The following is a 54,878-nucleotide window of genomic DNA, read 5'->3' as shown; positions in this document are numbered from 1 at the left end:
GCAAGAGCTGGTTCATCCTGGCCGCCGACTATGCTTTCGGCAAGCAGATGGCCGCCGACCTGACCCGCACCGTACAGGAAAACGGCGGCAAGGTGCTGGGCGAGGTGCGCCACCCCGTCGAATCGTCCGACTTCGCCTCGTTCCTGTTGCAGGCACAGTCCTCCGGCGCCCAGATCGTGGCACTGGCCAACGGCGGCCTGGATACGACCAACAGCATCAAGCAGGCCTCGGAGTTCGGCATTACGTCGGCGGGGCAGCGCATGGTTGCCCTGGCCATGGTCATCAGCGACGTGCATGCCCTGGGCCTGGACAAGGCCCACGGCCTGGTGGCCACCACCGCGTACTACTGGGATCGGGATGACGCAAGCCGCGAATTCGCCCAGCGCTTCGAGGCGAAGACCAAGCGCAAGCCCGGCATGGTGCAGGCAGGCACGTACTCCGCCGTGATGCACTACCTGAAGGCGGTGAAGGCCGCTGGCACCGTCGAGGGCAAGGCCGTGGCCGCGCAGATGCGCGCCTTGCCGGTCAATGACTTCTTCGCGCACAACGGCGTTGTCCGCGCGGACGGCCGCATGGCGCACGACATGTACCTGGTACAGGTGAAGACGCCCGCCGAGTCGCACGCCCCCTGGGATTACTACACCGTGCTGCGCACCCTGCCGGCCGACCTGGTCACGCGGCCCTTGTCCGAGTCGCAATGCCCGCTGGTCAAACAGTCCTGAACCTGAACACACAATCAAAAGGAACACACGCATGACGACGATCGCCTTCATCGGCCTGGGCCACATGGGCACCCCCATGAGTCGCAACCTGCTGCGCGGCGGGCACCGGGTGCTGGGCTTCGACCTTTCCGCTGACGCGCTGCAGGCCCTGAGCCAAGCAGGGGGGCAGGCAGCGACATCCATCGCGCACGCCGTGGGACAGGCCGATGTCGTCATCACGATGGTGCCCACGGGAACCCACGTGCGCCAGGTCTACGAGGGAGAAGCCGGCATCCTGGCTCACGCGCGGCCAGGGGCGCTGCTCATCGACAGTTCCACGATCGACGTCGAGAGTTCGCGGCTGGTGCACGACCTGGCGGCCCAGCAAGGCTTTGACATGGTCGATGCGCCGGTTTCCGGGGCGGTGCCCGCCGCCGAGGCGGCCCGGCTGGTGTTCATGGTGGGTGGGACGGCGGCCGCCTTCGAGCGGGCCGAGCCCATTTTGCAGCACATGGGCAGCTCGGTGGTGCACGTGGGGGCCGCCGGCTCGGGGCAGTCGATGAAGGCCTGCAACAACATGATGGCCGGCATGAGCGCCATCACCTTGAGCGAAACATTGGCGCTGGCCCGACGCCTGGGCCTCGACGAGCAAAAGGTCTATGACGTGATGACGCACGCCTCGGGCAACTGCTGGATGCTGCAGTCGTACTGCCCCGTGCCGGGGCCCGTGCCCGGCGCCCCCTCGAACCGGGACTACGCGCCGGGTTTCGCCATGTCCCTGATGTTGAAGGACATGCGCCTGGCGCAGGCTGCGGCCCGCACCGTGGGCTACGAAACCCCGTTTGCCGCCCGGGCGACGCAGATGTACGAAGCCGCCGTGGCCGAAGGGCACGGTGGGCGCGACTTCAGCTACATGTACAAGATCGTTTCCGGTGAATAGGGCGCCGCGATAGGGCGCAGGGCGGGGTATGTGACCGCCCTGCGTCTGTGACCGCCCGCTCGCGGGTGCCGAAACGGCGCGCGACAACAGCCGTGGATCATCCTCGCTCACGGTCAACGCCCCCTGTCGTGGGCGGCAATGCGATAATAGGAGTCCGCTCAAGAACGAACCCTTGCGTCCCATGAACCTGCCACGATTGCTTGCCGCCTCGCTTCTGTCCACCGCCGTGACGCTGGGGACGGCCCTGCTGCCCGGTGCGGCCAGCGCCGCGCCCCTGAAGCCGCTCACCGTGCTCACCAATCACACTTTCATCGGCAAGTACGCGCCGTTGTTCGTCGGCGTGGCGCAGGGCTACTACAAAGCCGCCGGCTTCGACGTCAAGATTCTGCCCACTGCGGGCAGCGGCGTGGTGATTTCCACCGTGGGCAGCGGCCAGGCCGATTATGGCGTGGCCGACGTCAGCCCGGTCGTCCAGGCCATCGCCAAGGGCGCGCGCGTGAAGGGCGCCTTCGTCTACATGAACAAGTCGGCGGTGGCGCTGGCCTCGCTGCAGCCTTTCCCGACATTGGAATCCATGCGCGGCAAGAAAATCGCCGCCGCGCAGGCGGACAGCGCACGGGTGGCTTTCCCCGTGGTGCTCGGGCGCAACCACTTGGCCCAGCTGCCCTTCAAATGGGTGGCCGCCGACCCCAACGTCTATTTTTCCTTGCTGCTCAGCGGTCAGGTCGATCTCATCAGCTCGTCGCTCGACGGCGACGTGCCCGCGCTTGAAAAAATCGCCAGCGCCCGTGGCAAGAAGGTTTACGCCTTCTCGTTCTACGACTGGGGCTACGACATCTATGGCCTCTGGCTGATCGGCAACGACCAGAAACTGCAGGCCGACCCCCAGGCCGCGGCGCGTTTTGCCCAGGCCACGCGCCAGGCCATGGAATACGCCATCGAGCACCCGGATGACGCCGCCCGGATCATGGTACAGGCCAATCCCATCCTCAATCTGGACACCATTGAAACCCAGTGGCGCGCCACCGTGGCCGCCATGGGTGCCAACCCGACGCAAGGCGGCCATTACGGCCTGGCAAGCAAGCCGCGCCTGCAAAGCACCATCGACATCGTCGGGACGGCATTGTCGCTCGATACCAACCGACTCAAGCCCGCCGACGTCTTCGACGCGGCCATGATCGAGCCCTGAGCGGGGCGGAAACCCACGGATGTCCGTCGCTCTCAGCGTGTCCCACCTGGGCAAATGGTTCGACTCGGCTACCCAGGCTCTGGATGACGTGTCCTTCGAGATCGGCTCGCAGTCTTTCGTGTCCATCGTGGGCCCCAGCGGCTGCGGCAAATCCACCCTGCTGCGCCTGGTCGCCGGGCTTGCGCCCGCCACCACGGGCAGCATCCGCGCCAATGGTCGGCTCGTCGATGGCCCTGTCGCGGGCGCCGGCATGGTCTTCCAGCGGCCCGTGCTGCTGCCCTGGCGCACGGTGCTGGAAAACGTCCTGTTCGTGGCCGAGATGGGTGGCCAACCCGCGCGCCGCTACGAGGCACAGGCGCGCCAGCTGCTGACGTTGGCCGGCCTGCAGGGCTTCGAGCACCATTATCCGCACGCGCTGTCGGGCGGTATGCAGCAGCGTGCCGCCATCTGCCGCGCCTTGCTGCTGCAGCCCTCGCTGCTGCTCATGGACGAGCCCTTCGCCGCGCTTGACGTCATGACGCGCGAGCAGCTGGGCTTCGAGCTGCAACGCATCTGGGGCGCGCGCAAGAGCACGGTGCTGTTCGTGACGCACAGCATCACTGAAGCGGCCTTGCTGTCCGACCAGGTGCTCGTGATGAGCGCGCGGCCTGGCCGCATCGAGCGCATCGTCGATATTCCACTGCCGCGCCCGCGCACGGCTCAGACGCTGCAATCGCCCGCCTTTCTCGCCCTGAGCGCCACGATCCGCGACAGCATCGAGCGCAACATCCAGGCCGACCCGTACACGCAGGTGCCGGTCGCATGAGCGCGCGCCCGCCAGACAGCCAGCTGCCTCCAGGGGGCGGCCCCGCCGCGCCCGCGCCGCAGGGCAGGGCGCACGTCCGGGGGCCGGGTCGTCCCACGGGGGCAGGCGGCGGCGCGGCGCTCAAGGCGGTACTGGCCACCTGTGCATTGCTGGCCCTGTGGCAGTGGGGCGTGCCCTGGTCGGGCGTTCCGGCGTATGTCCTGCCGGTGCCCAGCGCCGTGGCCACCCGTTTCGCGCAGACCTTTTCCCTGCAGATGCATCACCTGGGCGTCACCAGTCTGACCACGCTGGCCGGCCTCGCGCTCAGCCTGCTGGTCGGCGTGCTGCTGGCGCTGACCGTGGTCTACGTGCGCGGCCTCAAGCTCTTCGTGCTGCCGCTGCTCTCGGCGTTCAACGGCATCCCGAAGATCGCGTTGGCGCCGCTGTTCGTGATCTGGCTGGGCCTGGGGCCGCAGTCCAAAGTGCTGCTGGCTTTTTTGCTGGCCATCTTCCCCATCTTCGTCGGTGCGCTCAGCGGCCTGAGCGAGATCGAGGCCGACGTGCTCGATCTGTCGCGCCTGGCGGGCGGCACGCTCTGGCGCATCTTCCTGAAGGTGCGCCTGATGCATGCCCTGCCTTACCTGACGGACGCCCTCAAGGTGGCGATCCCGCTTGCGCTGGCGGGCTCGATCGTGGGCGAATTCATTGGCGGCAATGCCGGTATCGGCTATCTGATCCTGACGGCGCAGTTCAACATGGATGTGCCGCTGGTCTTTGCCGCCTTGCTGTCGCTCACGCTGTTCACCACGGCGGGAATCGCCGCCGTGGCGCTGATCGAGCGCTTTTTCCTGCGCTGGATGCCGTCGCGCCGCAGTTGAACCGGCCTTTGGTCACCCGCTTTGACCTGTGGCAAGCCCGCTTCAATCGGGTATGCATGCAGAAGTAGAGGCTTTCGCCATGTTTGCGCGTGGAGGCAGTACGCCATCGGATCAAGGGCTCTAGGAAAGTAGGGCATCCTCGCCCATCAGGTCGGACGTAGACCTGCTAGTGAATAGCCCGCCAAGGTTGCGAGTGCGATAGTGCAGAAGCTGGCGCCTGCGTAGAACGTGGCGGCTGCGCCCATTTTTTCCCAGAGTAGGCCCGCAAAAACGCTGGCAAAGAGCATGGCAACGCCGCTCACAAGGTTGAAGAACCCGTAAGCAGTACCTCTCAGGTCGGGCGGTGCGGCATTCGCCACCATGGTAGCAAGCAAGCCCTGGGTCGCTCCCAGATGAACTCCCCACAGCAAAATACCGGCTGTGATGATGGTCCAGTGCTGCCCCATCGCTAGCAGTAGGTCGGCTGCGATCAGCATCACCAGGCCTAGCGCCAACAGAGCTTGGTGGCTCATATGGTCTGAAAGTTTTCCAAAAGGGTAGGCCGACACAGAGAACGCGAGATTCATGGCTACGATAGCCAGTGGCACGAGAGCGATGGCGATGCCGCTGTCCTGGGCTCGCAGGACCAGAAAGGCCTCGCTGAAGCGGGCCAGGGTGAAGACCGCTCCGATGCCCACCACCCACCAGTAGCTGGCTGGCATGCGGCGCAGGTTTTCGCGGCGGATCGGATTAATGCGTTTTATTTTTCGTGTGGAAGTAGGCTCTCGCAGGCCGAAGATTAGGAGCAGGACACAAGCTGCTCCAGGAATCACAGCCACCCAAAAGACCGTGCGGAAGTGATCCGCCCAGATTAGCATGAAACCCACGGCTAGCAGCGGCCCCAGGGTGGCGCCGACCGCATCTAGCGCCTGTCGCAGGCCGAAGGCTGCGCCACGGATCTCCGGGGGACTCAGGTCAGCGACCAGCGCGTCACGTGGTGCGCCGCGCACGCCCTTGCCGATGCGATCCAGCAGGCGTGCCGCAAACACCACGCCGATTGTGGGCGCCAGCGCAAACAACGGCTTGGTCAATGCTGCGAGCGCGTAACCAAAGACCGCCAATCCCTTGCGCTTACCCAGGTAGTCGCTGAGGGCTCCGGAGAACACCTTGATGATGAGCGCGGTAGATTCGGCGATACCTTCGATCCAGCCGACCTCCTGGGCGCTGGCGCCCAGCGTGGTCACCATAAACATGGGCAGCAGACTGTGGATGAGTTCCGACGAGACATCCATCAGCAGACTGACGAAACCCAAAACCCAGACCCCGTGTGGGATATTTTTTGAGGGCGGGTTGTAGGTCCTAGTCTCCGTCTCAACGGATTGCATGATCTCGGTTCCTTCTTTGGGCCATCGCCGTCAGCAATATGGTGAGTGTGCTCAGCGTTTGACCCAACCACACGCGATCAGCGGTGAAAATATCTTACGGTGAATCAGGGTTGCCAGGTGGAAGGCGGGCGGCAGATACCAGAAGGCAGTGCGTAGCGATAGCCAGGTGCTTGCCACCGCGACAAGGCCGGCGCCCGCCATGTCTAGCGGGAAATGCACCCCGAGGTAGATGCGCGACCACGCAAGTGGGAGCCCGAGAAGGGCCAGCCCCGTGCCCAGATTGTGCCGCCCTTGTGCAAGGAAGCTGAACGCAACGGCCCACCACAAGGTCAGATGGTCGCTTGGAAAAGATGAATCGGGTGCGTGAGCAATCAAGGTATGGCCCAGATGAACCATGAAGGGGCGTGGATGCCACCAGAATAGGCTGATCAGTTGATTGGCGAACAGCCCCAGTGTTGCGCTTGCCGTTGCGACCAATAGGAGCTGCCGTGTACGGGTTCCGCCGTAGAGCCAACCAATTCCGATCAGTGCCGGTATCGCCCAGATGAGGTCCCTAGCCAGAAAAATGGCGATGGAAAGAATGAGGTGGTCTGGGTGGTCTGGTGCGTTAAACCACAGGAAGAGTGACTGGTTGATAGCTTCCATGGAATCTACGTGCCCCTGCTTTGAAATGACCTGTTCTCACGGCCGAAGTTGTTCGCGGGAGAAAGCTTACAGGGCCGGACTTAGGACAGACTGAGGAAAAGCTGCTATCCAGGGGCGTGCCACTTCATTGCAAGCCGGTTCAATGTTCAATGAATTGTTTGGGGCCTGTCTTACTTCAGGTAAGTTCGAATGGCATCAATGAGCTCACTTGCACCCTGCTCACGATCAGCTTGGCTGGCAACCTCTGCACCTGCGACATGTCCCTTGATATGGCTTTCGATGAGTTCGGTCATCAGCCCCCGCACGGCACCTTGCACTGCGGCTACCTGATGCAGGATGTCTGCACATTCCTTTTCAGCATTCAGTCCCCTTTCGATTGCCTCTACCTGACCTCGAATGCGGCGCACACGGGCGAGCAGCCTAGTCTTCCCCTGATTGGTATGGCTCATAACGATAATAGGTAATTTATAGGGTAGTGGGGTATAGTATAACTCTCATGAAAGCTCGTGCCTTCTGGTCTTCGTCAGTCTATGCAGCGCTGGGGGCAGCCGCACTCTTTGGCGCCAGCACGCCGTTTGCCAAAGTGCTGCTAAAGGGCACCTCACCCGTTCTGCTTGCCGGGCTACTGTATCTTGGCAGTGGCATTGGGCTTGGGTTGGTCCGGCTGCTTCGCGATCGTGGCTGGCGTATACCGTCGCTGTCGCGACCCGAGTGGGGGTGGCTCGTCCTTGCTATCGGTCTTGGCGGTGTGCTTGGGCCGCTGCTCCTGATGTTCGGGCTTGCAACGACGCCGGCCTCGACGGCGTCACTGCTGCTTAACCTCGAGGCCGTGCTCACGGCCGTGATCGCCTGGGTGGTATTCCGGGAAAGCACGGACCGTAACGTTATGCTGGGCATGCTGGTGATTGTGACCGGCGCAGCGCTACTGACTTGGCCGGATATGCGGCAGAGCACGGGAGGCTGGAGTTGGGGGAGTCTCTTCATCGCCTGTGCTTGCTTGTGCTGGGCGTTAGACAATAACTTCACCCGCAAGGTATCGGCCTCAGATGCCCTGTTCCTCGCAGGCCTCAAGGGAATGGTGGCCGGGGTCGTAAACACTGGCATGGCTCTAGTTCTCGGGGCCCGGCTTCCCGGTGCCGTCGCGATGGGCGGGGCCATGATTGTAGGACTTCTAGGCTACGGAGTGAGCTTGGTCTTGTTCGTACTGGCCTTGCGGGGGCTGGGGACGGCGCGCACGGGGGCGTATTTCTCGACAGCCCCATTCATCGGGGCTGCAATTGCCATACTGATTTTTGGCGAGCAGGTCACGGGAGTCTTCTGGGTGGTGTTCGTCCTCATGGCGGTTGGCGTCTGGCTCCACCTTACGGAACGCCATGAGCACATGCACACGCACGAGGCAATCATCCATACCCATCGCCACGTGCATGACGAGCACCACCATCACAGCCATGATTTTCCGTGGGACGGGCGCGAGCCACATACGCACGAGCATACGCATGCGCCGATTACACACAACCATCCGCACTATCCGGACATTCATCATCGGCATCGGCACTCTGATCATGGTAATTGATGCCGATCATTCGAGGGACTGATATTGGTCCATTGTTTTACGCCCTTGTATCAGGTTCGCTTCTGAAGCAGCAAATCGGTCGTTGATTGTCTGCTACACAAAAGCGGCAGCCCTTGCCTTAGACGGTTCCTCAGCCTGTCCTAAGTCGCACCCCGTAGTCTCTCCACTGCGCAATTCCTGCGTTTCCTTTTGGAGAGTCCACCATGAACCGTTACATCAAACCCACCATTGCAGCTATCGTCATCGCTACAGCTGGAACAGGCGCTTATGCCGCTACCAGCCACGGACAGAATGACGCCCTGGCGATATCGGGTGCCAAGACTTCGTTGGTGCAAGCAATCGCCACGGCTGAGCAGAGCGCCAGCGGCAAGGCCGTCGAAGCCAAATTCAAAGGCGACGCCAAAGAAGGCCCGCTCTACAAAGTAGAAGTGGTAAGCGGTGACAAAGTCTTTGACGTCAAAGTCGATGCTGAAAAAGGAACCGTTATTTCGTCGAAAGTCGACACGTCTGATCACGACGAGGATGACGACTGATGATTCACTGATACGCATAAGATCCCCTGAGGTGACACTGCCCCTCAGGGGATCCTGTCGCCTGAAGCCGGTTATCGGAGATACACGATCATGAATATCTCACCTTTGAATACGATGAACTCGAACGACTGGTTCGTGAAGGTTCCCGCCATCACGCTATCCTTTTGGATTATCAAGGTCATGTCCACTACGGTGGGCGAAACCGCTGCGGATTTCCTGGCGGTGAACGCAGGACTGGGGCAGGTCGCAACCCGCACTCTCATGGCGGTACTTCTCATCGCCGCTTTGACTGTCCAGTTGCGAAGGCCGCGCTATACCCCCTGGGCGTACTGGCTCACGGTCGTACTCGTCAGCATTGTCGGAACGCAGATCACGGACCTGCTCACGGACGGTCTCGGGGTTAGTTTGTATGTCAGCACGCCAATCTTTGCTGTGCTGCTGATGGTCATTTTTGTAGCCTGGTATGCCGTGGAGCGCACCCTCTCCATCCATGACATTGTGTCGCGTCGACGTGAGCTCTTCTATTGGGCAGCGATCCTGTGCACGTTTTCCCTGGGCACTGCGGCGGGAGACCTCGCCACTGAGGCGCTGGGCATGGGCTTTACCGTGGGTGTAATGATCTTTGGCGGACTCATTGCCGCCACTTATGCGAGCTTCCGGATGGGGGGAGGCGCCGTGCTGACCTTCTGGATCGCCTATATCCTGACCCGCCCTCTGGGTGCTTCGCTGGGCGATCTGCTCACTCAGGCGAAAACCTATGGCGGATTCGGTATGGGGACAGCCTGGACAAGCGCACTCTTTCTGACAGTCATCGTGTTGTTGGTGGCCTTTGAGCAGTACGAGGTCCGGGCCGGCAGCCCGCTGCGGGCGAGCCGGTAAACCAGTCCATCAAGAGAACAGGAACATTTCATGCAAGTTACACCTCTCATGACTCGCGCGGCCCTGACCCTGGTCATTGCCTTCCCACTCTTCATGATTACGGGCTGCTCAAAGTCTGCCAATTTGTCGGCGGGTACATCAGCCGCGTTGACACCGACAGCCTCGAAGTTAGGAGATTTATCTTCGTTCCGAAAGATGACGGCTGACGTTGCTACATTTGTCGATAAAGGGGATCTTGCGCGTGCCAAGTCTCGGATCAAGGATCTGGAAGTAGCCTGGGACTCAGCCGAAGCGGGTCTGAAGCCCAGGGACGCCAGCAATTGGCACATACTGGATAAGGCAATCGACTCGGCACTTACGGCAGTACGCGCGGATCCGCCCAACCAGGTCGACTGCAAGATTGCGTTGTCCGCGCTTCTTCAAACTTTTGATAAGCTTCAGGGAAAGGCCTGAGGCGAATGAGCAGATGGATGTCACCGGGTTGATTCAGTCCTATGGCTACTGGGCCGTTGCATTTGGCACTTTTCTTGAAGGAGAAACGGTGCTCCTTGCAGCGGCCGCTGCAGCTTCCCATGACTATCTACGGCTGCCCATAGTGATCGCCATCGCCGCCACTTTCGGGTTCCTGGGAGACCAGATCTTCTTCCTCCTAGGGCATCGCTATGGTGTGCGGCTCATCGCCCGATTTCCATCGCTCGAACCACGCATCGCCCGAGTTCAGGCACTACTGAAGCGTCACGACGCACCTCTTATCCTCGCCATCCGCTTTCTCTATGGCCTGCGAGTAGCAGGTCCCATTGCAATCGGTACGAGTGGTGTTCACTGGGCACGATTTGCCGTATTCAACTTCGCGGGGGCAGCCATTTGGGCCATAGTCGTCGGGAGCATCGGCTACGGACTTGGGCAGGGGTTGAGCCACCTACTACCGCTATTGGGTGATTTTGATGTGGATGAAATTTGGACCCTAGCCGTTATCGCTGGCGTAGTCATCCTTCTGAAGATTGGCAGGCACGGGAGGCAGGCTATCCAAGCCAGGCGGGCACGGCAACAGATTCGGAGAAGCTGAATTGAGAGTTTTACTCGTTGAAGACGATTCCATGATCGGCGAGGCCGTTCAGGACGCGTTAAAGGAGGCTGCGTATGCGGTGGACTGGGTAAGCGATGGCCTCGCCGCACTCTCGGCTACCGACACCCAGCGCTACGACCTGATATTGTTGGATCTGGGTTTGCCAGGCAAGGACGGACAAGATGTGCTGAGAGCCATCCGTGCGCACGGCAACCCAGTGCCGCTAGTTATCTTGACCGCGCGCGATGCGCTAGGCGACCGATTGCGGGGGCTTGATGGCGGTGCGGATGATTATCTCGTCAAGCCTTTCGAGATGGACGAGTTGCTTGCCCGCATGCGGGCGGTACTGCGGCGTAAAGAGGGCAACGCCGCGCCAGTGCTCGGCAATGGCGTGCTAACGCTTGATCCCGAAACACGAGAGGCGGCAGTGGGGGACTGTTCCCCCGTGCGCCTGACGGGGCGCGAATTTGCCCTACTGCGGGCACTCCTTGCCAGGCCTGGCGCCATTCTGTCGCGCGCGGATCTGGAGGACCGTATCTATGGCTGGGGCGAAGAGGTGGAAAGCAATGCCATTGAATACATCATCCATGCATTACGCAAAAAACTGGGCAATGACGTCATCGAAAACGTGAGGGGGCTCGGATGGATGGTCTCAAAAAGCGGCTGAGCACCTCAGTTCAGTATCGACTGTCGTTTGCACTTACGGCCACAATCATCGCTGTGGCGGTAGTTGCGGGCGTTTTCTCGTTTCTATCGGCCTTCGATGAAGCGCATGATCTGCAAGACGACATGCTGCACCAGATTGCCTCATTGGTGGATCAGCAGCGTCTGACATGGGCTCCTGGCGCGGATGCACCCCGCACTGAAGATGCGGACGACGATACGACAATCACCATTCAGGTATTAGGAGCAAGGGGCAATTTCGCTGGCAAGATGCACGGTAGAGGTGCCTTGCCCTTGCCTGACGCGCTTGAGGATGGTCTGCATACTCTCACCATCGCGGATGAGTCATACCGTGTGCTGGTGAAAACCATAGCCACGGGGACCAGAATTGCCGTTTCGCAGGAAACCGACGCACGCGATGAAATGGCCTACAACAGCGCATGGCGCACGCTTCTGCCGTTTCTGATCCTCGTGCCGGTACTGCTTCTCATCATCTCACAGCTCGTACGCAAGATGTTCCGTCCTATTACGGACCTTTCCAGGCAAATTGATGCGCGTGCGGAAAGCAGCCTGGAACCTATCCATGATGGCCATTTACCCACAGAAGTGCGCCCCTTTGTGCTCGCCATCAATCGGCTTCTCGTTCGCGTTGCGGAATCCGTCAATGTCCAGCGACGATTTGTGGCTGACGCTGCGCACGAGCTGCGTTCCCCGCTTACGGCACTGTCATTGCAGGCGCAGCGCATGGAGCATCTGGAGATGTCCAGCGCTGCCCGCGAGCGGCTGCGTATCTTGCAAAAGGGTATTGAACGCGGGCGTAATCTGCTCAACCAGCTGCTGAGCCTTTCCAAGGTGCAGGCAGCGACAGAGATGCCTGGAGCGCCCGTCTTGGTGCGCGGCATCTACCGCGCGGTGTTGGAAGACCTGATGCCAATGGCGAAAGCCAAGCGTATAGATCTGGGCGTTGTGGAGGGGCCCGATACCACCGTCTGCGCGACGGAGCTGGATCTTTTCACACTGGTTAAAAATCTAGTGGACAACGCCATTCGCTACACGCCCGATGGTGGTCGGGTGGATCTTGCGACCCATGTTGCCGGCGCGATCGTGGTCGTGCAGGTTTCAGATACGGGGCCAGGGATTCCGCCACAGGAACGGGAGCGCGTTTTTGACCCTTTTTATCGCGTGCTTGGCAACGACGCACTTGGATCAGGCCTGGGGCTGGCTATCGTCAAGACCATCGCCCACCGGATGGGGGCGCAAGTAACGCTCGATAATACAGACCCATCCACGCAGACCGGACTGACCGTCACGGTTTGCATTCCGACGAGTCACAGTTCATGAGCCTCCAACTCGTCGGCGACTAGCGTGTCCACGCGCCTATAGACCATAACCTTTGCTGGTGGCATATTTTTCCAGACGATGCTGCTATCGCATGCTGCAAAATCATTCTGCAATTCTGCAGATTCGCCGCGTAGAGCGTAAGTGAATTGCACCAGGAGGCCACCCGGGCGTAGGACGCTTCGCCATTGATCAAGAATCGCCGAGACAAGTTGGGGAGCCAGTGAGCGTAGTGGCAGGCTGGAGACGACAGCATCTACCGTTGCGCCTTCCGGCAGCAGATTTATGAGGTCCGCAGCATCTGCTTGCCAAATGGGCAGCGCTGGGAAGCGACGACGCAGATGCTGCGCTAAGGCCGCAGAGCGCTCAACGATTCGAAGGCGCATAGGCGATACGCCTCTGTCGAGTAGGGCTTGTGTCACTGACCCTGTTCCGGCACCCAGCTCTACTACCAGGCCGTCGCTCTGTACAGGTACCGGACAGGCCATACGGCGCGCAAGCCCTGTGGAACTTGGCCACACTGCTCCGACGATAGTAGGCTTTCTAAGAAACTCATGCACAAATAGGGCTGAAGAGGATGTTTCAAAGGACTTTGCCGCCCGATACGTGCTGGTCGCACAGTCGACTCCAATGGACCTTAGGTCGCTGACGAATGACCGCCGTGTGCTGTCCGTGAACCTTGACATGGAACTCTCCGTTGATTCAATGCGTTGAGGCTAGTCGAACAGACTTAGGCTACGCTGAGGTTCTTGTCAGCACGAACGTAGCACAAGATCAAACGGTGTCGTTCGACGCGCCAGGCAGGAGTCCACGCACAGGAACAGGCCAAGCTGTTTGAAAACACACCTGGAGCGATTCAGAACAAGGTGAGGTATATGTGCACCCACCCAGCTTCTTGAGCAGCTTCGATTAGCTCGAAGACTGGGATCGCGAGGAAGTAAGGTAGGGCGTCACGAATGGTTTTCCATACCCCCTCTAAATCTACCGTTATATGCTTTGGAGATCTCCACAGATGCCATCGTGGGTAGAATCGTGGTACCTGTTGGCGGTAAACATCAAAAGCCGCGCCGAACGCTTTGTGTAGCAGAATCTCCTCTTCTTCTACGATCCAACGAAAGATCAGGTAGGCGGCGAATGCAAAAACCAAACCGACAATCAGGCTACCCGTCTGCAAGCCAATACCCAATACCGCCAAGATGGAAAAGACATATAGCGGGTTTCGGCTTATGGAGTAGGGCCCCTCGACTATTAGGTCGGTGCCCTTTCGGCCACCCACATACAGCATGCATGCCGCGCGTCCCAACACAGCCAAGATGATCAGCCCCAGGCCGATCCATTCCAGCCCTTGGTGCTGGAAACTCGATTCTGGCCACGCCGAGCCTACCCAAAGCAGCGAGCATACCGCGATGGTGGCTAGCCATCCTAGGGCATGACGGCGCCTTACCTGTGATCGGGCTAGGCGTTCCCAAGCTGAGTTGATCTCGTCGGGTGTTGCATTGGAGTCTTGGTTGAGAGGAGAGGATTTCTGCTGGCTCATCACAGCGTCCCTTACGCTTCGGAAGGGGACAAGTGTACAGCCTGAAACTTAGGATAGGCTGAGGCTCTAGGCAGCGAAAATTTCGAGGGAGAGGAGGCGCGTTATTTCAGTTTTCCCTTGGCTCGACGCTAGACAATTCTGTCGGCGGCACAATATCCAACATGTGCGCCACTCTGGACGTTAGGGCAGCGCCGGTCCTGTGATATCCCACGACGCTCGCCATGCTTGCGTGTCCAGTCATTACCATGACTTCTGCCAACGGCAGCCGCAGGCGACCCGCCTCGGTGACAAAGCCGGAGCGCAGACTATGTGCGGCAAAGTCTCCCGTTAGCCCAGCCTGCGCAGCGCGCGCCTGCACGAGACGGCGCACCGCTTCAGGCCCGAGTGCTTCACCGATGTGGCCCCCGCGGCGCACACGTCGGAAAATCGCTCCCGTGGCAATACCGGCCGCAGCAAGACATGCGAGCCACGCCTCAAGCGCTCGGGCCGCGCGTCCCACAACGGGTTTTGCCTGGTCTGCATGTTCAGTCCCCGTCGGCTTCATTTTGGAAGCGCCTAAGAGGTAGAGGAACCCGCCTTCGACACGGTGCACGTTCTCAAAGGTGGCAGCGACCACTTCGCTGCGTCTTCTGCCGCCGCTCGCCCAGGCGAAAAGAAGCAGCGCCCGATCGCGACAGCCGATGGCCGAGGCATCGCAGGTCGCGAGGAGCGCCTCAAGTGGCTCGCGGGTGAGCGCCTCTTTACGTGCGGGCCGCACGCCGCGCTTGGCATAAGCGCGGCGCGTCCGCTCCATGACGAGCCCCACCGCGCGAGTCCGGCAGGGATTGGGCACGCCTTGCGCCTCGTGCGCTTCGGAGAGCACCGCGAGGCGCTGGCGCACCGTGGCAAGCGCCAAGACCCCGGAGGCGCGTTTCGCACCGGCCGCGATGAGCGCTGCCTCGACTGCCATCGGCAAGTCGGTTGCAGGCCCCGTCGGGGTCGCGTGGCTCACGTGATCGGCGACAAACTGCAGCACCACCTTGACGGGGGTGGGGAAGGGGAGTCGTGTGTCAAAACGAGCCTTGTGCCAGGCAATCCAGTAGGGGTCGTCTCAGAAAACGGAAAATAAAGCACGCTAAGGCATAGCCGAACCTGCCAAGCTTGCTCCACCCTGTAGTGACGCGATCAGCGGGCAGGAAACGTTCCCCCTTCGCGCATGGCAGGCGCACACCAACTCAGACAGCACGGCCTCCATGCGCGCCAGGTCAGCCATTTTCTCGCGCACGTCCTTGAGCTTGTGCTCGGCCAGACTGCTGGCTTCCTCGCAATGGGTGCCATCCTCCAGCCGCAGCAGCTCGGCGATCTCATCCAGGCTGAAGCCCAGCCGCTGGGCTGATTTCACGAAGCGCACCCGCGTTACATCCGCCTCGCCATAGCGGCGGATGCTGCCATAGGGCTTGTCAGGCTCCAGCAACAAGCCCTTGCGCTGATAGAAACGGATGGTCTCCACATTGACCCCGGCCGCCTTGGCGAAAACGCCAATGGTCAGGTTCTCCAAATTGTTTTCCATATCGCTTGACTCCGTACATGAGTACGGAAGTAAGGTTACGCTATCCAATTTCAATTCGAAAGGACAAGCGCATGTCTGAACCAAAAACCGGGCGCGGCGCGCTCTTCACTGGAGGGCTTGCCGCCATCCTCGCCTCGGCTTGCTGCCTCGGGCCGTTGGTTCTGATCGCCTTGGGGTTCAGCGGCGCTTGGATCGGCAACTTGGCGGTGTTGGAACCCTATCGCCCCATCTTTATCGGCGTGGCGCTGGTGGCGTTGTTCTTCGCCTGGCGGCGCATCTACCGGCAGGCAGCGGCCTGCAAACCGGGTGAGGTCTGCGCGATTCCCCAAGTGCGAGCTACTTACAAGCTCATTTTCTGGATCGTGGCCGCGCTGGTTCTGGTCGCGCTCGGATTTCCCTACGTCATGCCATTTTTCTACTGATCGGAGTTCACCATGAAGAAACTGTTTGCCTCCCTCGCCCTCGCCGCCGTTGTTGCCCCCGTCTGGGCCGCCACCCAGACCGTCACGCTGTCCGTACCGGGCATGACCTGCTCCGCCTGCCCGATCACTGTCAAGAAGGCGATTTCCAAGGTCGAAGGCGTCAGCAAAGTTGACGTGACTTTCGAGACACGCCAAGCGGTCGTCACCTTCGACGATGCCAAGACCAGCGTGCAGAAGCTGACCAAGGCAACCGCAGACGCGGGCTATCCGTCCAGCGTCAAGCAGTGAGTCACTGAAAACGGCACCGCAGCACAACGGACGTCATTGTCTGGCGCCACAAACGATAAAGGATCTGTTGCATGACCCATCTAAAAATCACCGGCATGACTTGCGACTCGTGCGCGGCGCACGTCAAGGAAGCGCTGGAAAAAGTGCCAGGCGTGCAGTCGGCGCTGGTGTCCTATCCGAAGGGCACAGCGCAACTCGCCATCGTGCCGGGCACATCGCCGGACGCGCTGACTGCCGCCGTGGCCGGACTGGGCTACAAGGCAACGCTAGCCGATGCGCCACTGGCGGACAACCGCGTCGGACTGCTCGACAAGGTGCGGGGATGGATGGCCGCCGCCGAAAAGCACAGTGGCAACGAGCCCCCGGTGCAGGTAGCGGTCATTGGCAGCGGTGGAGCCGCGATGGCGGCGGCGCTGAAGGCCGTCGAGCAAGGCGCGCAGGTCACGCTGATCGAGCGCGGCACCATCGGCGGCACCTGCGTCAATGTCGGCTGTGTGCCGTCCAAGATCATGATCCGCGCCGCCCACATCGCCCATCTGCGCCGGGAAAGCCCGTTCGATGGCGGTATTGCGGCAACTGTGCCTACGATTGACCGCAGTAAGCTGCTGGCCCAGCAGCAGGCCCGCGTCGACGAACTGCGGCACGCCAAGTACGAAGGCATCCTGGGCGGTAATCCGGCCATCACCGTTGTGCACGGTGAGGCGCGCTTCAAGGACGACCAGAGCCTTACCGTCCGTTTGAACGAGGGTGGCGAGCGCGTCGTGATGTTCGACCGCTGCCTGGTCGCCACGGGTGCCAGCCCGGCGGTCCCGCCGATTCCGGGCTTGAAAGAGTCACCCTACTGGACTTCCACCGAGGCCCTGGCGAGCGACACCATTCCCGAACGCCTTGCCGTAATCGGCTCGTCGGTGGTGGCGCTGGAGCTGGCGCAAGCCTTTGCCCGGCTGGGCAGCAAGGTCACGGTCCTGGCGCGCAATACCTTGTTCTTCCGTGAAGACCCGGCCATCGGCGAGGCGGTGACAGCCGCTTTCCGTGCCGAGGGCATCGAGGTGCTGGAGCACACGCAAGCCAGCCAGGTCGCCCATATGGACGGTGAATTCGTGCTGACCACCACGCACGGTGAATTGCGCGCCGACAAACTGCTGGTTGCCACCGGTCGGACACCGAACACGCGCAGCCTCGCGCTGGACGCAGCGGGGGTCACTGTCAATGCGCAAGGTGCCATCGTCATCGACCAAGGCATGCGCACGAGCAACCCGAACATCTACGCGGCCGGCGACTGCACCGACCAGCCGCAGTTCGTCTATGTGGCGGCAGCGGCCGGCACCCGTGCCGCGATCAACATGACCGGCGGCGATGCGGCGCTCGACCTGACCGCAATGCCGGCCGTGGTGTTCACCGATCCGCAAGTGGCGACCGTGGGCTACAGCGAGGCGGAAGCCCACCACGACGGGATCGAGACCGACAGCCGCACCTTGACCTTGGACAACGTGCCGCGTGCGCTCGCCAACTTCGACACACGCGGCTTCATCAAGTTGGTTATCGAGGAAGGCAGCCATCGGCTGATCGGCGTACAGGCGGTCGCGCCGGAAGCGGGTGAACTGATCCAGACGGCGGCTCTGGCCATTCGCAACCGCATGACGGTGCAGGAACTGGCCGACCAGTTGTTCCCCTACCTGACGATGGTCGAGGGGTTGAAGCTCGCGGCGCAGACCTTCAACAAGGATGTGAAGCAGCTTTCCTGCTGCGCCGGGTGAGAAAAAGGAGGTGTTCAATGAACGCCTACACGGTGTCCCGGCTGGCTCTTGATGCCGGGGTGAGCGTGCATATCGTGCGCGACTACCTGCTGCGCGGATTGCTGCGCCCGGTGGCGTGCACACCAGGCGGCTACGGCTTGTTCGATGACGCCGCCTTGCAACGGCTGTGCTTCGTGCGGGCGGCCTTCGAGGCGGGCATCGGCCTCGACGCGCTGGCGCGGCTGTGCCGGGCGCTGGATGCGGCGGACGGCGACGAAGCGGCCGCGCAGCTTGCCCTGCTGCGTCAGTTCGTCGAGCGTCGGCGCGAAGCGTTGGCCGATCTGGAAGTGCAGTTGGCCACCCTGCCGACCGAGCCGGCACAGCACGCGGAGAGTCTGCCATGAACAACCCCGAGCGCTTGCCGTCCGAGACGCACAAACCGATCACCGGCTACCTGTGGGGCGGACTGGCTGTGCTGACTTGCCCCTGCCACCTGCCCATCCTCGCTGTCGTGCTGGCCGGCACAACCGCCGGTGCTTTCCTCGGCGAGCATTGGGTCATCGCGGCGCTCGGTTTGACCGGCCTGTTCCTTCTGTCCCTGTCGCGGGCGTTGCGGGCATTCAGGGAAAGAGAATGAGCGCTTTCCGGCCGGATGGATGGACGACGCCGGAACTGGCCCAAGCGGTCGAGCGCGGGCAGCTTGAACTGCACTACCAGCCCGTCGTCGATCTGCGCAGTGGTGGGATTGTCGGCGCGGAAGCCCTGTTGCGCTGGCGTCATCCGACGCTTGGACTATTGCCACCGGGCCAGTTCCTGCCCGTGGTCGAATCGTCCGGCCTGATGCCTGAAATCGGCGCTTGGGTGCTGGGCGAAGCCTGCCGCCAGATGCGTGACTGGCGAATGCTGGCATGGCGACCGTTCCGGCTGGCCGTCAATGTTTCGGCGAGCCAAGTGGGACCGGACTTCGACGGGTGGGTAAAGGGCGTGCTGGCTGATGCCGAGTTGCCCGCCGAGTATCTCGAAATCGAGCTGACCGAATCGGTCGCGTTTGGTGATCCGGCGATCTTCCCCGCCCTGGACGCCTTGCGGCAGATCGGTGTGCGCTTCGCCGCCGATGACTTCGGGACGGGGTATTCCTGTCTGCAACATCTGAAGTGCTGCCCAATCAGCACGCTCAAGATCGACCAATCGTTTGTCGCCGGGCTCGCCAACGACCGCCGCGACCAAACCATCGTGCACACCGTGATTCAGCTTGCGCACGGGCTGGGCATGGATGTGGTGGCTGAAGGCGTGGAAACATCGGCGAGTCTTGATCTATTGCGACAAGCGGACTGCGACACAGGACAAGGCTTCCTGTTCGCGAAGCCAATGCCGGCGGCGGCATTCGCCGTCTTCGTCAGTCAATGGAGGGGTGCCACCATGAATGCAAGTGACTCGACCACCACCAGTTGCTGCGTGTGCTGCAAGGAAATCCCGCTCGATGCCGCCTTCACCCCGGAAGGCGCGGAATACGTCGAGCACTTCTGCGGGTTGGAGTGTTATCAACGCTTCGAAGCGCGTGCCAAGACAGGGAACGAAACCGATGCCGATCCGAACGCCTGCGACTCGCTACCGTCAGATTGAGGCATACCCTAACTTGGCGTCAGACCATCCGGCGCTAAATCGTCAGAATAGAGTTGCCTTCCGAATTGATTGACATACGCCGTCAAGGGTCATAGATTTCTTCCTGACACATTTCCCTCAGGAGGATACCTTGCACGGTCAGCGCATCGGTTACGTCCGCGTCAGCAGCTTCGACCAGAACCCAGAACGGCAGCTCGAACAGATCCAGGTGGATAAAGTGTTCACCGACAAGGCGTCGGGCAAGGACACACGGCGGCCCGAACTGGAACGGCTGCTCGCCTTCGTGCGCGAAGGCGACACGGTCGTGGTGCACAGCATGGATCGTCTGGCGCGCAACCTCGACGACCTGCGCCGCCTGGTGCAGGGCCTCACCCAGCGCGGCGTACGCATCGAGTTCCTTAAGGAGCATTTGACCTTCACCGGCGAGGACTCGCCGATGGCGAACCTGATGCTGTCGGTAATGGGCGCGTTCGCCGAGTTCGAACGCGCCTTGATCCGCGAGCGGCAGCGCGAGGGCATCGCGCTCGCCAAGCAGCGCGGGGCCTACCGTGGCAGGAAGAAATCCCTGTCGTCTGAGCGTATTGCCGAACTGCGCCAACGTGTCGAGGCTGGCGAGCAAAAGACCAAGCTGGCTCGTGAATTCGGAATCAGTCGCGAAACCCTGTATCAATACTTGAGAACGGATCAGTAAATATGCCACGTCGTTCAATCCTGTCCGCCGCCGAGCGCGAAAGCCTGCTGGCGTTGCCGGACACCAAGGATGAGTTGATCCGTCACTACACGTTCAGCGAAACCGACCTCTCCATCATCCGGCAGCGGCGCGGCCCGGCCAACCGGCTGGGCTTCGCCGTGCAGCTCTGTTACCTGCGCTTTCCTGGTGTCATCCTGGGCGTCGATGAGCCGCCGTTTCCGCCCTTGTTGAAACTGGTCGCCGACCAGCTCAAGGTCAGCGTCGAAAGCTGGGACGAATACGGGCAGCGGGAGCAGACCCGGCGCGAGCACCTGGTCGAACTGCAAACGGTGTTCGGCTTCCAGCCCTTTACCATGGGCCACTACCGGCAGGCCGTCCAGTTGCTGACCGAGATGGCCTTGCAGACCGACAAGGGCATCGTGCTGGCCAGCACCTTGATCGAGCACCTGCGGCAGCAGTCGGTCATTCTGCCTGCCCTCAACGCCGTCGAGCGGGCGAGCGCCGAAGCAATCACCCGCGCCAACCGGCGCATCTACGATGCCTTGGCCGAACCGCTGTCGGACGCGCATCGCCACCGCCTCGACGATCTGCTCAAGCGTCGGGACAACGGCAAAACGACCTGGCTGGCCTGGCTGCGCCAATCGCCCGTCAAACCGAATTCGCGGCACATGCTGGAACACATCGAACGCCTCAAAGCGTGGCAGGCGCTCGACCTGCCTTCTGGCATCGAGCGGTCGGTGCACCAGAACCGCCTGCTCAAGATCGCCCGTGAGGGTGGCCAGATGACGCCCGCCGACCTGGCCAAGTTCGAGGCGCAGCGACGCTATGCCACCCTGGTGGCGCTTGCCATCGAGGGCATGGCCACCGTCACCGACGAAATCATCGACCTGCACGACCGCATCCTGGGCAAGCTGTTCAACGCCGCCAAGAACAAGCATCAGCAGCAATTCCAGGCGTCCGGCAAGGCGATCAACGCCAAGGTGCGGCTGTTCGGCCGCATCGGCCAGGCGCTGATCGAGGCCAAGCAGGCGGGCCGCGATCCGTTCGCCGCCATCGAGGCCGTCATGTCCTGGGATGCCTTCGCCGAGAGCGTCACCGAAGCGCAGAAGCTTGCGCAGCCCGAGGACTTCGATTTCCTGCACCGCATCGGCGAAAGCTACGCCACGCTGCGCCGCTACGCGCCGGAATTCCTTGCCGTGCTCAAGCTGCGGGCCGCTCCCGCCGCGAAGGACGTGCTCGACGCCATCGAGGTGCTGCGCGGCATGAACAGCGACAACGCCCGCAAGGTGCCCGCCGACGCGCCGACCGAGTTCATCAAGCCGCGCTGGCAGAAGCTGGTCATGACCGACACCGGCATCGACCGGCGCTACTACGAACTGTGCGCGCTGTCGGAGATGAAGAACGCGTTGCGTTCCGGCGACATCTGGGTGCAGGGGTCGCGCCAGTTCAAGGACTTCGAGGACTACCTGGTGCCGCCCGCGAAATTCGCCAGCCTCAAGCAGGCCAGCGAATTGCCGCTGGCCGTGGCCACCGACTGCAACCGGTACCTGAACGACCGGCTGACGCTGCTGGAAACACAGCTTGCCACCGTCAACCGTATGGCGACGGCCAACGAGCTGCCGGACGCCATCATCACCGAGTCAGGCTTGAAGATCACGCCGCTCGACGCGGCGGTACCCGACACCGCCCAAGCGCTGATCGACCAGACGGCAATGATCCTGCCGCACGTCAAGATCACCGAACTGCTGCTGGAGGTGGACGAATGGACGGGCTTCACTCGGCATTTCGCGCATCTGAAATCGGGCGACCCGGCCAAAGACAAGAACCTGTTGCTGACCACGATCCTCGCCGACGCGATCAACCTGGGCCTGACCAAGATGGCGGAGTCTTGCCCCGGCACGACCTACGCCAAGCTGGCTTGGCTGCAAGCCTGGCACATCCGCGACGAAACCTACGGGGCGGCGCTGGCCGATCTGGTCAACGCACAGTTCCGCCATCCCTTCGCCGAGCACTGGGGCGACGGCACCACCTCATCGTCGGACGGCCAGAACTTCCGCACCGGCAGCAAGGCCGAGAGCACCGGCCACATCAACCCGAAATACGGGAGCAGCCCAGGGCGGACGTTCTACACCCACATTTCTGACCAGTACGCGCCATTTCACACCAAGGTCGTGAACGTCGGCGTGCGCGATTCGACCTACGTGCTCGACGGCCTGCTGTACCACGAGTCCGACTTGCGGATCGAGGAGCATTACACCGACACGGCGGGCTTCACCGATCACGTCTTCGCCCTGATGCACCTCCTGGGCTTCCGCTTCGCGCCGCGCATCCGCGACCTGGGCGACACCAAGCTCTACATCCCGAAGGGCGACGCCGCCTATGACGCGCTGAAACCCATGATCGGCGGCACGCTCAACATCAAGCACGTCCGCGCCCATTGGGACGAAATCCTGCGGCTGGCCACCTCGATCAAGCAGGGCACGGTGACGGCCTCCCTGATGCTCCGAAAGCTCGGCAGCTACCCACGCCAGAACGGCCTGGCCGTGGCGCTCCGCGAGCTGGGCCGCATCGAGCGCACGCTGTTCATCCTGGACTGGCTGCAAAGCGTGGAACTGCGCCGCCGCGTGCATGCCGGCCTGAACAAGGGCGAGGCGCGCAATGCGCTGGCCAGGGCAGTGTTTTTCAACCGCCTGGGTGAAATCCGCGACCGCAGTTTCGAGCAGCAGCGCTACCGGGCTAGCGGCCTCAATCTGGTAACGGCTGCCGTCGTGTTGTGGAACACGGTCTATCTGGAACGGGCTGCGCACGCGCTGCGTGGCAACGGCCATGCCGTTGATGACGCGCTGTTGCAGTACCTGTCGCCGCTCGGTTGGGAGCACATCAACCTCACCGGCGATTACCTCTGGCGCAGCAGCGCCAAGATCGGCGCGGGCAAGTTCAGGCCGCTACGACCGCTGCAACCGGCTTAGCGTGCTTTATTTTCCGTTTTCTGAGGCGACCCCCAGTAGGCGAGGGCCGACCGATAGGTGCGGCGCGTGTTTTGCGAGGCTCCTTCGCGCAGGAGCGCCCGGATCGAGGCCTCGCTTGCCCCGAGGCTTGCGGCAAAAGCCGCGTGTTCCTCGTCGGCTGCTGCGAGGGCGGTCACGGGTTTGAAGCTCTTTTGCTTCATAAAAGCCTGCATATGACGTAGAGTAGTGTAGTAAAACACATGTATGCTGTTATTTATATAACAGGAATTAAAGATAAGCACGGATAACTTTCAATTATCCGCGCTTATTTACGGAAAAGCGATCGGGAAAACATGGCAGACAGCCAATAGGAGACGATGATGGTCAGCGGTGTGAAAGAAGCCGACGTGTGGACGGCGGCGGACGCGTTGCTGCAAGCGGGCGAGCAACCCACCATCGAGCGGGTGCGCCTGCACCTGGGGCGCGGATCGCCCAATACGGTGGGCCCGCACCTGAAGGCCTGGTTTCGGGGATTAAGCGAGCGCCTGGTGATAGGGCAGGGAGGCGACAGCGGTATTCCCAACGCTGTCACGCGCGCCATCGAGGAGGTTTGGAAGGCGGCGTTGGCGAGCGCGCGCGAGGAGCGGGAAGCCTCGTCCGCCCTGGAGCGTGCCGAAATTGCCAAACAGAAGGAAGCCCTTGAAGTCGCCCATGTTGCGTTGACCCAGGCGCAGGAACGTCTGGACATGCGCGAGATGGACCTGCAAGCCAGCGTTCAAGCCGCTCACGCCCAGGCCGCTGCGGCTGAAACCCGGCTGCTAACCGCAGAACAACATCTGACGGAGCACACCGAGGCGCTCAAAGCCCTGAGCGCCGAGTTGGCTACGGCTCGGGATCAAGAGAAGACCCTGCAGCGGGCCTCGCGGGAGGCGCAGACTGCCCACGAAGAAGCGTTGGAGGCCGCCGAAGTGCGGCATGGTGCGCATGAACGGCGATGGTTGGGTGAACTCGACGAGCAGCGCCAGGCGCTGAAAAGGGCGCGGGAAGAGCTAAACCAGCAGCGTAAAACGGCCGCGCGACGAGAGGCCGAGTTGGCTGAAATGTTGGCCACCACCCAAAAGGAGGCCCAAGGTCTGGCGGGCGCCCTGGCAGACGCCCAAGCTGAACGGGCACGTTTGATCTCACAAGTAGAGGGAGGGCAGGAAACCGCTCATGCTATCCAGAAGGGTCTTCAGCAGCGCAATGTCGACCTGCAAAACCGCCTCGATGAGCTCAGGGAGCAGATCCGGATCAAGGACACCCAGATCACCGCCTTGACCGGGCAACTCACCATGCGACGGCCCGTACGGAGAAAAAATTCCGGCGATTGAAATGCATGTGATTGGTGGTGCGCACACGGGTGGAACCTCGCTCTAATAAGTAATGTCTTCGTGGGAAGTCATGCACCAGCTGTTTGTTTGGTAGCCGAGTTTATGGCAGCGAGTGAACAGATTGTCTTTAGACGGCTGCCTGTGAACTGAATGTCTTAAAAAGTGTGTGCATATTGTTTTTAATCGACGGGCCAGCGGTGTACTGCTTCAAGGAATCTGATCGTTAACTTTACATAATACACATTATGCGTATTGTGTGAGTCAGTGTGTGCTGGCCAGCGTGAACAAGGTTTGGGCCAGTGTGCGGTGGCGTTGCAGGACGCGTGGCAGATCTACGGTCAGGAGGTGGCCGTCTTGTACTACCGGACGGCCGTTGATGACGCTGTGTGCGACATGGCCTGGCGAACAGAAGATCAGGGAAGCAACCGGATCATGGCCGCCTGCGTAGCCCACGGCCGACATGTCAAAGGCGACGAAGTCGGCCGACATGCCAGGCGCCAGGGCGCCGATGTCGTCGCGTCCCAATACCTTGGCGCCCCCTAAAGTCGCGATTTCCAGGGCCTGGCGTGCCGTCAGGGCGGCGGGCCCGTGCCCTACGCGCTGCAGCAGCAGGGCCTGACGCGCTTCACCCAGCATATGTGCCCCATCATTGGAGGCACTGCCATCGACGCCCAAGCCCACGGATACCTGTGCGTCGAGCATGGCGCGAATCGGCGCGATGCCGGAGGCCAGACGCATATTGGAGCACGGACAATGGGCCACCCCCGTTCCGGTTCGCGCAAACAGCGCAATCCCGGCTGCGTCCAGTTTGACGCAATGGGCGTGCCAGACGTCATGTCCGACCCACCCCAGGTCTTCGGCGTATTCAGCGGGTGTCAGGCCAAATTTCTCTTTGGAATACACCACGTCGTTGTCGTTTTCGGCCAGGTGCGTGTGCAGGGAGACGCCGTAGTGACGCGCCATCGTGGCCGACTCACGCATCAAGTCGCGCGAGACCGAAAAAGGCGAGCATGGCGCGAGCACGATGCGCAGCATCGAATGGCGGGAGGCATCGTGGTAGGTTTCAACCAGGCGCTGGCTATCGTGCAAGATGGCGCCCTCCTCTTCCACCACGGCATCGGGGGGCAGCCCTCCCTTGCTGCGGCCTACACTCATCGACCCCCTTGCGGCATGAAAGCGCATGCCCATTTCCTGTGCGGCAGCGATCGAATCGTCCAGCCGTGCGCCGTTGGGAAACAGATACAGGTGATCGCTGCTGGTGGTGCAGCCTGAAAGCATGAGTTCCGCCATCGCCGTTTGTGTCGAAACATGGATCATCTCGGACGTCAGGTGCGACCACAGCATGTACAGGTTGCCAAGCCAGGAAAACAGCTCCGCGTCCTGAGCGGCCGGGACGGCACGGGTCAGCGACTGGTACATGTGGTGGTGGGTATTGACCAGGCCAGGAATCAGTACATGGCCGCGCATGTCCATGCGTTGGGCTGTCCCGGCATCCAAGGCTTGGCGATATGGCAGGGGAAGCTCGGCACTGGGCCCGACCCATTCGATGGTGGATCCATTGGCGACCAGGGCGCCATCAGGAATTTCGCGCCGTTGTGCGTCCATGGTGACAAGGACGTCGGCATTCAGGGCTATCAGCATCAGGTGACCTTTGTTGTTGCAATGTATCGTGGTCACAGTCTAGGTGATTTTCGTGTCTATCAATAAGCGCAATTTTTCGCTGATCATGTACACATTATGTGGACATATGGACGGTCAGGCCGACAGGTTCTTGGTCAGCGTCTGCCATGGGGATACAGGGCTTGCAAGGCTTCGGTGATGCTGGTCGCGATCAGACGGGCAGCCTCGCTGAGCTGCCGTTGGGCGTGTTCGATCAGGGACAAGGTTTGGGACTGCAGATCAGGATCGCGTAAAGGGATGAAAATCAGGCGCTTGCGAACATTTTCTTCCATGACATCCAGTGATCCCAGTACAGCAACGCCATCGCCCATCCGGATCAGGTGCTTGATGAAGGCAATCGAGGTGGATTCGGTCAGGGGAGACAGCGCCAACAGGTGCCGAGTTGCGAAATCGTTCAAGATGGCTCGAATGGAAAGCGGCAAGGCAGGCAGTATCAAAGGGTATTCCGCACACTCACTCAACAGGATGGAAGCCTGTTTGGCCATGGCATGCTTTGGCGGCACCACAACCCCCATGTGCCAGTTGCTGGCTGCCAGGACATGCAACAAGGGGCTGTCTGGCAGGTCGTAGGCCAGCCCCAGATCCGCCTCGCCTTGTTCGACAGCCGACAGCACCGCGCTGACAGGCAAGTCTCGCACACAGACCGAGATCCCAGGAAACTGCTGGCGAAAATCGTGAATCAGTGAAGGCATCAGCGAGTCGGCCAGCCCCGTGGTGACGGCGACGGTGACACGCCCCCGGCGATGGCCGCGGATTTCCTCGACTTTTTCCAGCAAGAGTTGATGATCGCGCAGCGTCTTGCGGACGTGGGCCAGGACCAGCTCGCCCAAAGGGGTCAGACGCAAGCGCCGCTGGATCCGGTCAAAGAGCGGCGCACCAAACTCAGCTTCCAGATCCAATATCTGTCGGTTGATGGCGGTGGGAGCCACATGCAAGGACTGGGCCGCCTTGCGTATTGAGCCCTGGCGTACAACCTCATCCAAATATCGTAAAACTCTGGCATGCATGGCAGGCAATTCCATCGATCAGATCACGGTAAGATACTGTACTTTCCCTGCATTACGTCCCCACGCCTTCACCATGCGCATGAATCCATCCACCCTGATCGGCATCGTGGCCAGCATTCTGCTGCTGGGCATCGTCCTGATCTTCTCGGCAGAAAAGCCCAGCCTGTTCGTCGATCTGCCCGGCCTGGGCATCGTGCTGGTGGGTACGGCGGCGGCCACGTTCATCGCTTATCCGCTGCGCGAGGTCATGCGCATCTTTGGCCTCATCCGCAGCGTCATGCACTATGAAAAGCTGCAAACCGACAAAGATCTTGAAGACCTGGTCGAGATTTCCCGCATCTGGATGCAAAGCGACATCCGCGCCGTCGAAGCCGCACTCGAAAAAGTGTCCAACCCGTTTTTGCGCAGCGGCGTGCAGCTGGTGATCGACAACGTCCCCGAACCCGACATTCTCGACCTGCTGCAGTGGCGCATCGCCCGCATGAAAGCCAAAGAACACGCCGAAGCCCAGCTGTTTCGCGTGATGGCGGGTTTTGCGCCGGCCTTTGGCATGGTGGGCACGCTCGTCGGGCTGGTCAACCTGCTGTTCGTCCTGGGCGACGGCGACATCACCGTGATCGGGCGGCAGATGGCGCTGGCATTGATGACCACCTTTTATGGGGTGCTGCTGGCCAACCTGATTTTCAAGCCGATCGCGGTCAAGCTCGAACGGCGCACCGAACAGCGGCTGGTCTTGCTGAACACCATCCTGCAGGGCATCTCGATGATGAGCCAGAAGCGCAGCCCGGCGCTCATGCGCGAGACGCTGCGCGCGTTCGTCGCCGACGTGCGTGACGAAATCCGCGACACCGACCCGACGACAGCCCGGGCGGAACCCACGGCATGAGACACCAGGGCCCGGTCGAACTGCAGCCTGCGCGCGAGTTCGTGCAGCGTCTGCACACGCTCGAAGCCGAGCTGCAGCAGGCGCGCCGCGCCCAGAGGCGCCAATCCAGGCAGCACGAAGACGGTGGGCGCTGGGGGCTGGAACAACCGCCGGTGACGCAGCACGAGGAAGGCTGGTTTCTCACCTATCTCGACATGATGACCCTGCTGCTGGTGGCCATGATCGTGATGCTGGCCTTTGCCGGGACGGCCAAGCTGCGGCAGACCGACGATCAGCCGACCGCCTCGACGCACGCCTCGACCCGGGTGGTGGCCGGGCGCGCGGCGGCCGCTGCGCATGCCGCCGCCCTGCCTGGCGGCCCCGCGATCGTGATTCCCGCCCCCGAGTCGGAAGCCCCCTACCCGGCCAACCCCTGGGGCGAATTCCACGAGGCAGGCGCCGTGTCGCCCGCCTTGTCCCTGCTGGCTGGCACGTTCCCGCCGCTGGACACGCCTTCGTCAAGCCAGGCAGCCCCTGTCCTGGCCGCCGTTCCCGTCGCACAGGCGCCGCTTGACGCCCCGGGGGCTACGCCAGCAGCGGCATCGGGGGCCGCTGTGATACCGGATGCCGCCGCCGCAGCGCCCACGGGCTCCGTCGCCGAGGCCACTGCGGCGGCTTCCGGCGCGCCTCGTGCTTCCGCGCAGGCAGCCCCACCATCGAGCGCCGCGCCGGTGCCCCAGGCAAACGGCCAGGCGCCCGCTGCGAACGCCGGTGCCGCCCCCCCTGTGGCGAACGCAGCCACCACTGGCGCTGAACCCGTCGTCCACCAACCGGGTGCAGGCAACGCCGCGCCTGTGGCGGCCAAGGCAGCCACCGCTGTGGCGGCAAACGGCGCCGGTGCGCCATCGCCAGCAGCGGCTTCCCCTGCGGCACCCGCTCCTGCTACGCCTGCCGCGGCAACGTCCGCAACACCCACGCCTCCCGCGCAGGAAGACAACGATGGCGCCACCCTGGCCGCCGCCCTGCCCCTGGGCGAGCTGGGCAAGGACGTCGAGGTCGTCATCAACAAGCGCAGCGTCAGCCTGCGGGTGAACAACGACATCCTGTTCGATACCGGCCTGGCCGAACTCAGCCCCCACGGGCTGGACGTGCTGGGCAAGATGGCCGAAGCGCTGAACAAGAAGGGTTACGACATCACGGTGGAAGGCCACACGGACTCTGTGCCCGTGCGCCCCGGCGCCAAGTATGCGTCCAACTGGGATCTGTCCAGCGCGCGCGCCATCAGCGTGGTGCGTTATCTGCAGGCCCGGGGCATCGGCAAGGCGCACCTGAAGGCGGTGGGCTTGGCCGACACCAAACCCATCGCCAGCAACAGCAGCCCCGAAGGGCGTGCACGTAACCGGCGGGTGGAACTGGTGATCGAAAAACCGAAGACAAACCCGTAAACGCGAGCTCCTGTCGTGTTTACGGGGCATACCGGCAGGCCATGCCTCGGTGCAACAAAGGCCTGATCTGCCAAGGTTGACATGTCAATCTTTGGAGAACGGCTGCCCCTGGAAATCGACCGTAACCAGCGTGCCATCCAGCCGCCCCATGCCGGGCGCATTGAGTGGCATGCCCGGCGCTGACACGCCACGCGTATCTTGTGCAGCCAGCAACTTGCGCACGACGCTGGCGGGCACGTGGCCTTCGACGACCTGGCCGCTGGCACCGATCTGCGCCGTATGGCAGGAGGCCAGATCCGGCGGCACACCCAGGCTTTCCTTGACCCGCGCCATGTCGGCCGATGGCACTTCCGTCACCTGAAAGCCCTCGGCCCGCATGTGCTCGGCCCAACCGTGGCAGCAGCCGCAGCCGGGGTCTTGATAAACCGTGATGGTCTCGACTGCAAAGGCATTGATGGAGAACGCCAGCGAGCCAGCCACCCAAAGCGCGGCCAAAACGGGTGATTTCATGTCAAGGTTTCCTGTCGTGATGAATCGTGAGTGATCGGTATTGGAGCCTGCCAGCCGGATAAGGTTCCTGCTCAAGCGGCCGCCCGGATGGGCATCAAATCTGCTCGAAGCGCTCGTAGAGGCGTTCGGTTTGCACTTCGTCGTGGCTGACGCGCGCGACCCGCGCCAGCGGCGGCCCTTGCAACAGCCAGGACAGCATCTGGTCGACGGCGTCGTGCGGCCCTTGCAGCAGGGCCTCGACCCGGCCATCGGCCAGGTTGCGTACCCAGCCGCCCAGCTTGAGCTGGTGTGCCCGGCGCACCGTGGCGGCGCGAAACCCCACACCCTGCACCTTGCCTTCGATGAAGACCGACAAAGTTTCGTGTTCCAGAGAAGAAGAAAGATGTTTCATGGAATCATGTAAAAAATGTATGGGGGATTTCGGGGCCTCTTCGCGTCATCACGCCCGGCACCCGAATATTAAACTGGCCGCACACCGCTTGACAGATTGGACATTGCCAGCGCGGTATCCGTACCTGTTTTCCCGACCCTGCCCCCGACGGCGGGGTGCCGCCGCCCCGCATCGCGCACATGCTTCACGCTGGGGACGGAAAACCAACTTCCTTTGTTTGGGCTTTGTCCATGAAGATACGTGCATTATCCATCCGCGCCAAACTGGTGCTGGCTTCGGCGCTGACCGTTGCCGTGGCCATGATTTTACTGGCCAGCGCCAATATCCTGTCGGCGCAAGCTACCGTCAAGGATCTGGTGTCCAGCCAGACCAGCAGTCTCGTCAAGAGCAACGCGCGCGAGGTGGAAAGCTGGGCACGTGACAAAACCGACATCCTGACGTCGCTCACACCCGTCGCGCTGTCCGACAGCGTGATTCCCTCGCTGGTGCAGGCCCGCGCCGCCGGACGCTTCGCGCGCACTTACGTGGGCCGTGCCGACAAGAAGATGATCACCGACGAGCCCCTGAACCTGCCTGCCGACTACGATCCCACGACCCGTCCCTGGTACGCCACGGCGGCGCGCCTGCGGCATCCGATCCTGACGGAGCCCTACCTGGACGCCTCCAACGGCAGCCTGGTACTCAGCGTGGCGGTGCCCATCGACAAGGACGGCAAAACGCAGGCGGTCATCGCGGGCGACATCGGCCTGGACGACATCATCGCCAGTACGCGGGCGCTGCGCCCCACGGAAAACAGCTTTGCCTATCTGGTGGCGGGTGACGGCAAGATCATCGCCCACCCCGATCCGCAGCTGACGCTCAAGCCTGCCACCGACGTCTTCCCGCGCTATGGCGTGCAGCGCCTGCAAGCGCTGGCGCAAAACCCCAGCGAGCTGGGCGAGACGGTGAAGGCCGGCCCGCACTACTGGATGTCGGCGGTGCCCATCAAGGGCACCAACTGGACGCTGGTGGTGGCGCTCAGCCAGGACGACATCCTCGCGGGCGTGCGCCAGATGCGCACCCAGGCCATCGTCACCGGCGTTGTCATGATTCTGCTCGCCGCCGCCGCGCTGGCCGCGCTCACGCGTGTGCTGCTGCGCCGCCTGGGCAGCCTGAAAGACGCTCTGCAGGACATTGCCTCGGGTGAAGGCGACCTCACCCGGCGGCTCGACCAGACCGGCCACGACGAGCTGGCTCAAGTGGGCGCGTCGTTCAACCAGTTCGTCGAGAAAATCGCCGCGACTTTGCGCCGCATCCGCCAGACCACCGAATCGGTCAACATCGCGTCCGACGAGATCGCCGCGGGCAACTCCGACCTGGCGCGCCGTACCGAGGGCGCGGCCGCCAGCCTGCAAGAGACCTCCAGCTCGATGGAAGAACTCTCCAGCACCGTCAAACAGACCGCCGACGCCGGCAATGCCGCCGTGGCTCTGGCCACCAGCGCCCGCGACGCCGCCAATCATGGCGGCACGCTGATGACGCAGGTGGTCGAAACGATGCAGGCCATCAACGAGAACGCGGGGCGCATCGGCGACATCATCGGCGTGATCGACAGCATTGCCTTCCAGACCAACATCCTCGCGCTCAACGCGGCCGTCGAGGCCGCCCGCGCGGGCGAGCACGGCAAGGGCTTTGCCGTGGTGGCCTCCGAGGTGCGCGCGCTGGCGCAGCGCAGCGCCCAGTCGGCACGTGAAATCAAGGCCCTGATCGGCACCAACGTCGAGCAGGTCTCACGCGGCGGCGATCAAGTACGCCAGGCAGGCGAAGCCATGGACAAGATTGTCTCCGAGGTGCAGCGCGTCACCGACATCATCAATGAAATCAAGGTGGCCACCGGCGAACAAAGCCTGGGCATCAACCAGATTGAAATCGCCGTGCAGCAGCTCGATGGCTCCACCCAGCAGAACGCCGCCCTGGTGCAGGAATCCTCCGCCGCGGCCGACAGCCTGCGCGACCAGGCCCAGGTACTGGCCCAGGCCGTGGCCGGGTTCAAGCTGGATGGCGCCGACCACGTGCAGCCTGGGGGCCCGGGCGTGGCTGTGCGCGCAAGCCGCGCCCTGCCCGCGCCGCAATATTGAGCCAAGCCGGGGGGCCAACTGCGTCATCCCGGCATAACGACATAGCGCATCCGTCGTTCGGTTCGCGCGGCGCGCTGCCTAGAATGTTTCCATTGCCAGCCGGGTGTTACAGCCCCTGGCGCAATCGACCCATTCGAGGCCCCCATGAGCGACACCACAGCTACTCGTCAACACACCGTCGTCATCGTCGGTGCCGGCACCGCCGGCACCACGGTTGCGGCCCGCCTGCGCAAGAACCGGCACGATCTGGACATCGTCGTCATCGACCCGGCCAACCACCACGACTACCAGCCCGCCTGGACGCTCGTGGGCGGTGGCGCCTATCGCGCCGAAGACACGCGCCGCCCGCTGCACGACTGCCTGCCCGAGGGCGTGCGCCACATCGCCCAGGCCGTCAGCGCCTTGCTGCCCGACGAGCGCCTGGTGGTACTGGCCGACGGCAGCCGGGTGGCCTACGAATACCTGGTGGTCGCCGCCGGTATCCAGATCAACTGGAAGGCCATCGACGGGCTGGAAGAAGCCCTGGGCAAGAACGGGGTTACCAGCAACTACCGCTACGATCTTGCGTCCTACACCTGGCAGTTGGTGCAGCAGTTCACGGGGGGCACGGCCATTTTCACGCAGCCGGCCGGCGCGGTGAAATGCCCGGGCGCCCCGCAAAAAGCGCTGTACCTGGCCGCCGACCACTTCCGCCGCACGGGCGTCAAGGCCGACAGCCTGCAGTTTCGCACGGCGGGTGCCAGCGTCTTCGGCATCCCCTTCTATGCGCAGGCGCTGGACAAGGTCATGGCCTCGTACGACGCCGATCCGCACTTCGGCAGCAACCTGGTGCAGGTGCGCGGCGCGGAGCGCATCGCCGTGTTCGAAACCGTGGTGGACGGCGAAAAGGTGCGTGAAGAAGTGGCCTACGACCTGCTGCACGTCGTGCCGCCCCAGGGGGCGCCCGACTTCATCCGCCAAAGCGCCCTGGCCGATGCCAACGGTTGGCTGGAGGTGGACAAGCACACGCTGCGCCATCCCCGCTACCCCAACGTCTTTGGCCTGGGCGACTGCACGTCCACGCCCAACAGCAAGACGGCGGCCGCCATCAAGAGCCAGGCGCCCGTGCTGGTGAGCAACCTGCTCAGCGTCCTGAATGGCGCGGGCAACGTCGAATCCTACGACGGCTACGCCGCCTGCCCGCTCACCACCTCGCGCGGCAAGGTGCTGCTGGCCGAGTTCACCTACGGCGGCACCATCACGCCCAGCCTGCCGCTCGACCCGCGCGTGCCACGGCGCTTCTACTGGTGGCTCAAACAGTCGTTCCTGCCTTGGTTCTACTGGAACATCCTCATCAAGGGGCGCGGCCTGCCGGTCACGCACAAAAGCCGCAAGTTTCCCGCCGGGGTGCCATCGGTACAGCCATAGCCAGCGCCGGGGCACGACGCCTGCGACAGGCCGCCCATCGGCGGCCTGTCTGTTAGCATGATGGCCTTGCCTACTTGTACACAAAGGATGCTACATGTCCAAGATTGCCCTGGTCACCGGCGCCTCGGCCGGGTTCGGCGCCGCCATTGCGCGGCGCCTGGTTGCCGAAGGCTTTACCGTCGTGGGTGCCGCCCGGCGACTCGAGCGCCTGCAGGCCTTGCAAGCAACGCTGGGGGCGGCCTTTCACCCCCTGGTCATGGACGTCACCGACGCCGCCTCGATCGACGCGGGTCTTGCCCAGATCAAACGGCAGTTCGCCGGCATCGACCTGCTCGTCAACAATGCCGGGCTGGCGCTGGGCGTCGCCCCCGCCCAGCAGGCATCGCTGGACGACTGGGAACGCATGATCGCCACCAACGTGCTGGGGCTCACCCGCCTGGTGCATGCCGTGCTGCCCGGCATGGTCGAGCGCAACCAGGGCCACATCGTCAACCTGGGCTCAGTCGCGGGCAGCCACCCCTACCCGGGGGGCAATGTCTACGGGGCCACCAAGGCCTTCGTGCGCCAGCTCAGCCTCAATCTGCGCGCCGATCTCTTCGGCACCCAGGTACGCGTCACCAACATCGAGCCCGGCCTGTGCGGGGGCACCGAGTTCTCTCTGGTGCGCCTGAAAGACGCCGACCGCGCCGCCGCCGTCTACGAGGGCGCCGACGCCCTGACCGCCGACGACATCGCTGATACGGTCGCCTGGGTGGCCACGCGCCCGGGTCGCGTCAATATCAACACGCTGGAAGTGATGCCAGTGTGCCAGTCGTTTGCCGGCATGAAGGTGCATCGCGACGCCTGAGCAGCCGTCATCCGCGCGCTTCACTTGCCCATGGCTGGTGCGGGGTGACCAGGGTACGATATATTGCATGTCTTGCGCCCGGTTCGCCGGGCCAACGTTCCATTTTCAAGCCTGGACTTCTCATGCCGCACCGTCTGACTGTTCGCGCCCTGCCCCTTGTGCTGGCCTCTACGCTGCTTCTGGGCGCCTGCGCCAGCGGCCCCAAGGACACGCTGTCGCTCATCCCTGAACAGCTCGACCAGCAGACCAGCCAGCAAGGCCTGTTCGCCCAGCCCGTCCAATGGACGCGCACGCGCCCCGGCTGCAGCGGCACCTGCCCCAAAATCGTCATGCACTCGCTGGCCTTCCCCGGCCATCCGCGCCTCACGACCCTGGTCGAACACGCCCTGGTCTCCATGACCTGGCTCGACACCAAGAGCCCGGCGCCGTACGACACTTTGCCGGAATACGAAAGCTACTTCTGGAAGACGGCGGGCGCGCGCGACGAGACCGACCTGATCGCCAAGACCCGCTACCGCAACCAGCGGCTCACCGTGGTCGAGCTGACCGTCGGCCAGTACCAGACCGGCATGGCGCACGGCATGTCCGGCACGCAGTTTCTCAACTGGGACAATCGGGCCGAAAAAGCGCTCACCATCGACAACCTGCTCGCGCCCGGCGCGCGCCCGGCCTTCGATGCCGCCTTGCGCGAGGCGCACACCCAGTGGCTGCAAAGCAATCCCGCGGTGCGCGACGATCCCAACGATTTCTCGCGCATGTGGCCTTTCGTGTCCAGCGACAACGTGGCGCTCACCGACCAGGGGATCGTGGTGAAATACCAGCCCTACGAAATCGCGCCCTACGCCTGGGGCCAGCCCGAGCTGCTCATCCCCTACCCACGGCTGCGCGGCGTGCTGCGCCCGCAATTCCTGCCCGCCGACTGAACCGCGCCCGCGCCAGATCGCCGCACGCTTCGCGCGCGCGGGCATGCTTCGAGCATACCGATATAGCCGATCGCACTAATGCGCACGGCCTATAACGGTCAAGCAAACAAATCGTTCTGTCCGCGCGCCCAGGCCCTTAATCTGGAGTCCGTTTTCATACGTCCCAGATTTCGACATGCACCGCAGAGCCTGGCTGCCCCTGGCAGCCGCTGCCTGCCTGGTCTTCTTCAATGCCCAGGCCGCCAGCATCACCTTGCTCAATGCCTCGTACGACCCGACCAACGGGCTGTACCGGGACTTGAACCAGTCTTTTTCCCGCCAATGGCACGAACGCACGGGCGACACGCTCACCGTGCTGCAATCGCACGGCGGCTCGGGCAAACAGGCCCGCTCGGTGCTCGACGGCCTGCAGGCTGACGTCGTCACGCTGGCGCTGGCATCGGACATCGACGTGCTGGCGCGCCACCACTTGCTGGCCGCCGACTGGCGCGCACGGCTGCCCGACCAGAGCGTGCCGTACTACTCCACCATCGTCTTCCTGGTGCGCCCGGGCAACCCGAAGCACATCCATGACTGGCCCGATCTCATCCGGCCCGGCGTGCAGGTCATCACGCCCAACCCCAAGACCTCGGGCGGTGCGCGCTGGAACTACCTGGCGGCCTGGGGTTATGCCTGGCAACACTCGGGCGGTGACGAGGCGGCGGCGCGCGCCTACGTCCGGCAGCTGTATCAGCGCGTCCCTGTGCTGGATGCCGGCGCCCGCGGCGCCACCATGACCTTCATCCAGCGCGGCATCGGCGACGTGCTCATCACCTGGGAGAACGAAGCCTGGCTGGCCAGCCGCGAACTGGGCGGGCAGCGCGCCGAGCTGGTGGTGCCTTCGCTCAGCATCCGCGCCGAACCGCCGGTCGCCGTGGTGGATACGGTCGTCGAGCGCAAGGGCACCCGCCCCGTGGCCCAGGCCTACCTGAGCTATCTGTACAGTGAGGCGGGCCAGGACATCATTGCGCGCCACCATTTCCGCCCCGTGTCGCCGACAGTGGCCGCGCGCTATGCGGATCAGTTTCCCCCCATCCGGCTGCTCACGGTCGATGAGGTGGCGTCCGGCTGGCGGCAGGCGCAGCAGAAGCACTTTGCCGAAGGCGGCGTTTTCGACCAGATCTTCCAGCCGCGGGGGCAATGATGACCAGGCTTCTTTCCGCGCGGCGTCCCACGTCCGCCGCTTTCGGCGCGGCACCTGCCGGGCAGGCGCTCACCCTGGGCGTGAGCCTGTGCTACCTGGGCCTGCTGGTGCTGCTGCCCCTGTCGGCGGCCTTTCTCTCCACGGCCCAGCTCAGCGCTGAAGCGTTCTGGCAGATCATCACGGCCCCCCGGGTGCTGGCCTCTTTGCGGCTGAGCTTTGGCGCCGCTTTCCTGGCGGCCCTGGTCAACCTGGTCTTTGGCGGCATCGTCGCCTGGGTGCTGGTGCGCTATCGCTTTCCGGGGCGCGGCCTGATCGACGCGCTCATCGACCTGCCGTTTGCGCTGCCCACCGCCGTGGCCGGCATTGCGCTCACGGCGCTCTATGCGCCGCAAGGCTGGCTGGGCCGGCTGCTGGCGCCGCTGGGCGTGCAGGTGGCCTTTCAGCCGCTGGGCGTGGTGGTGGCCCTGGTGTTCATCGGCCTGCCCTTCGTCGTGCGCACCGTGCAGCCTGTGCTCGAGGCGCTGGGCACCGAGCTTGAAGAGGCGGCCAGCAGCCTGGGGGCCTCCGACTGGCAGATTGCCGTGCGCGTCACGCTGCCGACCCTGGCCCCCGCCCTGCTCACGGGCTTCGCGCTGGCTTTTGCCCGCGCCTCCGGCGAGTATGGTTCGGTCATTTTCATCGCCGGCAACCTGCCGATGGTGTCCGAGATCGCGCCGCTCTTGATCGTCACGCGGCTGGAGCAGTTCGATACCGCGGGCGCCACGGCGATCGCCGTGCTCATGCTGGTGCTGTCCTTTGCGCTGTTGCTGGCCATCAACAGCCTGCAGGCCTGGATGCGCCGCCGCCTGCTGGGCCAGCCCACCTGACCGGAAACCGCCATGTCCCCCAGCCAGACTTCCATCCTCGACAACGCCCCGTCCGCCGTCCGCCCCGGCCCGCGCGGCGGGCAGCCCTCACGAGCACCCTCGCTCGGCAGCCCCCGCTGGGCCGCGCTGGCGCTGACCGCCATCGCCCTGGGTTTTCTGCTGCTCTTTCTGCTGCTGCCGCTGCTGACAATCTTTCATCAGGCGCTGCGCCTGGGGTGGCGCGCCTGCCTGGCCGCCATCAGCGACCCGGACGCGCTGGCCGCGCTGCGCCTGAGCCTCCTGGCGACGGCCATTGCGGTGCCGCTGAACATGGTGTTCGGCGTCTGCGCCGCCTGGGCGGTCACGCATGGCGAATTTCGCGGCAAGAGCGTGCTGATCACGCTCATCGACCTGCCTTTTTCCGTCTCGCCCGTCATCGCCGGCCTCGTTTTCGTGCTGCTCTTTGGCGCGCAGGGGTGGTTCGGCCCCTGGCTGCAGGCACACGACGTACAGATTCTCTTTGCCGTCCCCGGCATCGTGCTGGCCACGCTGTTCGTGACGGTGCCCTTTGTAGCCCGGGAGCTCATCCCGCTGATGCAGGCGCAGGGCAACGAAGAGGAAGAGGCGGCCCTGGTGCTGGGGGCGTCGGGCTGGCGCATTTTCTGGCGCATCACCCTGCCCAACATCCGCTGGGCGCTGTTCTACGGAGTGATCCTCAGCAACGCCCGGGCGCTGGGCGAATTCGGCGCCGTGTCAGTCGTCTCCGGCCATATCCGGGGCCTGACGAACACGCTGCCGCTGCAAATCGAGATTCTGTACAACGAATACCACTTCGCCGCCGCCTTCTCGCTGGCTTCGCTCATGGCCTTGCTGGCCCTGTTGACGTTGGCGTTGAAATCCCTGGCGCAGCGCCGCCTGCAGGCGCACGCCCGTCCCGCTTCTCCGGAGCCGCACTCATGAGTATCGAAGTCCAGCACATTCACAAGCAATTTGGCGCCTTCACCGCGCTCGACGACGTTTCGCTGGTGTTTCCCGAGGGGCAGCTCACTGCGCTGCTGGGGCCGTCCGGCTGCGGCAAGACGACCCTGCTGCGCACCATCGCCGGCCTGGAGACGCCCGACCGTGGGCACGTGCTGCTGCGCGGGGAAGACGCCTCGAACACGCATGTGCGCCAGCGCCAGGTGGGTTTCGTCTTCCAGCACTACGCCCTGTTCAAGCACATGAGCGTGTTCGAGAACGTCGCCTTCGGCCTGCGCGTGCGCCCGCGCGCCCAGCGCCCCGACGAGGCGGACATCCGCGCCCGGGTGATGCGGCTGCTCGAACTGGTACAGCTCGACTGGCTGGCCGACCGCCGCCCCGGCGCCCTGTCGGGCGGGCAGCGCCAGCGCATCGCCCTGGCGCGCGCCCTGGCCATCGAACCGCGCGTGCTGCTGCTCGACGAGCCCTTCGGTGCGCTCGACACGCAGGTGCGCACCGAACTGCGCCGCTGGCTGCGTCGCCTGCACGACGAACTGAAGATGACCAGCATCTTCGTCACCCACGACCAGGACGAGGCACTGGAGGTCTCCGACGAAATCGTCATCATGAACCACGGCCAGGTCGAACAGAAGGGCTCGCCGCGCGCGGTCTACGACCAGCCCGCCAATGCTTTCGTCTACGGCTTTCTGGGGCGCGCCAATCAGTTCCACGGCAAGGTGCGCCAGGGCGAGCTGCACACGGGGGCCGCCAGCATCCGCCTGCCGGGTTTTGACACGCAAACCGAACTCTCGGGCACGGCCTACGTGCGGCCGCATGAAATCCAGATCGAGCCCTGCCCCGATGCGCCCGGCGCGCACCCGTCGAGCCCCGGCATCCGCGTCAGCCTGCAGCGTGCGCGTGCCTTTGGCCCGCTGGCGCGGCTGGAGCTGCGCCGGGAGGATACGCAAGAACTCATCGAGGTCGTGCTGCCAAGTCAGGAATACGACCGCCTGCACGCAGGCGGCCACCACCATTTTCTGGCGCGTCCGCGCCGCGCCAAGGTATTTGCCCAGTAGGCCTGTTCACCGGAGGGCTGTTCACGCCATATCTGAGAAATGCGGGCGTGATGCCGCGCTCAGTGAGCGGCGGGCGCCCGGTCGAAGCGACCCAGGTCGAAGTAGCGCGAGAATGAGTCCGCATCGTCCGGGGTGCCATCACGGGCTGTCGGTGCCTCTTTGGTGGGGGGCGCATCGATGACGGGAGCGGGTGGCGCATCGGACACGCCCGGCGGCTGCTCAGCCTCACGCAGCTTTTCGTTGGCGATCTGGCCCAGGTCGGCCTGCGGCAGCAGCTCGGCAGGCTGGCGTGCCTGGCGCGCCTGCGCCACGTGAGCCGCGGCAGCGTCCAGTTCGGCGGCAATGACCGTGTTCTTGCGCTTGAGCGCCCAGTCGGCGGCTGATTCGTGTGCCAGGTTGCGCATGGTGGGGTCGGCCCCGTGATCGAGCAGCAACCGCACCATCGCCCGCTTGCCCGACAGGGCGGCCATCATCAGCGGCGTCGTGCCGTCGGGCCCGGGCGCATTGACGATGGCCCCCCACTCGATCAGCTGGCCGGCCATCTCGACCTGCCCCTTGGAAGCCGCATAGTGCAGCGGCGTCCAGCCCAGCCGGTTGACCTGCGCCCCGGCCTGGATGAGCGCCGCGGCCCGTGCCGTCTGGCCCAGGATGCTGAGATACATCAGCGCGGTTTCCCCGCGCGCGTTGGGCTGGTCGACCCGGATGCCGGGGGCGATGCGCAGTAGGTCGAATACTTTCCAGGACTGCTCGCGGGCCGCCTGCACCAGGGCCGGGTTGCCCAGCCCATTGATCGCGTTGGGATCGGCCCCGCGCAGCAGCTGGCTGCTGATCTCGGATGCGTCGTCGCGCTTGACGGCCGACCACCAGTCGGCCGTGGCGGCCGCCTGCGCCTGGGTCTGCGCCTGGGTTTGCGCTTGCGCCGACACTGGCGCGAGCAGCAGCCAGCACAGACCGCTCAGCGCCAGCCGGGCCAGCCACGGCTCAAGGACTCGATGCGGCAGGCGTTGATTCAGAACCATGGCGGATGTCTCCCGTCAGAAATACAGCAGTCAGCGCGCGGGCTCGGGAACCCGGTGGCGGACAGGCCGCGCCGCCCGTGGCGCCCGCGACGTGGGTTCATCGGGCGGCACGCTGGCCGACAGCCTTGTCAAAGAGCGTGAAGAAGTTCTCGGTGCTGGCCTGCCGGATCGTTGCCACGGGCACGCCGCGCAGCTCGGCGATCTTGTCGGCCACGTGGATGACCTTGGACGGATCGTTCAGCTTGCCACGGTACGGCACCGGCGCCAGATACGGCGAATCGGTCTCGATCAGCATGCGCTCGAGCGGCACCTTCTGCGCGACTTCCTGCAGCTGTCGGGCGTTCTTGAAGGTGACGATGCCGGAAAACGAAATATAGAAGCCCAGCGCCATGGCCGCCTGTGCGACCTCCCAGGATTCGGTGAAGCAGTGCATCACCCCGCGGCGGGCCTTTTCTTCCTGCATCAGGCGGATGGTGTCCGCGGCGGCCGAGCGCGTGTGGATGATGAGTGGCAGGCCGCTGTCTTGCGCGGCGCGAATGTGGGTGCGAAACCGCGCGCGCTGCCAGTCCAGCGGCTCGGACAGGCGATAGTAGTCAAGCCCGGTCTCGCCGATGGCCACCACCTTGGGGTGCTGGGCTCGCTGCAGCAGATCGTCCAGGGACGGCTCGGCCCCGTCGTCGTCTTCGGCGTCGTTGTCGGGGTGCACGCCCACGGAGGCGCTCAGGTGGGGGTGGGCCTCGACCAGCTGGATGAGGCCGGGCCAGTCGCGCAGGTTGACGCTGACCACCAGCGCATGGCCTACCTCGTTGGCCTGCATGCGGGCCAGCACCTCGGGCAGTTGCGCCTGCAGGTCGGGCATATTGAGATGGCAGTGAGAATCGACGTACATGATGTCAGCGTGATGAAGAAGGGGTAGATTGCGCCGGGCGCACGGCGCGCAACAGGGTCTGCGCCGCATGGTCGGCCCGCAGCTTGGCATTGAGCGGGTGCTGCGCCAGCCGCCGCTGGGCCTGCAGCCATTGACCGGCCTGCGCCAGGGCCGTGGGCGCCGCGGCCCGCGCCAGCGTGCGCACCTGGGATTCCAGTTCGGGATAATAGCGCGCGGGCGCGCCATGCGCCGCCAGGCTGAGATCCAGCCAGAGGCGCTGAAAACCGTCGAGCCAGTCGCTTGCGTCCAGCGCCAGCAGGGCGTCGGCCAGATCACCCGGCGCATCGCCGCGCGCGGCGGCTTCCAGAAACAGCCGCAGCCAGTCCGGCACGGCGGCCTGCTGTTGCTGCGCGCGGCGCAAAGCGAGCAAGGGCGCCCCGCCCGCCGCGGCCAGCTGCGCCAGGGCCTCGGTGACGCCGTGCTGTTGCAGCCAGGGCAAGGCCTCGGCCTGGGGCGGTGCGCTCAGGGGCAGGCGGCGGCAGCGCGACACCAGCGTCGGCAGCAGGCGGTCGGGCGCCTGGGCCACCAGCAAAAAGACGGTGTGGCCGGGCGGTTCTTCGAGAATCTTGAGCAAGGCGTTGGCGGCAATGACATTGAGCGCCTCGGCGGGGTACAGCACCGCCACCCGCCAGCCCCCCCGGTGCGTGGCCATGTTGAACCAGGGCAGCAGGCTGCGAATCTGTTCGATGCGGATCTCGCGCGACGGCTGCTTCTTGCCGCCCGCGTCCGCGTCGCTGGCCGCCCCGCCCTCTTGCAGCGCCTGGGCGTCGGGGCGGATGCGCCGCAGATCGGGATGGTTGCCCGCCAGCACCCAGCGGCAGGCCTGGCACTCGCCGCAGGCCAGACCCTGGCGTGGCGATTCGCACAGCAGGCTGGCGGCCCCGGCCAGGGCGAATTCCTGCTGCCCGATGCCCGGCAGGCCGTGGATGAGCCAGGCGTGCGCGAAGCGGTCGCGCGCCGCCAGCCAGCGCCGGGCCGGGTCGCGCTGCCAAGGCAGGAAGTCCAGCGCGCTCATGTCAGCCCCGCCCTTGGGGGATTGACCCGTCCGTCGGCCGCGGGTAGGCGTGCAGCAAGGCGTCCAGCGCGACTTCGAGCGTCTGGCGGACATCGTCGATGCCGCGTTGGGCATCGACGACGCAAAAGCGCCCGGGCGTGCCGCGCACGCGCGCCAGGTAGGCATCGCGGGTGCGCTCGAAAAAGGCCGCGCCTTCTTGTTCAAAGCGGTCGGGCGCGTCGCGCCCGCGGCTCAGGCGCTGGCGCGCGACCGCCAATGGCACATCGAAGAGAAAGGTGCGGTCGGGCGCGCGCACCAGCCCCAGCCACTGTTCGAGCGCCTGGATCGCCGTGGCGCCCAGCGCGCGGCCGCCCCCCTGGTAAGCATACGAAGCATCGACATAGCGGTCGCACAGCACCCACTGCCCCCGCTGCAGGGCGGGTTCGATCGTGTTGCGCCAGTGTTCGTTGCGCGCGGCAAACATGAGCAGGGTCTCGGTGCGCAAGTCCATTTCCTGTTGCAGCAGCAGCGCGCGCAGCTGCTCGCCCAGCGGCGTGCCGCCCGGTTCGCGCGTGCAGACGAGATCGACCCCCGCCTGACGCAGGTAGTCGCTCATCCAGGCAATGTGCGTGCTTTTGCCCGCGCCATCCACGCCTTCGAGCGTGATGAAGCAGCCGGGAGTCGTCATGGCTCAGTTCCGTTTCAGTATGTACTTGCCCACGGCCCGGTTGTGGGCCGCGAGGTCTTTGGAAAACTCGCTCGTCCCGTCGCCGCGCGAGACGAAATACAGGTAATCATGCTTTTCCGGGTGCACGGCAGCCAGCAGGGCGGCCTTGCCGGGGTTGGCGATGGGGGTGGGCGGCAGGCCCGGCCGCGTATAGGTGTTCCAGGGGGTGTCCTGCTCCAGGTCTTTCTTGCGCAAACGCCCCTGGTAGCCAGCGCCCAGCCCGTAGATGACCGTGGGGTCGGTCTGCAGCGGCATGCCCAGGCGCAGGCGGTTGATGAAGACGCCGGCGATCCGGGCACGGTCGCCGCCATGGCCGGTTTCCTTCTCGATGATGGAGGCGAGGATCAGGGCCTGGTAAGGCGTCTGCAGCGGCAGGTCGCGGTCGCGCTGGGCCCAGATCTGCTCGAGCACCTGGTGGCCCGCCTTCTCGCCCCGGCGCAGGATGTCGAGATCGGACGTGCCTGGGGCGAAGACGTAGGTATCCGGGTAGAAGCGTCCCTCGGGCCGACCATCGGCCAGCCCCAGGCGCTGGGCGACTTCGGCATCGTCCAGGCCCAGCGTATCGTGCCGGACTTTGTCGTCGGCGGCCAGCGCCGCCCGCATCTGGCCAAACGTCCAGCCCTCGGGAAAGGTGAGGCGTACCTGGGTCATGTCGCCGTTGGCCATGCGTTCGAGCAGCAGCCAGGGCGTGTCGCCTTGCCGGGCCTCGTACGCCCCCGCCTTGAGCAGCTTGTCGCGCCCGCTGAGCCGCGCCAGCCAGACAAAGGCGCGCGCATCCACGGCGATGCCCGCGGCCTGCATGGCCAGCGCAATCTGATGCGGGGTCGTCCCCGGGTCGATCAGGTAATCGACCACGGGTGTCTGCATGGGCACGGGCCGTTTCCAGCCCCACCAGGCGGCCCCGCCGATCGCCACGGCCGCAGCGGCCAGGCAGAAGATCAGCAGCCAGAGGGAAAATCGCAGAAACCTTTTCATGGGCGCCAGTTTACTCGACGCATCCGGCCCCCTGGGCGCGCGATGCGTATCCGTTCGTACGGTGCGGTCTTCACTTGGCCCGGGCCCGGGGGCTGGCTATGATTGTGTGTTTCAACCTTGAATATTCTCTGAGTTGCCATGAGCATCATCGACACCGAGGGGCGCTGCGCCCTGCCCCGACTCGCCATTTTGCGGGCCCAGGGGCCCGATGCAAGCGCCTTCCTGCATGGTCAGCTGAGCAACGCGGTACAAGGCCTGCCCGCGGACAGCGCACGCCCCGCGGGCTACTGCACGGCGCAAGGCCGCCTGCTGGCCAACGGCGTGTTCTGGCTCGCCGCCCCCGAACACATCGAGTTCATGGTGGCGGCCAACCTGGCGGACGACCTGCTGCAGCGGCTGCGGCGCTTCGTCCTGCGCGCCAAGGTCACGCTCGGCGTAGATGCCTCCCGGCAGGTGTCGGCCGCCTGGGGGGCGGCGGCCCTGCCCGCCGCCCTGCACTCGCTGGCGGCCTGGACGCGGGTCGATCTTGACGGCGACACCTGGGTCATGGCGCCGCACACCCGCGCCGCCACCCCCGCCGCCTGGCGCATCCATGCGGCCCAACCAGCGGCGGACGGCTCCGCCGAACCGCGCGCGGCGAACGCCGCCGACGACCTGTCCACCGCGCCCCTGGCGGCAGTCTGGGCCGCCACCCGCATCGCCAGCGGCTGGCCCTTGATCCAGGCCGAAACCCAGGACTGCTTCCTGCCCAACGCGCTGAACCTGGACTTGAACGGCAGCATCGACTTCAAAAAGGGCTGCTACCCCGGCCAGGAAGTTGTGGCCCGCAGCCACTATCGCGGCACCGTCAAGCGGCGCATGGCCTGTGGCACGGCGCCCTGGCCAGCGGATGCACCGGCGCCGTCGGCGGCCAGCGACCTGTTCGCCGCGGACGACGTCAGCGGCCGCCCCGTGGGCCGGATCATCGAGGCCAGCGCCGTACAAGGTTGCCTGCAACTGGCCGCCGAAATCTCGCTGGCCGACTGGCCCGTCGTGCAGTACGCCGTGGGCAGCCCCACCGGCCCCAGGCTCACACTGCAGGCGCCGCCCGGCGCGGAATACGCCTGACGCCGCCGCGGGTGAATCAGGCTTTCTTCGGCTGGTGATACAGCTTCAGGATGCTGGAGAAGTCGAGCTTGCCATGCCCCTGCGTGCTGTGCAGCGCGTACAGGTTGCGGGCGAGTTCGCCCAGAGGGGTCGTGGCCCGCGCCTGCATCGAGGCTTCCGCCGCCAGGCCCAGATCTTTGAGCATGAGATCGACGCCGAATCCGCCCTCGTAATCGTGCGAGGCCGGCGCGTGTTCCATGACGCCGGGCCAGGGATTGTAGAGTTCGGTGGCCCAGTTGCGCCCCGAGCTCTTGGCGATGATGTCGGACAGCGTCTGGGGGTCGAGCCCGTTGGCCACCCCCAGCGCCAGGGCCTCGGCGGTGCCCGCCATCTGGATACCAAGCAACATGTTGTTGCATATCTTGGCCACCTGCCCCGCCCCCGCATCGCCGGCGTGGAAGATGTTCTTGCCCATGACTTGCAAATAGGGCATGGCGGCTTCGAGGTCGGCATCGGCGCCGCCCACGATGAAGGTCAGCGTGCCCGCCGTTGCGCCGCCCGTGCCGCCCGAGACCGGCGCGTCCAGCATGCGGATGCCTCGCTCGGCGGCGGCCTTGGACACCTTGCGGGCGGACTCGGGCGCGATGGTGCTGCATTCGAGCACCAGCGTACCCTTGGCGATGGCCTCGAGCAGGCCGTCCTTGCCCAGGTACAGGCCTTCGACGTGGCGGCTGGCGGGCAGCATGGTGACGATGAGATCGACCCCGGCCACGGCTTCTTTCGCCGAGGCGCAGGCGGTGGCCCCCGCCTGGACGGCGGCCTGCAGGGCCTGGGGAACCAGGTCGAATACCTTGAGCGTATGACCGGCCTTCAGCAGGTTTTGCGCCATCGGGCCGCCCATGTGGCCCAAGCCAATGAAACCTATGGTGCTACTCATCGTCTGTCTCCTTGAAAATGTTGTCGGTACGATGGAATGTGGAATGGCCGCCGCGCGGCGCGTCAGGGTGCCGCGGACTCCAGGTCGGCCAGCGGGTGCGCCTGGCCTGCGGGCCAGGGCCTGACGAAAAAGCGCCGTACCCAGTCGCTGCTGGCCTGTTCGAGCGTGGCGGGCCGCCAGCGCGGCTTTTTGTCTTTGTCGATCAGCAGGGCGCGGATGCCCTCGCGAAAATCGGGTTCGGCGCAGCAGTGCAGCGCCGCCACGTATTCGGCGCGAAAGGCGTCGGCCAGCGACAGGTGGCGCACGCGCGCCAGCAGGCTGTGGCTCAGGCGCGCCGAGCCCGGTGAACCGGCCAGAAACGTGAGGGCCGCGCGCGACAGCCAGGGGTCGGGGTCGCGCTTCCATTGGCCGATGGCGCTGGCAATGGCGAGAAAATCGGCCTGGTGACAGGCTTGACGGATGGTCTCGGCATGGCGCTGCAGGGGGCCTGGCTGCGTCACATCGAGCGGCTGGGCCGCCAGCGCGCGATCGACCTGGGCGGCGTGTTCGGTGGCCGCTGCTGACCATTCGGTGCTTTGCAGGGCCTGCATGAACGCATCGAAGCCCTGTGCCGGGCAGGCGCGGTCGGCCAGGCCGTAGTGCAGGCAGTCGGCGGCCCCCAGCTGGGCCCCGGTGAAGGCCAGGAAGGTGCCAATGCCCGGTGGCAGGCGGCCCAGCATCCAGGTGCCCGCGACGTCGGGAAACAGGCCGATGGTGACCTCGGGCATGGCAAAGCGCGTGGTGTCGGTGACCACCCGGTGGCTGGCCCCCAGCATGAGCCCCACGCCACCGCCCATGACGATGCCGCTGCCCCAGCATACAAGGGGCTTGGCATAGCGGTGGATGGCGTAGTCGAGGCGGTATTCGGTTTCGAAGAAGCTGCGCGCATACACGTTCGCCCAGGCGTCGGTGGCGGGCGCTTCTTGCATGCTTTTGTAGAGGGCCTGCAGATCGCCTCCGGCGCAGAAGGCCTTGTCGCCCGCCCCGCGCAGCACCACGGCCACGATGCGGCGGTCGTCTTCCCAGGCCCGCAGGCGTTCGGCCAGCAGGCGGCACATGTCGAGCGACAGGCCGTTGAGCGTCTGCGGGCTGTTGAGCAAGGCCACGCCGATGCGCCGACCATTGCCCGCGGGCAGTTCGTCGAACAAGACTGGCGTGCCGTCCGCGGCCTCTGGGGAAACTTCAGTGACAGGCGTATTCATCGCAAATCGGCCCCTTGAGTGAGGATGTGGCGCGCCACGATGACGCGCATGATTTCGTTCGTGCCTTCGAGAATCTGGTGCACCCGCGTGTCGCGCACCAGCCGCTCGAGCGGGTAATCCTTGAGATAGCCGTAGCCACCGTGGATCTGCTGGGCGTCGAGACACGACTGAAAGCAGAGGTCGGTGGCGAAACGCTTGGCCATGGCGCAGTAGGCGCTGGCCTGCGGGTCGTTTTCATCGAGCTTGCTGGCCGCCAGACGCACCATCTGCCGCGAGGCGACGATGTTCGACAGCAGATCGGCAAGCTTGAACTGCAGGGCCTGGAATTCGGCCAGCGCCCGGCCAAACTGGCGCCGCTCGCCCATATAGCGGCGCGCCGCCTCGTAGGCCCCCTGCGCCGCCCCCACCGAACACGTGGCAATATTGATGCGCCCGCCGTCCAGCCCTTTCATGGCGAAGCGGAAACCCTCGCCTTCTTCGCCCAGGCGGTTTTCCAGTGGCACGCGCACGTCTTCGAAGGTGATGGGCCGTGTCGATTGGCTGTTCCAGCCCATCTTGTTTTCTTTGCGCCCGTAGGTGATGCCCTGGCTGTCGGCGGGCACGACCAGCGCCGAGATGCCGCGCGCGCCCTCGCCACCCGTGCGCGCCATGACCACCAGCACGTCGGTGTCGCCCGCGCCCGAGATGAAGGCCTTGGCGCCGTTGAGCACGTAGTGGTCGCCCGAACGGCGGGCGCTGGTGGTGAGCGAGGCGGCATCCGAACCGGCGCCGGGTTCGGTGAGGCAGTAGGACGCCAGCTTCTCGCCGCTGGCCAGCTGCGGCCCCCAGACGTCGCGCACGGGCGCCTGGGCCCAGGTGCCGATCATCCAGGTGGCCATGTTGTGGATGGTGATGAAGGCCGCGGTGGAGGGATCGACCGCCGCCATTTCTTCGAAGACCAGCGTGGCGTCCAGCCGCGGCAGGCCCAGCCCGCCGATGGTTTCTGGCGCGTACATGGCGCAAAAGCCCAGTTCGCCCGCCTTGGCGAAGGCCTCGCGCGGAAAAATGTGTTCTTCGTCCCATTGGGCGGCGTGCGGTGCGAGCTCGCCCTGGGCGAATTCACGCGCGGCATGCGCAAAGGCCTGTTGTTCTTCGCTGAGGCGAAAATCCATGGTGCTTGTCTCCGGATCTGTCATGAGTATAGGGCGACCAGCGGATGCTTGTGGCGCCCGCTGGCGCGCAGGCCCTGGCATCGTGCGCCGGGCCTTGCGCACCAGGGGTCACTGTAGCACCAGCCCGCCGTGCGCGCCCCGGGGGCAAGCCAACCTTAGAGCAGTCCGCCGCGAACCGCTGTCAAGCGGACGACAATCGTCAGCGGGTGGCCGGGCGCTTGCCACGCCGGTGCCCCGCGCGGCGGCGGCGCGATTCGAGGGGGTCGAACACCAGGGGACGGTAGAGCTCGACGCGCTCGCCGGGCTGCAACACGCGGCCGGCATCGCAGCGCTCGCCATAGACGCCCAGGGCCAGCGGCTGGTCGGTGAATTCGGGAAACGCCTGGGCAAAGCCGCTTTGGGCCAACGCCTGCCCGACCGTGGTGCCCGCCGCGACTTCGAGCGTCTGGCGCCAGATGCGGGTGGGCGCGGCGAAAGCGATCTGCACCTGCATGTCAGCGCCCATAGACGACATAGGCCCGTTGCGTGAACGAATCGATGAAACTGCTGGCGATGCGGTTGAAGACCGGCCCCACGACCGCAGACAGAGCCCGGCTGGAAAAGGCGTATTCCATGGTGTAGAGCACCTTGCAGCCGTCGCTGCCCAGGGGCTGGAAGGCCCAGTGCCCGGTCAGATTGGAAAACGGCCCGTCCACCAGATGAAAGACGATCTTGTGCGGGTATTCGTGATCATTGCGCGTGGTGAAGCTTTGGCGGATGCCGGCGAAATGAATCTGCACAGTGGCCTGCATGCCCTGTTCGTTGTGCCACTGCACCGTCGCGCCGCCGCACCAGGGCATGAATTCAGGATACCGCGCCACGTCGGCCACCAGATCGAACATCTGTTCGCAGCTAAAGGGAACCAGCACGGAGCGTTGGATCGAATGCATCAGTCTATCGGGGTGGTTAAGCTAGAATGTAAGGATTTTATCAGTGCGGCGACGGCGGGCCTTCATCCTCTGTCGTACCCTGCGAAAACACGTATGAGATTTCCTGGCCCGACCTATGAGCATCGTTGAAAACAGAAAAGCCACCCACGACTACTTCATCGAAGAGCGCTTCGAAGCGGGCCTGGTGCTGGAAGGCTGGGAAGTCAAGGCCATCCGCGCCGGGCACGTGCAGCTGAAAGAAAGCTACGTCATCGTGCGCGACGGTGCGCTCTGGATACTGGGCATGCACATCAGTCCGCTGCCCACGGCCTCCACGCACATCCACCCCAATGCCACGCGCACGCGCAAGCTGCTGCTGCATGCACAAGAAATCAGCAAGCTCATCGGCAAGGTCGAACAGCGCGGCTACGCCCTGGTGCCGCTCAACTTGCACTACAAGGGCGGGCGCATCAAGCTGGATTTCGGCCTGGGCCGTGGCAAGAAACTGCACGACAAGCGCGACACGCAGCGCGACAAAGACTGGGCGCGCGAAAAAGAGCGCCTGATGAAGCACGACACGCGTCAGCACAAAGACTGAGCCCGGCGTCTCGCGGGCGAGCTGCGGCGGCGCTCAGGCCTGTACGCGAAAGCCTTCGATCTGCAGCAGGCGGATCTTGCGGTTGAGCCCGCCGCCGTAGCCGTTGAGGGTGCCGTTGCGCGCCAGGATGCGATGGCAGGGAATGATGATGCTGATGGGGTTGCTGCCGACCGCGGCGCCCACCGCCCGGCCATGCCCGGCCCCCAGGCCGGCGGCCTGGGCGAGTTCACCGTACGACAGCGTGGCCCCGCAGGGCACCCGCAGCAGGGCCTGCCAGACTTGCTTCTGAAAAGCGGTGCCCGAGGGGCTGAGCACGACGTCGAAGTGCTGGCGGCGGCCTTGCCAGTATTCATCCAGCTCGCGGCGCGTCTGTTCGAAAAGTGCCTGCACGGCGGGCGGCGTGTCGGTCTGCAACAGACGCACGCTGCCCGGCGCCACGGCGTCGGCATTGGCGTCAGTTCCAGTGCCAGCACTGGCATGAGTACCAGCACCGGTATCGACATCAGCGCCGGGATTGGCGCCGACACCGACCTGCGTCCCGGTCGCCGAGCCCACCGGCGGAAACAGCTCGCCCGTGGCGGCTTCGGTAACCGGCACCACCTTGAAGGTGCGGGTTGCGTGACCGTCCAGGCTGCCCGCCGACGGTTGGCGGATCACATGGTCGACGGCGGCCAGACCCGCGACGTGCGGGCAGTCGCGCTGATCGGTGAAATACAGGCCTGTGAGGCTGACGGCATCGGCTTGCAGCAGGATGTCGCCCAAGGGCGAGGCAATGAGGGCGTGATACGGCATGGCGATGAGGCAAGAGGCAGAATATGCCTCTAGTGTACTCGCGGTGTGGCGGGCGGGATCCGTCCGGTTGACGCACCCCGGGCCTGCCGCGCGGGCCCCGGGTTCGGGGCCCGCAAACCGGAGCGGATCGATCAGGCCGCAATGGCCGTGTTGGCCAGGCGCTGCCAGGTATCGACGACCGTGTCCGGGTTGAGCGACATCGACAGAATGCCTTCGTCGCGCAGCCACTGTGCGAGATCAGGGTGGTCGCTGGGGCCCTGGCCGCAGATGCCGACATACTTGCCCGACTTCAGGCAGGCCTGGATGGCCCGTCGCAGCATGAACTGCACAGCGGGGTCGCGCTCGTCGAAGTCGGCGGCCAGCAGTTCCATGCCGGAGTCGCGGTCGAGGCCCAGCGTAAGCTGGGTCATGTCGTTGGAGCCGATGGAGAAACCGTCGAAGTACTGCAGGAAGTCTTCGGCCAGAATGGCGTTGGACGGCACCTCGCACATCATGATGAGGCGCAGGCCGTTATCGCCGCGCTTCAGGCCGTGCGAGGCCAGCAGTTCGATGACGCGTTTGGCCTGGCCCAATGTGCGCACGAAGGGCACCATGATCTCGACGTTGGTCAGGCCCATTTCGTCGCGCACTTTTTTAAGGGCTTCGCATTCCATGCGGAAGCACTCGGCGAAGTCTTCGGCGATGTAGCGCGAGGCCCCACGGAAACCCAGCATGGGGTTTTCTTCTTCGGGTTCGTAGCGCGAGCCGCCCACCAGCTTGCGGTATTCGTTGGACTTGAAGTCGGACAGGCGCACGATGACGGGCTTGGGATAGAAGGCCGCACCGATGGTGGCCACCCCTTCGGCCAGTTTTTCGACGAAGAAGGCGCGCGGGCTGGCATAGCCGCGCGCGGCGGACTCGACCGCCTTTTTCAGGTCGCCATCGACGTTGGGGTAGTCGAGTACGGCCTTGGGGTGCACGTTGATGTTGTTGTTGATGATGAATTCAAGACGCGCCAGCCCCACCCCACTGTTGGGGATTTGCGAGAAGTCGAAGGCCAGCTGCGGATTGCCGACGTTCATCATGACTTTCAGGCCGATGTCGGGCATCTGGCCCCAACGCACTTCTTCGACTTCGGTTTCGATGAGGCCGTCGTAGATGTGGCCTTCGTCGCCTTCGGCGCAAGATACCGTGACTTCGCGGCCATTGGCGAGCACGTCGGTGGCGTCGGCGCAGCCCACGACTGCCGGAATACCCAGCTCGCGCGCGATGATGGCGGCGTGGCAGGTGCGCCCGCCCCGGTTGGTGACGATGGCCGAGGCGAGCTTCATGACCGGTTCCCAGTTGGGGTCGGTCATGTCGGTGACGAGAATGTCGCCCTGGCGCACCTTGTCCATTTCGGAAGCGTCGGCCACCACACGCACCGTGCCCGAGCCGATTTTCTGGCCGATGGCGCGACCGCGCACCAGCACCTCGCCCGTCGCCTTGAGGCGGTAGCGCTCTTGCACGTCGTGGTGGCTTTGCTGCGATTTGACGGTTTCAGGGCGCGCCTGCAGGATGTAGAGTTTGCCGTCGATGCCGTCGCGGCCCCATTCGATATCCATGGGCCGCTGGTAGTGCTTCTCGATGATGGTGGCGTAGTGGGCGAGTTCGATGACCTCGTCGTCGGTCAGCGAATAGCGGTTGCGTTCGGAAGCGGGTACTTCGACCGTGCGCACGGCGTGCCCCGAGGTGCGCTGCTCGTCGAATTCCATCTTGATCAGCTTGGAGCCGATGCGCCGGCTGATGATGGGATAGTGGCCCGAGGCCAGCGTGGGCTTGAAGACGTAGAACTCGTCGGGGTTGACGGCGCCCTGCACCACGGTTTCACCCAGGCCGTAGGACGAGGTGATGAACACCACGTCCTTGAAGCCGGATTCGGTGTCGAGCGTGAACATCACGCCCGCGCTGCCCTTGTCGGAGCGCACCATGCGCTGGATGCCCGCCGAGAGCGCGACTTCGGCGTGGGCATAGCCCTTGTGCACGCGGTAGGAGATGGCGCGGTCGTTGTACAGCGAGGCGAAGACGTGGCGGATTTTTTCGAGCACGTCGTCGATGCCCACCACGTTGAGGTAGGTTTCCTGCTGACCGGCAAACGAGGCGTCGGGCAGGTCTTCGGCCGTGGCCGACGAGCGCACGGCAAACGAGCCCTTGCCATCGGCATCGAGCTGGGCAAAGGCGGCGCGCACGTCGTGCTCGAAATCGGCCGGAAACGGGGTGTCGATGACCCACTGGCGGATTTCGGCCCCGGCATTGGCCAGCTCGCGCACATCGTCGGCGTCGAGCGTGTCGAGGCGGGCGTTGATGCGCGCGTCGAGGCCGGTGGATTCCAGGAAGTTGCGAAAGGCATCGGCCGTGGTGGCGAAACCGCCCGGCACCCGAACCCCGGCGTCGGCCAGCTGGCTGATCATTTCGCCCAGTGAAGCGTTTTTGCCTCCTACCGAGTCTACGTCCGACATGCGGAGCCGCTCGAAAGATACAACATTCGACATAGTGTCACCTTTGAGATAGAAAAAGCGTGTTTGCCGGGTGCACGTCGCATCCCGATCGCGGGATGAACGAAACCAGGCCCTTGGCGCGGCGGCGAGGCGCGCAGCCAAGGTGCCTGGGGACATGCGTCTGGCAAACCAGCCTTGCCTGCCCATCAGGCGACTGGTAACCTTCGCGGATTGTACCGTTTCTGACGCTTGATGGTTCAAAATCCATGACCGATTCCACAATCGAACGCCCCGTTTTCATCGTCTCGGACAGCACCGGGATCACCGCCGAGACGTTCAGCCACGCCGTGCTCTCGCAGTTCGAGGGCATCCCCTTCCAGGCCATCCGCCTGCCCTTCATCGACTCCATCGAAAAGGCCGACGCCGCCGCGCGGCGCATCGCCCAGCGCGCCGACCAGGGCGGCCCGCCGCCCCTGGTGTTCAGCACCCTGGTCGAATCCGACATCGCCGAGCGCATCCGCCAGGCTCCCTGCATCTTTCTCGATCTCTTCGGAGCCTTCGTGCAGCACCTCGAGGGCGTGCTGGGGGTGAAATCCAGCGGCTCGGTGGGGCGTTCGCACACCAACGGGCTCAGCAAGCAATACAACAACCGCATCGAAGCCATCAACTTCAGCCTGGCGCACGACGACGGGCAGTACGTACAGGGGCTCGAACAGGCCGACGTCATTCTCGTGGGTGTGTCGCGCTGCGGCAAGACGCCCACCAGCCTGTATCTGGCCATGCAGTACGCGGTCAAGGCGGCCAACTACCCGCTCATCCCCGAAGACTTCGACCGTGGCGCCCTGCCCGCCACGCTGCTGCCGTTCCGGCGCAAGCTGTTTGGTTTGTCCATCCAGCCCGAGCGCCTGGCCGAGGTGCGCAACGAACGCCGTCCCAACAGCACCTATGCGTCGCTCAAGCAGTGCCGCCAGGAAGTGGCCGACGCCGAACGCCTGATGCGCATGGAAAACATCCCCTGGCTGTCCACCACCACGCGCTCCATCGAAGAAATCTCCACCAAGATACTCGACGAAGTGGGGCTCGATCGCACGACCTA

Annotated in this window: 58 protein-coding genes (1 of these 58 running past the window's edge); 34 read left to right on the top strand and 24 right to left on the bottom strand. The window is 64.3% G+C overall.

Going from position 1 to position 54,878, the window contains the following annotated elements; all coding sequences use genetic code 11:
- From CCA01S_RS08675 to CCA01S_RS08655, 5 genes are all read left to right on the top strand, one after another.
- A protein-coding gene (locus tag CCA01S_RS08675) for an ABC transporter substrate-binding protein (protein WP_066456970.1) crosses the window boundary here: on the top strand, positions 1-722 show its 3' portion. Its footprint begins 475 nt before the window's first position; 722 of the gene's 1,197 nt are visible here — the last part of the coding sequence; the start codon falls outside the window, past its left edge; it ends in the stop codon at positions 720-722.
- A gap of 31 nt (positions 723-753) precedes the next feature.
- A complete protein-coding gene (mmsB, locus tag CCA01S_RS08670; protein ID WP_066456968.1) occupies positions 754-1,641 on the top strand; it encodes a 3-hydroxyisobutyrate dehydrogenase in 888 nt (295 codons plus the stop codon).
- 181 nt (positions 1,642-1,822) lie between these two features.
- Positions 1,823-2,830: an ABC transporter substrate-binding protein gene (locus CCA01S_RS08665; RefSeq protein WP_084386622.1), complete on the top strand. Its 1,008-nt coding sequence runs from the start codon at positions 1,823-1,825 to the stop codon at positions 2,828-2,830.
- 19 nt (positions 2,831-2,849) lie between these two features.
- Positions 2,850-3,635: an ABC transporter ATP-binding protein gene (locus CCA01S_RS08660; RefSeq protein WP_066456963.1), complete on the top strand. Its 786-nt coding sequence runs from the start codon at positions 2,850-2,852 to the stop codon at positions 3,633-3,635.
- Entirely contained in the window at positions 3,632-4,492 is an 861-nt protein-coding gene (locus CCA01S_RS08655; RefSeq protein ID WP_084386621.1) for an ABC transporter permease, read from the top strand. The genes CCA01S_RS08660 and CCA01S_RS08655 overlap by 4 nt, the downstream gene beginning before the upstream one ends.
- Before the next feature lie 146 nt (positions 4,493-4,638).
- Here the strand turns inward: CCA01S_RS08655 and CCA01S_RS08650 are convergent, their stop codons facing one another.
- The 3 genes from CCA01S_RS08650 to CCA01S_RS15280 form a co-directional block, all read right to left on the bottom strand.
- Positions 4,639-5,856, bottom strand: coding sequence for an MFS transporter (locus tag CCA01S_RS08650; RefSeq protein WP_066456954.1), 1,218 nt, complete (start codon positions 5,854-5,856; stop codon positions 4,639-4,641).
- A 51-nt stretch (positions 5,857-5,907) separates the two neighbouring features.
- Positions 5,908-6,501: an undecaprenyl-diphosphatase gene (locus CCA01S_RS08645; RefSeq protein ID WP_066456952.1), complete on the bottom strand. Its 594-nt coding sequence runs from the start codon at positions 6,499-6,501 to the stop codon at positions 5,908-5,910.
- 170 nt (positions 6,502-6,671) lie between these two features.
- Complete coding sequence (locus CCA01S_RS15280; protein ID WP_084386620.1) at positions 6,672-6,950, bottom strand: metal/formaldehyde-sensitive transcriptional repressor; 279 nt, start codon at positions 6,948-6,950, stop codon at positions 6,672-6,674.
- Positions 6,951-6,997: 47 nt separating this feature from the next.
- Here CCA01S_RS15280 and CCA01S_RS08635 point away from each other — a divergent pair, with 47 nt between their 5' ends.
- The 7 genes from CCA01S_RS08635 (at position 6,998) to CCA01S_RS08605 (ending at position 12,556) form a co-directional block, all read left to right on the top strand.
- Positions 6,998-8,074: a DMT family transporter gene (locus tag CCA01S_RS08635; protein ID WP_066457080.1), complete on the top strand. Its 1,077-nt coding sequence runs from the start codon at positions 6,998-7,000 to the stop codon at positions 8,072-8,074.
- A gap of 203 nt (positions 8,075-8,277) precedes the next feature.
- Positions 8,278-8,607 carry a PepSY domain-containing protein gene (locus CCA01S_RS08630; RefSeq protein ID WP_066456948.1) on the top strand — a complete coding sequence of 110 codons (330 nt, stop codon included), beginning with the start codon at positions 8,278-8,280 and terminating at the stop codon, positions 8,605-8,607.
- Between the two features lie 90 nt (positions 8,608-8,697).
- Entirely contained in the window at positions 8,698-9,486 is a 789-nt protein-coding gene (locus CCA01S_RS08625; RefSeq protein ID WP_180984141.1) for a COG4705 family protein, read from the top strand.
- 30 nt (positions 9,487-9,516) lie between these two features.
- Positions 9,517-9,939: a hypothetical protein gene (locus tag CCA01S_RS08620; RefSeq protein WP_066456946.1), complete on the top strand. Its 423-nt coding sequence runs from the start codon at positions 9,517-9,519 to the stop codon at positions 9,937-9,939.
- A gap of 13 nt (positions 9,940-9,952) precedes the next feature.
- Positions 9,953-10,552: a DedA family protein gene (locus CCA01S_RS08615; RefSeq protein WP_066456943.1), complete on the top strand. Its 600-nt coding sequence runs from the start codon at positions 9,953-9,955 to the stop codon at positions 10,550-10,552.
- A gap of 1 nt (position 10,553) precedes the next feature.
- Positions 10,554-11,219 carry a response regulator transcription factor gene (locus tag CCA01S_RS08610; protein ID WP_066456941.1) on the top strand — a complete coding sequence of 222 codons (666 nt, stop codon included), beginning with the start codon at positions 10,554-10,556 and terminating at the stop codon, positions 11,217-11,219.
- The gene (locus CCA01S_RS08605) at positions 11,195-12,556 is read left to right on the top strand and encodes an ATP-binding protein (protein ID WP_066456938.1); all 1,362 of its coding nucleotides are present in this window, start codon (positions 11,195-11,197) and stop codon (positions 12,554-12,556) included. Before CCA01S_RS08610 ends, CCA01S_RS08605 begins: the two co-directional genes overlap by 25 nt.
- On the opposite strand, the gene CCA01S_RS15275 is transcribed toward CCA01S_RS08605, so the two are convergent.
- The 4 genes from CCA01S_RS15275 to merR all read right to left on the bottom strand — a co-directional run bounded on the left by CCA01S_RS15275 (position 12,544) and on the right by merR (position 15,639).
- Entirely contained in the window at positions 12,544-13,041 is a 498-nt protein-coding gene (locus CCA01S_RS15275) for a class I SAM-dependent methyltransferase (RefSeq protein WP_308411238.1), read from the bottom strand. The genes CCA01S_RS08605 and CCA01S_RS15275 overlap by 13 nt on opposite strands.
- Positions 13,042-13,409: 368 nt before the next feature.
- On the bottom strand, positions 13,410-14,090 hold the full coding sequence (locus CCA01S_RS08600) for a methyltransferase family protein (protein WP_066456937.1): 681 nt from the start codon (positions 14,088-14,090) through the stop codon (positions 13,410-13,412).
- Positions 14,091-14,196: 106 nt separating this feature from the next.
- Positions 14,197-15,105 carry a tyrosine-type recombinase/integrase gene (locus tag CCA01S_RS08595; protein WP_232305015.1) on the bottom strand — a complete coding sequence of 303 codons (909 nt, stop codon included), beginning with the start codon at positions 15,103-15,105 and terminating at the stop codon, positions 14,197-14,199.
- A gap of 99 nt (positions 15,106-15,204) precedes the next feature.
- Positions 15,205-15,639 (bottom strand): mercury resistance transcriptional regulator MerR, encoded by a 435-nt coding sequence (merR, locus tag CCA01S_RS08590; RefSeq protein ID WP_003131969.1) that lies wholly within the window; start codon positions 15,637-15,639, stop codon positions 15,205-15,207.
- A 71-nt stretch (positions 15,640-15,710) separates the two neighbouring features.
- Between merR and merT the strand changes: the two genes are divergently transcribed.
- The 8 genes from merT to CCA01S_RS08550 all read left to right on the top strand — a co-directional run bounded on the left by merT (position 15,711) and on the right by CCA01S_RS08550 (position 23,368).
- Positions 15,711-16,061: a mercuric ion transporter MerT gene (gene merT, locus CCA01S_RS08585; RefSeq protein WP_003131974.1), complete on the top strand. Its 351-nt coding sequence runs from the start codon at positions 15,711-15,713 to the stop codon at positions 16,059-16,061.
- Between the two features lie 12 nt (positions 16,062-16,073).
- Positions 16,074-16,349, top strand: a complete 276-nt coding sequence (gene merP, locus CCA01S_RS08580) for a mercury resistance system periplasmic binding protein MerP (RefSeq protein ID WP_003131987.1) — start codon at positions 16,074-16,076, stop codon at positions 16,347-16,349.
- A gap of 71 nt (positions 16,350-16,420) precedes the next feature.
- On the top strand, positions 16,421-18,106 hold the full coding sequence (gene merA, locus CCA01S_RS08575; RefSeq protein ID WP_003156770.1) for a mercury(II) reductase: 1,686 nt from the start codon (positions 16,421-16,423) through the stop codon (positions 18,104-18,106).
- A gap of 17 nt (positions 18,107-18,123) precedes the next feature.
- Positions 18,124-18,489 (top strand): mercury resistance co-regulator MerD, encoded by a 366-nt coding sequence (gene merD, locus CCA01S_RS08570; RefSeq protein ID WP_000995360.1) that lies wholly within the window; start codon positions 18,124-18,126, stop codon positions 18,487-18,489.
- A complete protein-coding gene (merE, locus tag CCA01S_RS08565; RefSeq protein WP_003132004.1) occupies positions 18,486-18,722 on the top strand; it encodes a broad-spectrum mercury transporter MerE in 237 nt (78 codons plus the stop codon). The genes merD and merE overlap by 4 nt, the downstream gene beginning before the upstream one ends.
- Positions 18,719-19,708, top strand: coding sequence for a DUF3330 domain-containing protein (locus CCA01S_RS16030; RefSeq protein ID WP_003132006.1), 990 nt, complete (start codon positions 18,719-18,721; stop codon positions 19,706-19,708). The genes merE and CCA01S_RS16030 overlap by 4 nt, the downstream gene beginning before the upstream one ends.
- Positions 19,709-19,838: 130 nt before the next feature.
- Positions 19,839-20,399, top strand: a complete 561-nt coding sequence (locus tag CCA01S_RS08555; protein ID WP_003124096.1) for a recombinase family protein — start codon at positions 19,839-19,841, stop codon at positions 20,397-20,399.
- A gap of 2 nt (positions 20,400-20,401) precedes the next feature.
- Positions 20,402-23,368: a Tn3 family transposase gene (locus CCA01S_RS08550; RefSeq protein WP_066456931.1), complete on the top strand. Its 2,967-nt coding sequence runs from the start codon at positions 20,402-20,404 to the stop codon at positions 23,366-23,368.
- Here the strand turns inward: CCA01S_RS08550 and CCA01S_RS08545 are convergent.
- Positions 23,365-23,568, bottom strand: coding sequence for a hypothetical protein (locus tag CCA01S_RS08545; RefSeq protein ID WP_146030569.1), 204 nt, complete (start codon positions 23,566-23,568; stop codon positions 23,365-23,367). The genes CCA01S_RS08550 and CCA01S_RS08545 overlap by 4 nt on opposite strands.
- 156 nt (positions 23,569-23,724) lie before the next feature.
- On the opposite strand from CCA01S_RS08545, the gene CCA01S_RS08540 reads away from it, so the two are divergent.
- Positions 23,725-24,717, top strand: coding sequence for a DNA-binding protein (locus CCA01S_RS08540; RefSeq protein ID WP_084386617.1), 993 nt, complete (start codon positions 23,725-23,727; stop codon positions 24,715-24,717).
- A 261-nt stretch (positions 24,718-24,978) separates the two neighbouring features.
- On the opposite strand, the gene CCA01S_RS08535 is transcribed toward CCA01S_RS08540, so the two are convergent.
- Together CCA01S_RS08535 and CCA01S_RS08530 are read right to left on the bottom strand one after the other, a co-directional pair.
- On the bottom strand, positions 24,979-26,361 hold the full coding sequence (locus CCA01S_RS08535; RefSeq protein WP_066457075.1) for an 8-oxoguanine deaminase: 1,383 nt from the start codon (positions 26,359-26,361) through the stop codon (positions 24,979-24,981).
- Positions 26,362-26,492: 131 nt separating this feature from the next.
- Positions 26,493-27,404: a LysR family transcriptional regulator gene (locus CCA01S_RS08530; RefSeq protein WP_066456923.1), complete on the bottom strand. Its 912-nt coding sequence runs from the start codon at positions 27,402-27,404 to the stop codon at positions 26,493-26,495.
- 79 nt (positions 27,405-27,483) lie between these two features.
- On the opposite strand from CCA01S_RS08530, the gene CCA01S_RS08525 reads away from it, so the two are divergent.
- Positions 27,484-28,290: a motility protein A gene (locus tag CCA01S_RS08525; protein ID WP_066457068.1), complete on the top strand. Its 807-nt coding sequence runs from the start codon at positions 27,484-27,486 to the stop codon at positions 28,288-28,290.
- Complete coding sequence (locus CCA01S_RS08520; RefSeq protein ID WP_066456922.1) at positions 28,287-29,714, top strand: OmpA family protein; 1,428 nt, start codon at positions 28,287-28,289, stop codon at positions 29,712-29,714. Before CCA01S_RS08525 ends, CCA01S_RS08520 begins: the two co-directional genes overlap by 4 nt.
- Positions 29,715-29,798: 84 nt before the next feature.
- On the opposite strand, the gene CCA01S_RS08515 is transcribed toward CCA01S_RS08520, so the two are convergent.
- A complete protein-coding gene (locus CCA01S_RS08515) occupies positions 29,799-30,224 on the bottom strand; it encodes a DUF411 domain-containing protein (protein WP_066456921.1) in 426 nt (141 codons plus the stop codon).
- A 94-nt stretch (positions 30,225-30,318) separates the two neighbouring features.
- Positions 30,319-30,615, bottom strand: a complete 297-nt coding sequence (locus tag CCA01S_RS08510) for an acylphosphatase (protein WP_066456918.1) — start codon at positions 30,613-30,615, stop codon at positions 30,319-30,321.
- A 230-nt stretch (positions 30,616-30,845) separates the two neighbouring features.
- On the opposite strand from CCA01S_RS08510, the gene CCA01S_RS08505 reads away from it, so the two are divergent.
- From CCA01S_RS08505 to CCA01S_RS08470, 8 genes are all read left to right on the top strand, one after another.
- A complete protein-coding gene (locus CCA01S_RS08505) occupies positions 30,846-32,732 on the top strand; it encodes a methyl-accepting chemotaxis protein (protein ID WP_066456916.1) in 1,887 nt (628 codons plus the stop codon).
- Positions 32,733-32,876: 144 nt separating this feature from the next.
- Entirely contained in the window at positions 32,877-34,139 is a 1,263-nt protein-coding gene (locus CCA01S_RS08500; protein ID WP_066456914.1) for an NAD(P)/FAD-dependent oxidoreductase, read from the top strand.
- A 94-nt stretch (positions 34,140-34,233) separates the two neighbouring features.
- Positions 34,234-34,986, top strand: coding sequence for an SDR family NAD(P)-dependent oxidoreductase (locus tag CCA01S_RS08495; protein WP_066456908.1), 753 nt, complete (start codon positions 34,234-34,236; stop codon positions 34,984-34,986).
- A 122-nt stretch (positions 34,987-35,108) separates the two neighbouring features.
- Positions 35,109-35,909, top strand: a complete 801-nt coding sequence (locus tag CCA01S_RS08490) for an RsiV family protein (RefSeq protein WP_066456906.1) — start codon at positions 35,109-35,111, stop codon at positions 35,907-35,909.
- A 175-nt stretch (positions 35,910-36,084) separates the two neighbouring features.
- On the top strand, positions 36,085-37,092 hold the full coding sequence (locus tag CCA01S_RS08485) for a sulfate ABC transporter substrate-binding protein (RefSeq protein WP_066456904.1): 1,008 nt from the start codon (positions 36,085-36,087) through the stop codon (positions 37,090-37,092).
- The gene (cysT, locus tag CCA01S_RS08480; protein ID WP_084386633.1) at positions 37,092-37,958 is read left to right on the top strand and encodes a sulfate ABC transporter permease subunit CysT; all 867 of its coding nucleotides are present in this window, start codon (positions 37,092-37,094) and stop codon (positions 37,956-37,958) included. Before CCA01S_RS08485 ends, cysT begins: the two co-directional genes overlap by 1 nt.
- Positions 37,959-37,970: 12 nt before the next feature.
- Positions 37,971-38,897, top strand: coding sequence for a sulfate ABC transporter permease subunit CysW (gene cysW / locus CCA01S_RS08475; RefSeq protein ID WP_066456902.1), 927 nt, complete (start codon positions 37,971-37,973; stop codon positions 38,895-38,897).
- Complete coding sequence (locus CCA01S_RS08470) at positions 38,894-39,970, top strand: sulfate/molybdate ABC transporter ATP-binding protein (protein WP_066456900.1); 1,077 nt, start codon at positions 38,894-38,896, stop codon at positions 39,968-39,970. Before cysW ends, CCA01S_RS08470 begins: the two co-directional genes overlap by 4 nt.
- 59 nt (positions 39,971-40,029) lie before the next feature.
- Here the strand turns inward: CCA01S_RS08470 and CCA01S_RS08465 are convergent, their stop codons facing one another.
- From CCA01S_RS08465 to mltG, 5 genes are all read right to left on the bottom strand, one after another.
- A complete protein-coding gene (locus CCA01S_RS08465; RefSeq protein ID WP_066456897.1) occupies positions 40,030-40,989 on the bottom strand; it encodes an ankyrin repeat domain-containing protein in 960 nt (319 codons plus the stop codon).
- 97 nt (positions 40,990-41,086) lie between these two features.
- Complete coding sequence (locus CCA01S_RS08460; protein ID WP_066456894.1) at positions 41,087-41,878, bottom strand: TatD family hydrolase; 792 nt, start codon at positions 41,876-41,878, stop codon at positions 41,087-41,089.
- Between the two features lie 4 nt (positions 41,879-41,882).
- A complete protein-coding gene (gene holB, locus CCA01S_RS08455) occupies positions 41,883-42,932 on the bottom strand; it encodes a DNA polymerase III subunit delta' (protein ID WP_066456892.1) in 1,050 nt (349 codons plus the stop codon).
- A gap of 1 nt (position 42,933) precedes the next feature.
- Positions 42,934-43,599 (bottom strand): dTMP kinase, encoded by a 666-nt coding sequence (tmk, locus tag CCA01S_RS08450; protein ID WP_066456890.1) that lies wholly within the window; start codon positions 43,597-43,599, stop codon positions 42,934-42,936.
- Positions 43,600-43,602: 3 nt separating this feature from the next.
- Entirely contained in the window at positions 43,603-44,613 is a 1,011-nt protein-coding gene (gene mltG, locus CCA01S_RS08445) for an endolytic transglycosylase MltG (RefSeq protein ID WP_066456887.1), read from the bottom strand.
- 138 nt (positions 44,614-44,751) lie between these two features.
- Here mltG and ygfZ point away from each other — a divergent pair, with 138 nt between their 5' ends.
- The gene (gene ygfZ / locus CCA01S_RS08440) at positions 44,752-45,720 is read left to right on the top strand and encodes a CAF17-like 4Fe-4S cluster assembly/insertion protein YgfZ (RefSeq protein WP_066456884.1); all 969 of its coding nucleotides are present in this window, start codon (positions 44,752-44,754) and stop codon (positions 45,718-45,720) included.
- Between the two features lie 16 nt (positions 45,721-45,736).
- Here ygfZ and mmsB (CCA01S_RS08435) read toward each other — a convergent pair whose 3' ends face one another.
- From mmsB (CCA01S_RS08435) to CCA01S_RS08415, 5 genes are all read right to left on the bottom strand, one after another.
- On the bottom strand, positions 45,737-46,636 hold the full coding sequence (gene mmsB / locus CCA01S_RS08435; RefSeq protein ID WP_066456882.1) for a 3-hydroxyisobutyrate dehydrogenase: 900 nt from the start codon (positions 46,634-46,636) through the stop codon (positions 45,737-45,739).
- A 62-nt stretch (positions 46,637-46,698) separates the two neighbouring features.
- Entirely contained in the window at positions 46,699-47,877 is a 1,179-nt protein-coding gene (locus CCA01S_RS08430; protein ID WP_066456880.1) for an enoyl-CoA hydratase/isomerase family protein, read from the bottom strand.
- Complete coding sequence (locus tag CCA01S_RS08425; protein WP_066456877.1) at positions 47,874-49,028, bottom strand: acyl-CoA dehydrogenase family protein; 1,155 nt, start codon at positions 49,026-49,028, stop codon at positions 47,874-47,876. Before CCA01S_RS08425 ends, CCA01S_RS08430 begins: the two co-directional genes overlap by 4 nt.
- 199 nt (positions 49,029-49,227) lie before the next feature.
- A complete protein-coding gene (locus CCA01S_RS08420; protein WP_198149948.1) occupies positions 49,228-49,521 on the bottom strand; it encodes an RnfH family protein in 294 nt (97 codons plus the stop codon).
- A gap of 1 nt (position 49,522) precedes the next feature.
- Complete coding sequence (locus tag CCA01S_RS08415) at positions 49,523-49,957, bottom strand: type II toxin-antitoxin system RatA family toxin (protein WP_066456872.1); 435 nt, start codon at positions 49,955-49,957, stop codon at positions 49,523-49,525.
- A gap of 115 nt (positions 49,958-50,072) precedes the next feature.
- On the opposite strand from CCA01S_RS08415, the gene smpB reads away from it, so the two are divergent.
- Positions 50,073-50,534, top strand: coding sequence for an SsrA-binding protein SmpB (smpB, locus tag CCA01S_RS08410; protein WP_066456867.1), 462 nt, complete (start codon positions 50,073-50,075; stop codon positions 50,532-50,534).
- Positions 50,535-50,567: 33 nt separating this feature from the next.
- Here smpB and CCA01S_RS08405 read toward each other — a convergent pair whose 3' ends face one another.
- Positions 50,568-51,326: a methylated-DNA--[protein]-cysteine S-methyltransferase gene (locus CCA01S_RS08405; protein ID WP_066456864.1), complete on the bottom strand. Its 759-nt coding sequence runs from the start codon at positions 51,324-51,326 to the stop codon at positions 50,568-50,570.
- Between the two features lie 131 nt (positions 51,327-51,457).
- Positions 51,458-53,836 carry a phosphoenolpyruvate synthase gene (gene ppsA, locus CCA01S_RS08400; protein WP_066456861.1) on the bottom strand — a complete coding sequence of 793 codons (2,379 nt, stop codon included), beginning with the start codon at positions 53,834-53,836 and terminating at the stop codon, positions 51,458-51,460.
- A 212-nt stretch (positions 53,837-54,048) separates the two neighbouring features.
- Between ppsA and ppsR the strand changes: the two genes are divergently transcribed.
- Positions 54,049-54,878, top strand: an 830-nt coding sequence (gene ppsR / locus CCA01S_RS08395; RefSeq protein WP_066456858.1) for a posphoenolpyruvate synthetase regulatory kinase/phosphorylase PpsR, incomplete at its 3' end; no start/stop codon positions are given.

This window comes from Castellaniella caeni NBRC 101664, assembly GCF_001592225.1.
In the GTDB taxonomy this organism is placed as follows: Bacteria; Pseudomonadota; Gammaproteobacteria; order Burkholderiales; family Burkholderiaceae_B; genus Castellaniella; species Castellaniella caeni.
The sequence above is the reverse complement of the archived record's forward strand: the minus strand, read 5'-3'. Positions and strand labels throughout refer to the sequence as shown.

What these genes read in the sequence shown, in the direction of transcription:
- CCA01S_RS08415 (WP_066456872.1), bottom strand. Translation starts at nt 49,957, where the DNA reads ATGCATTCGATCCAACGCTCCGTGCTGGTTCCCTTTAGCTGCGAACAG.
- merT (WP_003131974.1), top strand. Translation starts at nt 15,711, where the DNA reads ATGTCTGAACCAAAAACCGGGCGCGGCGCGCTCTTCACTGGAGGGCTT.
- CCA01S_RS08520 (WP_066456922.1), top strand. Translation starts at nt 28,287, where the DNA reads ATGAGACACCAGGGCCCGGTCGAACTGCAGCCTGCGCGCGAGTTCGTG.
- CCA01S_RS08630 (WP_066456948.1), top strand. Translation starts at nt 8,278, where the DNA reads ATGAACCGTTACATCAAACCCACCATTGCAGCTATCGTCATCGCTACA.
- merA (WP_003156770.1), top strand. Translation starts at nt 16,421, where the DNA reads ATGACCCATCTAAAAATCACCGGCATGACTTGCGACTCGTGCGCGGCG.
- CCA01S_RS08515 (WP_066456921.1), bottom strand. Translation starts at nt 30,224, where the DNA reads ATGAAATCACCCGTTTTGGCCGCGCTTTGGGTGGCTGGCTCGCTGGCG.
- CCA01S_RS08510 (WP_066456918.1), bottom strand. Translation starts at nt 30,615, where the DNA reads ATGAAACATCTTTCTTCTTCTCTGGAACACGAAACTTTGTCGGTCTTC.
- merP (WP_003131987.1), top strand. Translation starts at nt 16,074, where the DNA reads ATGAAGAAACTGTTTGCCTCCCTCGCCCTCGCCGCCGTTGTTGCCCCC.
- merR (WP_003131969.1), bottom strand. Translation starts at nt 15,639, where the DNA reads ATGGAAAACAATTTGGAGAACCTGACCATTGGCGTTTTCGCCAAGGCG.
- CCA01S_RS16030 (WP_003132006.1), top strand. Translation starts at nt 18,719, where the DNA reads ATGAGCGCTTTCCGGCCGGATGGATGGACGACGCCGGAACTGGCCCAA.
- ppsA (WP_066456861.1), bottom strand. Translation starts at nt 53,836, where the DNA reads ATGTCGAATGTTGTATCTTTCGAGCGGCTCCGCATGTCGGACGTAGAC.
- CCA01S_RS08600 (WP_066456937.1), bottom strand. Translation starts at nt 14,090, where the DNA reads ATGAGCCAGCAGAAATCCTCTCCTCTCAACCAAGACTCCAATGCAACA.
- CCA01S_RS08505 (WP_066456916.1), top strand. Translation starts at nt 30,846, where the DNA reads ATGAAGATACGTGCATTATCCATCCGCGCCAAACTGGTGCTGGCTTCG.
- CCA01S_RS08620 (WP_066456946.1), top strand. Translation starts at nt 9,517, where the DNA reads ATGCAAGTTACACCTCTCATGACTCGCGCGGCCCTGACCCTGGTCATT.
- CCA01S_RS08645 (WP_066456952.1), bottom strand. Translation starts at nt 6,501, where the DNA reads ATGGAAGCTATCAACCAGTCACTCTTCCTGTGGTTTAACGCACCAGAC.
- tmk (WP_066456890.1), bottom strand. Translation starts at nt 43,599, where the DNA reads ATGACGACTCCCGGCTGCTTCATCACGCTCGAAGGCGTGGATGGCGCG.
- merE (WP_003132004.1), top strand. Translation starts at nt 18,486, where the DNA reads ATGAACAACCCCGAGCGCTTGCCGTCCGAGACGCACAAACCGATCACC.
- ygfZ (WP_066456884.1), top strand. Translation starts at nt 44,752, where the DNA reads ATGAGCATCATCGACACCGAGGGGCGCTGCGCCCTGCCCCGACTCGCC.
- CCA01S_RS08495 (WP_066456908.1), top strand. Translation starts at nt 34,234, where the DNA reads ATGTCCAAGATTGCCCTGGTCACCGGCGCCTCGGCCGGGTTCGGCGCC.
- CCA01S_RS08490 (WP_066456906.1), top strand. Translation starts at nt 35,109, where the DNA reads ATGCCGCACCGTCTGACTGTTCGCGCCCTGCCCCTTGTGCTGGCCTCT.
- CCA01S_RS08635 (WP_066457080.1), top strand. Translation starts at nt 6,998, where the DNA reads ATGAAAGCTCGTGCCTTCTGGTCTTCGTCAGTCTATGCAGCGCTGGGG.
- CCA01S_RS08540 (WP_084386617.1), top strand. Translation starts at nt 23,725, where the DNA reads ATGATGGTCAGCGGTGTGAAAGAAGCCGACGTGTGGACGGCGGCGGAC.
- mmsB (WP_066456882.1), bottom strand. Translation starts at nt 46,636, where the DNA reads ATGAGTAGCACCATAGGTTTCATTGGCTTGGGCCACATGGGCGGCCCG.
- CCA01S_RS08655 (WP_084386621.1), top strand. Translation starts at nt 3,632, where the DNA reads ATGAGCGCGCGCCCGCCAGACAGCCAGCTGCCTCCAGGGGGCGGCCCC.
- CCA01S_RS08500 (WP_066456914.1), top strand. Translation starts at nt 32,877, where the DNA reads ATGAGCGACACCACAGCTACTCGTCAACACACCGTCGTCATCGTCGGT.
- CCA01S_RS08470 (WP_066456900.1), top strand. Translation starts at nt 38,894, where the DNA reads ATGAGTATCGAAGTCCAGCACATTCACAAGCAATTTGGCGCCTTCACC.
- smpB (WP_066456867.1), top strand. Translation starts at nt 50,073, where the DNA reads ATGAGCATCGTTGAAAACAGAAAAGCCACCCACGACTACTTCATCGAA.
- CCA01S_RS08615 (WP_066456943.1), top strand. Translation starts at nt 9,953, where the DNA reads ATGGATGTCACCGGGTTGATTCAGTCCTATGGCTACTGGGCCGTTGCA.
- mltG (WP_066456887.1), bottom strand. Translation starts at nt 44,613, where the DNA reads ATGAAAAGGTTTCTGCGATTTTCCCTCTGGCTGCTGATCTTCTGCCTG.
- CCA01S_RS08605 (WP_066456938.1), top strand. Translation starts at nt 11,195, where the DNA reads ATGGATGGTCTCAAAAAGCGGCTGAGCACCTCAGTTCAGTATCGACTG.
- CCA01S_RS08420 (WP_198149948.1), bottom strand. Translation starts at nt 49,521, where the DNA reads ATGCAGGTGCAGATCGCTTTCGCCGCGCCCACCCGCATCTGGCGCCAG.
- CCA01S_RS08525 (WP_066457068.1), top strand. Translation starts at nt 27,484, where the DNA reads ATGAATCCATCCACCCTGATCGGCATCGTGGCCAGCATTCTGCTGCTG.
- merD (WP_000995360.1), top strand. Translation starts at nt 18,124, where the DNA reads ATGAACGCCTACACGGTGTCCCGGCTGGCTCTTGATGCCGGGGTGAGC.
- CCA01S_RS08425 (WP_066456877.1), bottom strand. Translation starts at nt 49,028, where the DNA reads ATGGATTTTCGCCTCAGCGAAGAACAACAGGCCTTTGCGCATGCCGCG.
- CCA01S_RS08465 (WP_066456897.1), bottom strand. Translation starts at nt 40,989, where the DNA reads ATGGTTCTGAATCAACGCCTGCCGCATCGAGTCCTTGAGCCGTGGCTG.
- CCA01S_RS08625 (WP_180984141.1), top strand. Translation starts at nt 8,698, where the DNA reads ATGAATATCTCACCTTTGAATACGATGAACTCGAACGACTGGTTCGTG.
- CCA01S_RS08660 (WP_066456963.1), top strand. Translation starts at nt 2,850, where the DNA reads ATGTCCGTCGCTCTCAGCGTGTCCCACCTGGGCAAATGGTTCGACTCG.
- CCA01S_RS08650 (WP_066456954.1), bottom strand. Translation starts at nt 5,856, where the DNA reads ATGCAATCCGTTGAGACGGAGACTAGGACCTACAACCCGCCCTCAAAA.
- cysW (WP_066456902.1), top strand. Translation starts at nt 37,971, where the DNA reads ATGTCCCCCAGCCAGACTTCCATCCTCGACAACGCCCCGTCCGCCGTC.
- CCA01S_RS08460 (WP_066456894.1), bottom strand. Translation starts at nt 41,878, where the DNA reads ATGTACGTCGATTCTCACTGCCATCTCAATATGCCCGACCTGCAGGCG.
- CCA01S_RS08405 (WP_066456864.1), bottom strand. Translation starts at nt 51,326, where the DNA reads ATGCCGTATCACGCCCTCATTGCCTCGCCCTTGGGCGACATCCTGCTG.
- CCA01S_RS08485 (WP_066456904.1), top strand. Translation starts at nt 36,085, where the DNA reads ATGCACCGCAGAGCCTGGCTGCCCCTGGCAGCCGCTGCCTGCCTGGTC.
- CCA01S_RS08530 (WP_066456923.1), bottom strand. Translation starts at nt 27,404, where the DNA reads ATGCATGCCAGAGTTTTACGATATTTGGATGAGGTTGTACGCCAGGGC.
- CCA01S_RS15275 (WP_308411238.1), bottom strand. Translation starts at nt 13,041, where the DNA reads ATGGCCTGTCCGGTACCTGTACAGAGCGACGGCCTGGTAGTAGAGCTG.
- mmsB (WP_066456968.1), top strand. Translation starts at nt 754, where the DNA reads ATGACGACGATCGCCTTCATCGGCCTGGGCCACATGGGCACCCCCATG.
- CCA01S_RS08665 (WP_084386622.1), top strand. Translation starts at nt 1,823, where the DNA reads ATGAACCTGCCACGATTGCTTGCCGCCTCGCTTCTGTCCACCGCCGTG.
- CCA01S_RS08545 (WP_146030569.1), bottom strand. Translation starts at nt 23,568, where the DNA reads ATGAAGCAAAAGAGCTTCAAACCCGTGACCGCCCTCGCAGCAGCCGAC.
- cysT (WP_084386633.1), top strand. Translation starts at nt 37,092, where the DNA reads ATGACCAGGCTTCTTTCCGCGCGGCGTCCCACGTCCGCCGCTTTCGGC.
- CCA01S_RS15280 (WP_084386620.1), bottom strand. Translation starts at nt 6,950, where the DNA reads ATGAGCCATACCAATCAGGGGAAGACTAGGCTGCTCGCCCGTGTGCGC.
- CCA01S_RS08550 (WP_066456931.1), top strand. Translation starts at nt 20,402, where the DNA reads ATGCCACGTCGTTCAATCCTGTCCGCCGCCGAGCGCGAAAGCCTGCTG.
- holB (WP_066456892.1), bottom strand. Translation starts at nt 42,932, where the DNA reads ATGAGCGCGCTGGACTTCCTGCCTTGGCAGCGCGACCCGGCCCGGCGC.
- CCA01S_RS08430 (WP_066456880.1), bottom strand. Translation starts at nt 47,877, where the DNA reads ATGAATACGCCTGTCACTGAAGTTTCCCCAGAGGCCGCGGACGGCACG.